The sequence below is a fragment of the Micromonospora sp. CNZ322 genome, from assembly GCF_007827755.1.
In genome coordinates, this window is sequence record NZ_VITD01000009.1 from 230,687 (window position 1) to 288,357 (window position 57,671).

The 57,671-nt window shown below is 68.6% G+C and carries 55 protein-coding genes (2 of these 55 running past the window's edge); 37 read left to right on the plus strand and 18 right to left on the minus strand.

Translation table 11 applies throughout. From position 1 onward, the window contains the following. A protein-coding gene (locus tag FB453_RS22065) for an acyl-CoA desaturase (protein WP_145793111.1) crosses the window boundary here: on the minus strand, positions 1-1,106 show its 5' portion. The gene continues 25 nt to the left of window position 1, outside the view; 1,106 of the gene's 1,131 nt are visible here — the first part of the coding sequence; it begins with the start codon at positions 1,104-1,106; its stop codon lies off the left edge, out of view. 479 nt (positions 1,107-1,585) lie between these two features. On the opposite strand from FB453_RS22065, the gene FB453_RS22070 reads away from it, so the two are divergent. Continuing rightward, positions 1,586-2,014, plus strand: coding sequence for a phage holin family protein (locus FB453_RS22070; RefSeq protein WP_145793005.1), 429 nt, complete (start codon positions 1,586-1,588; stop codon positions 2,012-2,014). Then, positions 2,011-2,484 carry a DUF3618 domain-containing protein gene (locus FB453_RS22075; RefSeq protein ID WP_145793008.1) on the plus strand — a complete coding sequence of 158 codons (474 nt, stop codon included), beginning with the start codon at positions 2,011-2,013 and terminating at the stop codon, positions 2,482-2,484. Before FB453_RS22070 ends, FB453_RS22075 begins: the two co-directional genes overlap by 4 nt. A gap of 273 nt (positions 2,485-2,757) precedes the next feature. Here FB453_RS22075 and FB453_RS22080 read toward each other — a convergent pair whose 3' ends face one another. Then, positions 2,758-3,732: a helix-turn-helix domain-containing protein gene (locus tag FB453_RS22080; protein WP_145793010.1), complete on the minus strand. Its 975-nt coding sequence runs from the start codon at positions 3,730-3,732 to the stop codon at positions 2,758-2,760. Between the two features lie 146 nt (positions 3,733-3,878). Here FB453_RS22080 and FB453_RS22085 point away from each other — a divergent pair, with 146 nt between their 5' ends. After that, positions 3,879-4,517: an HD domain-containing protein gene (locus FB453_RS22085; protein ID WP_145793013.1), complete on the plus strand. Its 639-nt coding sequence runs from the start codon at positions 3,879-3,881 to the stop codon at positions 4,515-4,517. Between the two features lie 183 nt (positions 4,518-4,700). On the opposite strand, the gene FB453_RS22095 is transcribed toward FB453_RS22085, so the two are convergent. Continuing rightward, positions 4,701-5,003, minus strand: a complete 303-nt coding sequence (locus tag FB453_RS22095; RefSeq protein ID WP_112583147.1) for a hypothetical protein — start codon at positions 5,001-5,003, stop codon at positions 4,701-4,703. Between the two features lie 24 nt (positions 5,004-5,027). Beyond that, positions 5,028-5,765, minus strand: coding sequence for an SDR family oxidoreductase (locus FB453_RS22100; RefSeq protein ID WP_145793017.1), 738 nt, complete (start codon positions 5,763-5,765; stop codon positions 5,028-5,030). A gap of 243 nt (positions 5,766-6,008) precedes the next feature. Here FB453_RS22100 and FB453_RS22105 point away from each other — a divergent pair, with 243 nt between their 5' ends. The 4 genes from FB453_RS22105 to FB453_RS34325 all read left to right on the plus strand — a co-directional run bounded on the left by FB453_RS22105 (position 6,009) and on the right by FB453_RS34325 (position 10,571). Further along, complete coding sequence (locus FB453_RS22105) at positions 6,009-6,869, plus strand: MmyB family transcriptional regulator (protein WP_145793020.1); 861 nt, start codon at positions 6,009-6,011, stop codon at positions 6,867-6,869. Between the two features lie 1,035 nt (positions 6,870-7,904). Then, positions 7,905-9,152: an ATP-grasp domain-containing protein gene (locus FB453_RS22110; RefSeq protein WP_145793022.1), complete on the plus strand. Its 1,248-nt coding sequence runs from the start codon at positions 7,905-7,907 to the stop codon at positions 9,150-9,152. Beyond that, positions 9,149-10,360: an MFS transporter gene (locus FB453_RS22115; RefSeq protein ID WP_145793025.1), complete on the plus strand. Its 1,212-nt coding sequence runs from the start codon at positions 9,149-9,151 to the stop codon at positions 10,358-10,360. Before FB453_RS22110 ends, FB453_RS22115 begins: the two co-directional genes overlap by 4 nt. Positions 10,361-10,427: 67 nt before the next feature. Beyond that, a complete protein-coding gene (locus FB453_RS34325) occupies positions 10,428-10,571 on the plus strand; it encodes a hypothetical protein (RefSeq protein WP_186718440.1) in 144 nt (47 codons plus the stop codon). Positions 10,572-10,697: 126 nt separating this feature from the next. On the opposite strand, the gene FB453_RS22120 is transcribed toward FB453_RS34325, so the two are convergent. Further along, entirely contained in the window at positions 10,698-13,526 is a 2,829-nt protein-coding gene (locus tag FB453_RS22120) for a BTAD domain-containing putative transcriptional regulator (protein WP_186718442.1), read from the minus strand. Between the two features lie 245 nt (positions 13,527-13,771). On the opposite strand from FB453_RS22120, the gene gntA reads away from it, so the two are divergent. The 15 genes from gntA to FB453_RS22195 all read left to right on the plus strand — a co-directional run bounded on the left by gntA (position 13,772) and on the right by FB453_RS22195 (position 29,248). Then, complete coding sequence (gene gntA, locus FB453_RS22125) at positions 13,772-14,476, plus strand: guanitoxin biosynthesis heme-dependent pre-guanitoxin N-hydroxylase GntA (RefSeq protein WP_112730980.1); 705 nt, start codon at positions 13,772-13,774, stop codon at positions 14,474-14,476. Next, positions 14,473-14,940: a GNAT family N-acetyltransferase gene (locus FB453_RS22130; RefSeq protein WP_167457588.1), complete on the plus strand. Its 468-nt coding sequence runs from the start codon at positions 14,473-14,475 to the stop codon at positions 14,938-14,940. The genes gntA and FB453_RS22130 overlap by 4 nt, the downstream gene beginning before the upstream one ends. Positions 14,941-14,973: 33 nt before the next feature. Further along, positions 14,974-15,744, plus strand: coding sequence for an SDR family NAD(P)-dependent oxidoreductase (locus FB453_RS22135; protein WP_112583138.1), 771 nt, complete (start codon positions 14,974-14,976; stop codon positions 15,742-15,744). Continuing rightward, positions 15,744-16,778 carry an amidinotransferase domain-containing protein gene (locus tag FB453_RS22140; RefSeq protein WP_145793029.1) on the plus strand — a complete coding sequence of 345 codons (1,035 nt, stop codon included), beginning with the start codon at positions 15,744-15,746 and terminating at the stop codon, positions 16,776-16,778. The genes FB453_RS22135 and FB453_RS22140 overlap by 1 nt, the downstream gene beginning before the upstream one ends. A gap of 47 nt (positions 16,779-16,825) precedes the next feature. Then, positions 16,826-17,446 (plus strand): LysE family translocator, encoded by a 621-nt coding sequence (locus FB453_RS22145; RefSeq protein ID WP_112583136.1) that lies wholly within the window; start codon positions 16,826-16,828, stop codon positions 17,444-17,446. A 44-nt stretch (positions 17,447-17,490) separates the two neighbouring features. After that, positions 17,491-18,201: an MOSC domain-containing protein gene (locus FB453_RS22150; protein ID WP_167457589.1), complete on the plus strand. Its 711-nt coding sequence runs from the start codon at positions 17,491-17,493 to the stop codon at positions 18,199-18,201. A gap of 139 nt (positions 18,202-18,340) precedes the next feature. Further along, positions 18,341-19,378 carry an amidinotransferase domain-containing protein gene (locus FB453_RS22155; RefSeq protein WP_145793031.1) on the plus strand — a complete coding sequence of 346 codons (1,038 nt, stop codon included), beginning with the start codon at positions 18,341-18,343 and terminating at the stop codon, positions 19,376-19,378. A gap of 290 nt (positions 19,379-19,668) precedes the next feature. After that, on the plus strand, positions 19,669-20,370 hold the full coding sequence (locus FB453_RS22160; protein WP_145793034.1) for a 2OG-Fe dioxygenase family protein: 702 nt from the start codon (positions 19,669-19,671) through the stop codon (positions 20,368-20,370). Further along, positions 20,367-22,463, plus strand: coding sequence for a molybdopterin-dependent oxidoreductase (locus FB453_RS22165; RefSeq protein ID WP_145793036.1), 2,097 nt, complete (start codon positions 20,367-20,369; stop codon positions 22,461-22,463). Before FB453_RS22160 ends, FB453_RS22165 begins: the two co-directional genes overlap by 4 nt. Positions 22,464-22,742: 279 nt before the next feature. After that, entirely contained in the window at positions 22,743-23,534 is a 792-nt protein-coding gene (locus FB453_RS22170) for an iron-containing redox enzyme family protein (protein WP_225855006.1), read from the plus strand. Continuing rightward, positions 23,531-24,433, plus strand: a complete 903-nt coding sequence (gene dapF, locus FB453_RS22175; RefSeq protein ID WP_486480373.1) for a diaminopimelate epimerase — start codon at positions 23,531-23,533, stop codon at positions 24,431-24,433. Before FB453_RS22170 ends, dapF begins: the two co-directional genes overlap by 4 nt. A gap of 299 nt (positions 24,434-24,732) precedes the next feature. Then, positions 24,733-25,557: an enoyl-CoA hydratase/isomerase family protein gene (locus tag FB453_RS22180; protein ID WP_222431382.1), complete on the plus strand. Its 825-nt coding sequence runs from the start codon at positions 24,733-24,735 to the stop codon at positions 25,555-25,557. After that, positions 25,554-26,972, plus strand: a complete 1,419-nt coding sequence (locus FB453_RS22185; protein WP_145793038.1) for an asparagine synthase C-terminal domain-containing protein — start codon at positions 25,554-25,556, stop codon at positions 26,970-26,972. The genes FB453_RS22180 and FB453_RS22185 overlap by 4 nt, the downstream gene beginning before the upstream one ends. 14 nt (positions 26,973-26,986) lie before the next feature. Next, the gene (locus tag FB453_RS22190; protein WP_186718444.1) at positions 26,987-27,796 is read left to right on the plus strand and encodes a TauD/TfdA family dioxygenase; all 810 of its coding nucleotides are present in this window, start codon (positions 26,987-26,989) and stop codon (positions 27,794-27,796) included. Positions 27,797-27,805: 9 nt separating this feature from the next. After that, positions 27,806-29,248: a class I adenylate-forming enzyme family protein gene (locus tag FB453_RS22195; RefSeq protein WP_145793042.1), complete on the plus strand. Its 1,443-nt coding sequence runs from the start codon at positions 27,806-27,808 to the stop codon at positions 29,246-29,248. A 427-nt stretch (positions 29,249-29,675) separates the two neighbouring features. On the opposite strand, the gene argJ is transcribed toward FB453_RS22195, so the two are convergent. After that, complete coding sequence (argJ, locus tag FB453_RS22205) at positions 29,676-30,869, minus strand: bifunctional glutamate N-acetyltransferase/amino-acid acetyltransferase ArgJ (protein WP_112730992.1); 1,194 nt, start codon at positions 30,867-30,869, stop codon at positions 29,676-29,678. Between the two features lie 190 nt (positions 30,870-31,059). On the opposite strand from argJ, the gene FB453_RS22215 reads away from it, so the two are divergent. Then, on the plus strand, positions 31,060-31,638 hold the full coding sequence (locus FB453_RS22215; RefSeq protein WP_486480374.1) for an AEC family transporter: 579 nt from the start codon (positions 31,060-31,062) through the stop codon (positions 31,636-31,638). An 80-nt stretch (positions 31,639-31,718) separates the two neighbouring features. On the opposite strand, the gene FB453_RS22220 is transcribed toward FB453_RS22215, so the two are convergent. From FB453_RS22220 to FB453_RS22230, 3 genes are read right to left on the minus strand one after another with little or no spacing between them, the layout of a single operon-like run. After that, positions 31,719-32,360, minus strand: a complete 642-nt coding sequence (locus FB453_RS22220) for a hypothetical protein (RefSeq protein ID WP_145793044.1) — start codon at positions 32,358-32,360, stop codon at positions 31,719-31,721. After that, positions 32,357-33,109: a hypothetical protein gene (locus FB453_RS22225; protein ID WP_222431383.1), complete on the minus strand. Its 753-nt coding sequence runs from the start codon at positions 33,107-33,109 to the stop codon at positions 32,357-32,359. Before FB453_RS22225 ends, FB453_RS22220 begins: the two co-directional genes overlap by 4 nt. Then, the gene (locus FB453_RS22230) at positions 33,103-34,011 is read right to left on the minus strand and encodes an ABC transporter ATP-binding protein (protein ID WP_486480375.1); all 909 of its coding nucleotides are present in this window, start codon (positions 34,009-34,011) and stop codon (positions 33,103-33,105) included. Before FB453_RS22230 ends, FB453_RS22225 begins: the two co-directional genes overlap by 7 nt. Positions 34,012-34,165: 154 nt before the next feature. Here FB453_RS22230 and FB453_RS22235 point away from each other — a divergent pair, with 154 nt between their 5' ends. The 4 genes from FB453_RS22235 to FB453_RS22250 all read left to right on the plus strand — a co-directional run bounded on the left by FB453_RS22235 (position 34,166) and on the right by FB453_RS22250 (position 37,819). Beyond that, a complete protein-coding gene (locus FB453_RS22235; protein WP_222431384.1) occupies positions 34,166-34,774 on the plus strand; it encodes a histidine kinase in 609 nt (202 codons plus the stop codon). After that, positions 34,771-35,436, plus strand: coding sequence for a response regulator (locus FB453_RS22240; protein ID WP_208646514.1), 666 nt, complete (start codon positions 34,771-34,773; stop codon positions 35,434-35,436). Before FB453_RS22235 ends, FB453_RS22240 begins: the two co-directional genes overlap by 4 nt. 260 nt (positions 35,437-35,696) lie before the next feature. Beyond that, positions 35,697-36,371 (plus strand): response regulator transcription factor, encoded by a 675-nt coding sequence (locus FB453_RS22245; protein ID WP_186718453.1) that lies wholly within the window; start codon positions 35,697-35,699, stop codon positions 36,369-36,371. Then, positions 36,368-37,819, plus strand: a complete 1,452-nt coding sequence (locus FB453_RS22250; protein WP_145793051.1) for a sensor histidine kinase — start codon at positions 36,368-36,370, stop codon at positions 37,817-37,819. Before FB453_RS22245 ends, FB453_RS22250 begins: the two co-directional genes overlap by 4 nt. Before the next feature lie 163 nt (positions 37,820-37,982). Here the strand turns inward: FB453_RS22250 and FB453_RS22255 are convergent, their stop codons facing one another. Together FB453_RS22255 and FB453_RS35000 are read right to left on the minus strand one after the other, a co-directional pair. After that, the gene (locus tag FB453_RS22255; RefSeq protein WP_486480382.1) at positions 37,983-40,052 is read right to left on the minus strand and encodes an MMPL family transporter; all 2,070 of its coding nucleotides are present in this window, start codon (positions 40,050-40,052) and stop codon (positions 37,983-37,985) included. A gap of 156 nt (positions 40,053-40,208) precedes the next feature. After that, positions 40,209-40,283 (minus strand): hypothetical protein, encoded by a 75-nt coding sequence (locus tag FB453_RS35000; protein ID WP_396787624.1) that lies wholly within the window; start codon positions 40,281-40,283, stop codon positions 40,209-40,211. 578 nt (positions 40,284-40,861) lie between these two features. On the opposite strand from FB453_RS35000, the gene FB453_RS22265 reads away from it, so the two are divergent. The 3 genes from FB453_RS22265 to FB453_RS22275 all read left to right on the plus strand — a co-directional run bounded on the left by FB453_RS22265 (position 40,862) and on the right by FB453_RS22275 (position 44,125). Continuing rightward, positions 40,862-41,482: a hypothetical protein gene (locus FB453_RS22265; protein WP_145793055.1), complete on the plus strand. Its 621-nt coding sequence runs from the start codon at positions 40,862-40,864 to the stop codon at positions 41,480-41,482. Positions 41,483-41,679: 197 nt separating this feature from the next. Continuing rightward, the gene (locus FB453_RS22270; RefSeq protein ID WP_145793057.1) at positions 41,680-43,698 is read left to right on the plus strand and encodes a hypothetical protein; all 2,019 of its coding nucleotides are present in this window, start codon (positions 41,680-41,682) and stop codon (positions 43,696-43,698) included. Between the two features lie 31 nt (positions 43,699-43,729). Beyond that, positions 43,730-44,125, plus strand: a complete 396-nt coding sequence (locus FB453_RS22275; RefSeq protein WP_112583116.1) for a hypothetical protein — start codon at positions 43,730-43,732, stop codon at positions 44,123-44,125. 260 nt (positions 44,126-44,385) lie between these two features. Here the strand turns inward: FB453_RS22275 and FB453_RS22280 are convergent, their stop codons facing one another. Genes FB453_RS22280 through FB453_RS22290 form a run of 3 tightly spaced genes read right to left on the minus strand, consistent with a single transcriptional unit; the run spans position 44,386 to position 46,984 of the window. Further along, the gene (locus FB453_RS22280; protein WP_145793059.1) at positions 44,386-44,946 is read right to left on the minus strand and encodes a GerMN domain-containing protein; all 561 of its coding nucleotides are present in this window, start codon (positions 44,944-44,946) and stop codon (positions 44,386-44,388) included. Next, complete coding sequence (locus FB453_RS22285) at positions 44,943-46,298, minus strand: sensor histidine kinase (RefSeq protein ID WP_145793061.1); 1,356 nt, start codon at positions 46,296-46,298, stop codon at positions 44,943-44,945. Before FB453_RS22285 ends, FB453_RS22280 begins: the two co-directional genes overlap by 4 nt. Next, positions 46,295-46,984, minus strand: a complete 690-nt coding sequence (locus FB453_RS22290) for a response regulator transcription factor (RefSeq protein WP_112583113.1) — start codon at positions 46,982-46,984, stop codon at positions 46,295-46,297. The genes FB453_RS22285 and FB453_RS22290 overlap by 4 nt, the downstream gene beginning before the upstream one ends. Before the next feature lie 155 nt (positions 46,985-47,139). On the opposite strand from FB453_RS22290, the gene FB453_RS22295 reads away from it, so the two are divergent. From FB453_RS22295 to nhaA, 5 genes are all read left to right on the plus strand, one after another. Then, positions 47,140-47,544 carry an STAS domain-containing protein gene (locus tag FB453_RS22295; RefSeq protein WP_145793063.1) on the plus strand — a complete coding sequence of 135 codons (405 nt, stop codon included), beginning with the start codon at positions 47,140-47,142 and terminating at the stop codon, positions 47,542-47,544. Positions 47,545-47,695: 151 nt separating this feature from the next. After that, positions 47,696-48,307 (plus strand): STAS domain-containing protein, encoded by a 612-nt coding sequence (locus FB453_RS22300; RefSeq protein ID WP_145793065.1) that lies wholly within the window; start codon positions 47,696-47,698, stop codon positions 48,305-48,307. Positions 48,308-48,482: 175 nt separating this feature from the next. Continuing rightward, on the plus strand, positions 48,483-48,758 hold the full coding sequence (locus FB453_RS22305; protein ID WP_112583110.1) for a GlsB/YeaQ/YmgE family stress response membrane protein: 276 nt from the start codon (positions 48,483-48,485) through the stop codon (positions 48,756-48,758). A gap of 168 nt (positions 48,759-48,926) precedes the next feature. After that, positions 48,927-49,226 (plus strand): BON domain-containing protein, encoded by a 300-nt coding sequence (locus tag FB453_RS22310; RefSeq protein WP_112583109.1) that lies wholly within the window; start codon positions 48,927-48,929, stop codon positions 49,224-49,226. A 185-nt stretch (positions 49,227-49,411) separates the two neighbouring features. Next, the gene (gene nhaA / locus FB453_RS22315) at positions 49,412-50,731 is read left to right on the plus strand and encodes a Na+/H+ antiporter NhaA (protein ID WP_145793067.1); all 1,320 of its coding nucleotides are present in this window, start codon (positions 49,412-49,414) and stop codon (positions 50,729-50,731) included. 6 nt (positions 50,732-50,737) lie between these two features. Here the strand turns inward: nhaA and FB453_RS22320 are convergent, their stop codons facing one another. From FB453_RS22320 to FB453_RS22330, 3 genes are read right to left on the minus strand one after another with little or no spacing between them, the layout of a single operon-like run. Continuing rightward, the gene (locus FB453_RS22320) at positions 50,738-51,787 is read right to left on the minus strand and encodes a helix-turn-helix domain-containing protein (protein WP_145793069.1); all 1,050 of its coding nucleotides are present in this window, start codon (positions 51,785-51,787) and stop codon (positions 50,738-50,740) included. Positions 51,788-51,847: 60 nt separating this feature from the next. Further along, positions 51,848-52,636, minus strand: a complete 789-nt coding sequence (locus FB453_RS22325) for an ABC transporter permease subunit (RefSeq protein ID WP_145793072.1) — start codon at positions 52,634-52,636, stop codon at positions 51,848-51,850. Beyond that, positions 52,614-53,540 (minus strand): ABC transporter ATP-binding protein, encoded by a 927-nt coding sequence (locus tag FB453_RS22330; protein ID WP_145793074.1) that lies wholly within the window; start codon positions 53,538-53,540, stop codon positions 52,614-52,616. The genes FB453_RS22325 and FB453_RS22330 overlap by 23 nt, the downstream gene beginning before the upstream one ends. 271 nt (positions 53,541-53,811) lie before the next feature. On the opposite strand from FB453_RS22330, the gene FB453_RS22335 reads away from it, so the two are divergent. Further along, positions 53,812-54,702: an ABC transporter ATP-binding protein gene (locus FB453_RS22335; RefSeq protein WP_145793076.1), complete on the plus strand. Its 891-nt coding sequence runs from the start codon at positions 53,812-53,814 to the stop codon at positions 54,700-54,702. Continuing rightward, a complete protein-coding gene (locus FB453_RS22340; RefSeq protein WP_145793078.1) occupies positions 54,699-56,300 on the plus strand; it encodes an ABC-2 transporter permease in 1,602 nt (533 codons plus the stop codon). The genes FB453_RS22335 and FB453_RS22340 overlap by 4 nt, the downstream gene beginning before the upstream one ends. A gap of 202 nt (positions 56,301-56,502) precedes the next feature. On the opposite strand, the gene FB453_RS22345 is transcribed toward FB453_RS22340, so the two are convergent. Then, positions 56,503-57,671 carry the 3' portion of a cation:proton antiporter gene (locus FB453_RS22345; protein WP_486480376.1) on the minus strand. It continues 127 nt past the right edge of the window, so the window shows 1,169 of its 1,296 coding nt (coding positions 128-1,296); its start codon lies off the right edge, out of view; it ends in the stop codon at positions 56,503-56,505.

The window sequence follows — 57,671 nt, forward strand, 5'->3', positions numbered from 1 at the left end:
CCGGTCCCGATCACGCGCAGGTGCGCCAGCCCCTGCGACCAAGACTGGATCAGAGTGGTCTCGTGGTAGGCGATGCCATAGTCGGCGCAGAACTGGCGGATCAGTGGCTGGGCGTGGCGCAAGTTCGGTCGGGGCATGCTGGGGAACAGATGATGTTCGATCTGGTAGTTGAGCCCGCCGAGTAGTACGTCGAGGATCCGGCCGCCGCGCACATTGCGGGAGGTAAGGACCTGCCGGCGTAGGTAGTCGAGGTCGTCGGCCTCGCTCAGGATGGGCATCCCCTTGTGGTTCGGGGCGAAGGAGCTACCCAGATAGAGGCCGAAGAGTGCCTGGTTGACCAGGATGAACACGATCGCCTGCGGAACGCTCAGGACCAGGAACACGGCTGCGAGGTAGCCGGCGAAGTGCAGGACGAGCAGGCCGGCCTCCGCAGGTCGGTGCCTGAGTCCGCCGCGACTGACGACCGCCCGGACGCCGGCGGCGTGCAGATGCAGACCCTCCAGCATCAGCAGGGGAAAGAACAGCGCCGCTTGGTGTCGGACGAACAGCGCCCGCAGGCCGCGCTGCGTCGCGGCCTGGCCCGGGGTGAATGACAGTGGAGCCACGACGATGTCGGGGTCGCGGCCCTCGGTGTTCGGGTGGGCGTGGTGGCGGTTGTGCTTGTCGACCCACCACCCGTAGCTGATCCCGGTCACCAGGTTCGCGCAGACCATGCCGAGCACGTCGTTCGCGCGGCGGGATCGGAAAATCTGTCGGTGCCCTGCGTCGTGACCGAGAAACGCCAGTTGCGCGAGCAGCACCGCGACGCCGGCCGCGGTAGCTGTCTGCCACCACGACGACCCGAGCCGAACGAACACCACGCCCAGCAGCACGAGACAACCCAGCAGAACCGTCACCCGGGCCGCGTAGCGGCGCGGGTGACGGTCGAGGAAACCCGCGCTTCGGACCAGGCGGGACAGCTTGGCGTACGCACTGCCACGGTCACTGCGGGCGCCAAGATCCGCGTTACTCACTCTCGTCCCTCCTGTACGACCGCCAGTTCCGGTTAGGGGTCCGCCAGCAGCTCGTGCGGGCAGGCACGTGACCCCTTCGGGTGCGGCAGACATCGAACAAGCCAACCGTCGCTTGATGGTTCCAGTCTTCCTCACAGCCGTCTCTTGCAGGAGGAAACGGCCGCTCACGGCAACCACGACGCAAGCACCGTTCAGCTTCATGCAAGTTCGCCGATTAGGCGCCTGACCCCCTCCGCCGAGTCCGACAATCAGGACTATGAGGTCACGTCGCATTCAGGGGGTCGTCATGGCGCGAAAGAGGAAATCTGTCGCACGGCAAACGCTCATCCTTGCCTTCGCAGCGGGAGCGGTGACCGGAGCGGCGAGCATGCTCACCCTCCGAGGTCGCCGCCAGGATGGTGACTTCCCGGCGGCTGACGTCGCGGGCCAACTGGACGACGGCCTCGCAGCGAGGACCGGCGGGCGTATCGACCCCGCGCCGCACAGGCCCGAAAGTTTGCCCGCCGCGCAGCACCACTGACTCCCGGGCAGCGCCTCGGACCACCCCTTGCCTGACAGAGATGAGAGCACTGATGTCAGAAGGATCGAGCGGTAACCGCGCCGCGTCTGCTGACACGCCGGTCGCCGAGTTGGTGCAGCGTGCCACCGATCAGATCACCCGGCTGGTGCGCGACGAGTTGACGTTGGCGCGGGCGGAGATGACTGCCAAGGGCAAACGCGCGGGCCTCGGCGCCGGGCTGCTCGGCGGCGGCGCGGTGCTCGGGATCTTCGCCGGCGCGACCGCCGTCGCCACGCTCGTGCTGACCCTGGCCGCGGTCATGCCCGACGCCCTGGCCGCCCTGATCGTCACGGTGATCCTCGCCATCGCCGCCGCGATCGCGGCCCAACGCGGCAAGAAACAGGTCAGCACGGCAATGCCCGTCACACCCACCGCAACCAGAGACAGCGTGCGAGCCGACGCCGAGACGATACGTGACGCAGCGAGTCGGAGGCAGCCATGAGCACGCCACCCGGAAGCAGCAACTCGGACCAGACCCGACACGATATCCAGCAGACGCGCGCCGAACTCGGCGAAACCATAGCCGCACTGACCGCGAAGACCGACGTCAAGACACGTGCGCGCACCAAGACGACCTCCGCCGTCGGCGGACTCCGACAGCGGGTAGCCCAGGTCGGTCAGTCGGCGAAGACCAGAGCGACCCAGCTGGCGCACACGGTGAGCCAGAAGGCCTCTCAGCGCGCCACGTCAGTGAAGCAGGATTCACAGCACACCATCGGCACGATACGAGGCTCGATGAGAGCCGGCGCGCAGACCACCGGCAAGGCCGAGTCCACCCTGATCACCTCCGCTCGCGCCGCCACCACCAAAATCGGCAGCTTGGTTCGCACGAAATCCGTGCCAGTCCTCGCCGCCACCGGCACTGTGGCAGCCCTCGCGGTCGTCACCTACCGCCGTCGCCGGTTCCGGTAGACAGTTCGGCTGAGTGCCGCGACCCGCCTGGTCGGGCTGAACCTCCCCCGGCGGCAGGCCAACGTTAGCCACATCGGCATCACCGACACCACCCGACCTGGCACCGCTCGTCCCACCCGAGCCGGTCCGGTCGCCCTACCTCTTCGGACGCTCCGCACAGGCGGTCATCCGGACCAGAACCTCGCCGGGTCCGGGGGTGGGGCACATCAGAGCGCCTGGTCACCGGTGGTCGATCCGATCGGGCCCGACCCAGCGAAACGCGGGTCTGCGGAATTACCAGGCGGTGGTGGTTGTGGTCCGGAACCGGCGCTGGTAGACCGACGGCGGGATGCCGTACGACGCGGTGAAGGCCCGCCGCAGCGTCTCGTCGCTGCCGAACCCACTGCGCCGGGCCGCCTCGGTGACTGTGCCGCCCCGCTCCAGCAGCGCGCGGGCCGCCTCGACCCGGGCAAGTTCCAGGTAGCGCGCCGGGGTGAGCCCGAACTCCTGTTGGAATAGGCGGCGCAGGTGGCGGGGGGTCATCGTCGCATCGTGCGCCATCGCGTCGATCGGATACGCCCGGGCCGGGTCGGTGGCGACGCGGTCGGCGACCCGGCGTAGCCGCCGGTCGAGGGTCGGCGGCAGGTCCTGCCGGACGGAGAACTGGGACTGCCCACCCGGCCGCTGCATGAACACCACGAGTTCCCGGGCGACCTCGCGGGCCAGGTCGGCACCGTGGTCCTCCTCGACCAGTGCGAGGGCGAGGTCGATCCCGGCGGTGACCCCGGCGCTGGTCGCGAACCGGCCGGAGCGGACGTGGATGGCGTCCGGACGGACCTCAATCTCCGGGAATTCGGCCTGTAGACGGCCGGCGTGCCGCCAGTGGGTGGTGGCCGGGTGGCCGGCGAGCCAACCGGTCCGGGCCAGCACGAACGCGCCGGTACAGACCGCGGCGAGCCGGGTCGGCGGCCCGATCAGTGGACCCAACCGGGCACGTAGGTCCTCGGCGTCGGGCAGCGCGGTCAGGTCTTCGGCTCCGGTCAGCACGAGCGTGTCCAGCGGCGTGGACTCGGCCACGGTGGTGTCGGCGGACAAGCGGACTCCGGACGCGGTACGCACCGAATCCGACCGCCAGCCGAGCAGGGCCACCGCATAGTCGGCGCCGCGCCGGGTAGCTCCGCTGAAGACGTCCACCGGTCCGGAGACGTCGAGTAGCTGTACCCCGTCGAAGACGAGCACGCCGACCCGGTGTGACCGCCCTCCGCTCATCCGACCCGCTCCCTCCAGCCGTTCTGATGTCCGTATCTGTGGGATGGCTGTCCTTCTGGACATGGCCCGGCCGAGTCTAGCCCGGCAGCATCGGTGGCGAGCCTCAGCACCAGTAGAAACCTCCGTAGGAACAGGATGAGCACACCATGGCCGAAACCATCGCCGGGATCACCATCCCGGACACCCCGCTCGTGGCTACCGCGACCGACCTCGTCCGGGCAGCCACCAACGACCTGTTGTTCCGGCACAGCCGCCGGGTGTTCCTGTTCGGCGCGCTCCAGGGTGAGCGGCGTGGTCTGAGCCCCGACCTCGAACTGCTGTACGTCGGTGCCATGTTCCACGATCTCGGACTGACCGAGCGGTACGGCAGCACCGACCTGCGGTTCGAGGTCGATGGAGCACGTGCCGCCGAGCGGTTCCTGCTCGACCATGGCCGACCTGCTCAGCAGGCCCGCAAGGTCTGGCTGGCCATCGCGTTGCACACCACGCCGGGGGTGCCGGAGTTCCTCGATCCGGAGATCGCACTGGTTACCGCGGGAGTGGAGACCGACGTGCTGGGCATCGGTTACCGCGACCTTGATCCGGAACGGATCGCCGAGGTCATCGCCGCCCATCCGCGCCCCGACTTCAAGCGGCAGATCCTGGCCGCCTTCAACCAGGGCAACAGGCACCGCCCGCAGACGACGTTCGGCAACGTCAACGCGGACGTGCTCGCCCACTTCGACCCGAACTTCGTCCGGAACGACTTCGTGGAGATCATCCTGCGCAGCGACTGGCCGGAGTGACGGTCCGCTCGGAGGGAACCTCCGCTCGGGATGGCCGACCTGTCCGCTGTCGGACGCTCGGCGACCGCCGGGGCGTTTGGCGCATGCCCATCTCGCGCACGACCCAGTCCAGCGAGTCGGCCGCCTTCTTCGCGTTGGTCACGATCGGGGTGGCCAGGTGTGGCGACCGTATGGGCACCGGGGTCAGCTGGTGTGTTGCAGCACCGGGACGATCCGGAAGTCGACCGTGGCGTGGTCGATGGTGGCGTGCACCGGGGAGCCGGCCATCTCGGTCATGATCCCCGAGGCGCTGCGCCGGCCGTCGGCGGCGGAGTCCCACGCGACGATGTCGGTGATCGTGCCGTCGTCGTCCTGCACGATCCGACGCCACCGGAAGCCGGGCTGCCGTCGCAGGTATTCGTTGATGTCGTCGTTGGCGTTGACGAAGTCGGCGCCGGTGAGGCCGGAGACGAGCCGGAACGTCGTCATCTCGAGTGCTTCGCTCATGGGTGCCCTCCTCATGGTGTGCGATCAGCCCTGCACGGTGGACCGCATGATGATCTCGTTGACGTCGACGCTGTCGGGCTGGGTGATGGCGTAGGCGATCGCGTCGGCGACTGCCGAGGCAGGCATTCCCAGTTCCTCGGCCGCCGCGTGGGCGGCAGTACGCACCTGAGGGTCGCCTCCCCGCTCAGTGAGTTCCGAGTGGGTGTAGCCAGGGCTCACCAGGGTTACCCGGACGTCCCGGCTCTCCTGGCGCAGCCCTTCGGTAAGCGCCCGGACCGCGTACTTGGTGGCGCAGTAGACCGCGGCCGTCGGGTCGACGCGGTACCCGGCGGTAGAGCCGATGTTGATGATGTGCCCTGCGCCGCGGGCCCGCATCAGCGGCAGTGCGGCGGCGATGCCGTTCAGGGTCCCGCGCAGGTTCACATCGACCATCTGGTCCCACTCGTCGACCCGCAGCGCGTCGAGGGTCGACAGGGCCATCACGCCGGCGTTGTTGACCAGTACGTCGATGCGGCCGTGCCGGTTGTGGGCGCTCTCGACAAAGGAGAGCACGCTGTCACGGCTCGTGACGTCGAGCTCGTGGTGCTCGGCGGTGCCACCGGCGGCGCGCAGTTCGTCGACGAGTGCGGCGAGCCGGTCGACGCGCCGGGCACCCAGCACGACGTGATGGCCGTCGGCGGCCAGCCGGCGGGCGGTTGCCGCACCGATACCACTGCTCGCACCGGTGATGAGAATGATCTTCGAGCCGGAACTGTCTCCCATTGATCCTCCTGTTGTGCTTCGGGCCTGCGGCCAAGCGCCGCTGCTCAACGATCCGGCTGATACGCGGGCCCGGGAAGGGTGAGGTTTCCTGGGTGCGCGACACCCTGGCACCACGTACGTTTCATTCGAGTCGGGGTGCTCTGTCCCGTGCGCCTCGACCTGCGGATCGGGCGATTCAGCGGACGGCCCAGCAAAGCCGGCAGCTGGCCGGGGATCTCAGCCAGGAGTCTTAGGCTGGTCGACATGCCCGATTCAAACCGGCTCGGGGAATTCCTTCGGGCCAACCGCGCCCGAGTGGACCCGAAAGAGGCCGGACTACACGGGGGCGGCGACCGCCGGGTACCGGGGCTGCGCCGCGAGGAGATCGCAGTCCTGGCCGGGGTGAGCGCCGACTATTATGCCCGCCTCGAGCAGGGTCGGGAGCGCAACCCCTCGGCGCATTTGCTCGACGCGATCGGCCGGGCCCTGCGCCTCGACCCGGACGCGCGCGGCCATCTCTTCCGGCTCGCCGGGCTCCACCCTCGCCTCGGCCCGGACAACACCCGGGACTCCGTCCACCCCGCCCTGCTGCGGCTGCTGGACGCCTTTCCCACCTCCGCCGCCTACGTGCTCAGTCCAGCGTTCCAAGTGCTGGCCACCAACAGCGTGGCCGCTGCCCTGCTGTCCCCGTTCACGGGCCCGACCAACATGGTCCGGGTGCTGTTCGAGCATCCGCAGGCCCGCACCGTCTTCCCCGACTGGCCGGCCCTGACCGAGAACGTCGTACACGCCCTACGACTCAACGCCGACCTCTTCCCGGAAGATCCCCAGATCCGGGCGCTCGTAACTGACATGCGACGGGACTCGCCGGAGTTCGGCGCCCTCTGGACGGACCAGACCGTGCAGGGCCTGACCCGCATGTTCAAGGTCATACACCACCCCGAGGCAGGGCGGGTCGAGCTGACCTACCAGACCTTTGACGTCCGGGATGCTCCCGGTCAGCAACTGTTGGTCGGCACGCCTGAGCCGGGCAGCCGCAGTGCCGAGGCCCTGGCCGCTCTGGCAGCACCGGATCAGGAGGTCGCGGGCCAACCCCCGGGGGGTGGTCAGCCACCCAAGAGCTGATGGCAGCCGCAGCACTTCATCCGCCGACGCGCGTGCTCGCGGGCCGGCGGGAGTCACCTCCAGTCCCGCCCACGCCGACCGCCAACACGTCTCATCATTCGCCCCCACGTCATCGTGGGTAGGAAAGAGGTCGTGTCTGGCGGAGATCCGCGACAACGAATCAGCCCAGGCTCGTGGCACCAGTGGCGCTCAATCCAGCCAGCGAGGGAGGTCACTAACTACCTCGCCGCCCGCAGCATCTCGAGCACCTGCGCCCCGCGCTCACCCCCGCCTACTCAAACCTGAGAGCATGCGGCATGCGATCACGCCTACGGATGGTCAGAGTGACGACCAGGCCTGTTCAGGTAAGAGAGTCGGCCGCTGTCGACTTGCCGCAGAGCGCGGATGCGGTGTGGTCGTTCATGTGGGATCCGGCATCCTGCCTCAAGCTCTTCGACAAGGCGGAAGTAGCCGTGTCTCTCCCAGGTCGGGAGGGAATCGGCGAGATTCAGGCTGTCGTGGAGCGGGCCGCAGGCGGGCGAGTGGGTGTGCTTCACGAGGTGGGTGTCCTAGCTGGGGGGCAGTCACCGTCGAGGCGCTTGGGCCTGAATCATGTCGTCTCACTCAGGAGTTTTGGGCAGATGTTCCGGCGGGAGTCCCGCCAGCAACGGAGAAACACATGCGCGACGAGTTTCGGCAGCGGCTCGAACCGATGATGCAACGGCTAGCTGAGTGGGCAGCTGATCGACTCGGATAATCCCGACGTGCGATGAGGGCATTGCCCGATCTCGAAGTTCAGGACGTGCCTGCTACGTACCGCATACCCCCTGTTCGGACGTCGCGATGACCTGACGCCGACGAGCGGGCAGCCGGACTGCGCAGGTGCTCGGCTCAGCTGACTATGGGGCATACGTTGCCACATCGTAACTGGATAGGTCTTCGGGCCGGTTCGAGTGTCTGTTGTGGAGACTGGTAGCTTGATCGGCTGTGTCCGTCTGTCCAGCCGCCGCCGTCGTCGTATGACGATCGTTGTGCAGTTCAAGACTCGGAGGAACGATGACATCAGTACTCATCGTTGAACCGGTATCTTCCGGCAACGAGCTCGTCGTCCGAGCCGCGGCCATGGGTTGGAACACCGTGGTGGCCAGCTTCGACGCCGAAGACCGAACTCTGACGGCGGCGACCAAGGATCTGGCATCCACCCTCGTCCAGGTAGATACGAATGACCCGCACGCCATCGTTGAAGCGGTTAGTCGCTCGCCTGTGGGGGCTGGACTCGATGGTGTCGTTGCCGGTTCGGAGTTTCACGTCGAGATCGCGGCCCAAGTTGCGGAGAAACTCGGTCTGCCCGGCCTGACCACCACCGATGTCGCGCTCGTTCGGAACAAGGCCAAAATGCGTGAGGCGCTGCAACGCGCCGGCGTCCGGTCGCCCCGGCACCGGGAGGTGGCCTCCCGCGCCGAGGCGGAGCTCGCGTGCGCGGCGCTGACGTTCCCGGTGGTGGTCAAACCGGTTGAGTCGTCAAGCAGCATCCACGTCTTGAAGGCGCGCGACACGGCCGAGGCTGTGCGGGCGTACGCTGCCATCGAAGCCGATGGCATGATCGACCTCGGCAGGCCGCTCGGTGACGAGGTCGTCATCGAGGAATACGTTTCCGGCGACGAATATAGCGCCGACGGATACGTTTGGCGCGGCGAGGTGCGCATCGCCGCAGTGACCAGGAAGCTCCTCGGCCCCGAGCCGACCTTTGTCGAGCTCGGTCACATCACACCCGCTCCTCTGGGACCGAACGATCTGGGCGCGATCGAGCGGTACGTCGGCCAGGTGGTCCGGGCGGTCGGGCTGGAAAACAGCGTGTTCCACTGCGAGATGCGTTTGTCCGCGAACGGACCGGTACTCATGGAGATCGCCGCACGACTGCCGGGAGACCAGATCGTGCACCTGGTAGCCGACGCCACAGGTGTGTCGATGGCGGACGCCGCCTTGTTGATGGCGGTCGGCGCGAACCCGGAGACCTGCCTCGACGAAGACGCGGCATTCGGGGGGGCTGCGGGCATTCGCTTCGTGGACCCCGGCAGCATCACCGCCTACACGCGTATCGAGGGATGGGACGACGTGCCGCGCTACGCCGATGTCGTGGAGCGAAAGGTGCTGGTCCCCGCCGGCGAGCAGATTCCCTCGACCTATGAGGCCCTTCGGCGCGTGGCCTATATCCGCTATCGCGCTTCCGATCCAGACACCGCTTTGGCGGTCAACGAGCGACTGGGCCGGGAACTGCGACCAGTCGCAGCGTATTTGTCGTGAGTATCGCGAAGTATTATGCGATGCGGTTCGCCAGCTGGCTGTGCGACTACCTGGTCCTGTTCGCGGTACCAGTGCTCGCCTACAGCGTGACCGCCGATGTGCGCTGGTCGGGCGCAGCGGTCTTCTTCCAGTGGGGACCGAGGCTCCTGGGACTGTCGGCAGCGATCCTGCGGCTCGACAACATACGGCAGCGGACCCTGATGGTCGTGGCGGATCTGACCAGGACCGCGACGGCGCTGGTGGCTGGGCTGATAATGGCGGTGTATCCCGGTGCGGTGCTGCCGGTGCTGATGATATTCGCGATGGTCGTGGGCCTCTGCTTCGAATTGACCTTCGTCGGGGGCGAGAAGATCGGCCTGTACTTGGTCCGCCCCGAGGGACAGGAGCGATTCCAATCGCAGCTGACCGCCTTCGAGCAGGCGGCGATGGTCCTGGGGCCGGCGGCGGCGGGCGTGGTGCTGTCGTTCCCACCGCCGGTGCTGATGTTCGTGGCGGCGGGTCTGTTCGGGGTCTCGCTGCTGATGTCGATATCGGTCCCCTCGGGCGGCACGGCGCCCACTTCGACAGCGAAGCGCACCCTGCGCGCGACCGTACGCATTGCGCTCGAGGACCCCGTCCTGCGCCGGATCGTGCTGGTCACCATGGGCCTGAATTACGTGCTCGCGCTGATCAACGGGGCTGCGCCCCAGATCGCGTTCGGAACGTTCGGGACAAGCAGCAGTGAGCTGGGGCTGATGTACGCGGCGAGCAGCGTGCCGGCCATCATCGGCCTGTTGGCCTTCCACCGGCTGACCTCGCGTGTGTCGCTGTCGACGATCGGGGTCGCTGTCGCGGTGGGGATGTGCCTGGCCGCGTTGGGCGTCGCGGTGGCGGCCCGGCTTTGGGTTTTCGCTGGATGCCTCGGGGCGTTCCTGCTGCTCGACTCGTTCTTCAGCGTGTACATCAGGGTCGTCAGAGCGCGTCGGGTACCACTGGAGAACTACGCGGCGACCGTGGGGCTTTTTGGCATGCTGCTGATTGTGCCGATGCCGCTCGCGGGGCTCACACTAGCCGCCGTCGGGAATCTCGTTGACCCAGCGGTACTCATCTCGGCGTCTGCTGCGGCCGTGCTTATCGGCGCCGTCACCACATTACCGAGAGGGCGAGGCCTCCTAGTGGCCCCCGTCGCCCTGGGGGTAGGGACGACCCGCATCAATCACGATTCCTGAGTCAGCGCCAATGGCCCCCGTTGGGCTGCTGCGAACTTCCGGACAGTGGTTGGAGCCCGGGAGCGGGGTGCGGCAGGTATGGGCCGCCTACTCCCCCGCGGCCCGCCACGACGCCGAGGTGACCCACACCCTGAACAAGGGACTGACGTCGTTGCGGGCGCACGAGGAGTACCTGAAGGGCCTCGGCCAACCCGACTTCGACCACGAGTAGTTCTTGGAACAGCTGGCCCGGGAGGCCGGCAACCGGATGGGCTGCCGGTTCGCCGTCGCTTTCGAGGTCATCACCATCGCCGGGTGACCTGCTCGGCCGACCGGCATACGCTGGCCGGCCGGGCGATCAGCGCCGCGGGCCGATCCCGGATTGCGCCTGCTCGAGACCGGTCAGCCTTTCCCGCACCGTCTCGGCGTCGGGGTGGTTCAGCTCGTCGAGGATGACCACGGCCTGCTGCCAGCATTCCTTGGCACCCGCGAAGTCGCCCAGCGTCATCAGAGTGTTGCCGAGGTGGTGCTGGCTGTCGGCCTCGGCGTAACGGTTCGCGGCGTCCCGGTTCAACCTGATCGCCTCGCGGTAGCACTCGATTGCCTCGGCCGGATGGCGCAGCTGGTGGTTGATGTAGCCCAGGCTGTCCCAGGTCGCCGCCTGCCCAGACGGGTCGTCGAACTCGCGCAGCACCACCAGGGCCCGGCCGCAGTAGTCCTTGGCGGCCTCGTACTGCTCCAACATGGCCAGCGACCAGCCGACATTGTTGAGCGAGACCGCGTGCGCCAGCCGATCGTTCGCGATCTCGGCCAGCATGAGGGCGGCCTGATCGTGGTCGAGCGCCTCGCGGTGGCGGCCCTGCCGCTCGAAGACGCGCGCCAGGGCCAGATGCGCCTGGGCCTGATCACTCGTCGAACCGACCTCGCAGGAGAGGTCGAGCGCCCTCCGGCTGTGCGTGTAAGCGTCGTCGTACCGGCCCAGCCAGGCATGGGCCACCCCGGTGCCGCGGTGCGCCTGACCCATGGCGCGCCGGTCGCCGAGCCGCCGGGCGGCGTCCAGGGCGAGCCGCTGCGTGTTGATCTGGTCCCGCCAATGGCCCTGGCGGTTGAAGTACTCCATCAGCGATCGAGCGAGGCTGCACAGGCTCGCGTCATGACCCTCGTCCCCCGCCCGGCGAACGATGTCGAGCAGCAACGCGTGCTCGGCGGTGAACCACTCCACCGCCTCCCGGGCCGTCGTGATACGGGGAAATCCGGCGTCCTGGCCCTCCCCAGCGTCCTGGGACAGATGCGGCTCGAGCAGTACGGCGGCGCGGCGTGACAAGGTCACGTAGTGGGTGAGCAGCCGGCGAACAGCGGCGGACCGCTCCTCCGCGCTGTCCACCGCGCGGACCAGGTCCATCGCGTAGCCCCGGAGCAACTCGTGCAAGGACAGCCGGGTCAGCTTGTGCTCGCTGACCATCTGGGCGTCCTTCAGCTCATTGAGCAACGTCCGCGTCGCGGGCAGGTCCAGAGCCGCGAGGTGGGCCACGGCCAGTTCGTCGATGTCCGGACCGGGCGAGAGCCCCAGCAGGCGGAACAGTCTCGCCGCGGCCGGGCTCAGCGTCCGGTAGGTCCACACGAATACGACGTGGACGTCCCGTTCGGCCTCGGCCGGCGCCCCGGCCGATCCAACGGCCGCGTCGAGCTCGTCGGCGAGCGTACGAAGGTCCAGGTCCGGGTGGGTCGCGGCGCGTGCGGCGACGAGGGCCAGGGCGAGCGGCAACCCGGCGCATCGGGCGATGAGCCGGTCGACGGCCACGCTGTCCGCCGTGACCCGGGCGGCACCCAGCCGGTTGGAGAGCACCCGCCTGGCCTCGTCGTACGGCAACGGGCCGACCGCGATGGGATGAGCGCCCTCGGTCGCCACGAGGCTGGGCAGCGCACGGCGGCTGGTGACCAGGACCAGGCAGTCGGGGGTGCCGGGCAACAGAGGCCTGACCTGGTCGACGTCACGCGCGTTGTCCAGAACCACGAGCATCCGGCGACCAGCGACGCAGCTGCGGTACAACGCCGCCTGTGCCTCCAGGCTGACCGGGATGCTTTGCGGCGGCACCTGGAACGCGTCTAGGAACATGCGGGTGACCTCTTCCGGCCGCACCACCACGCCGCTCGGCTCGAAGCCCCGCAGGTTGACGTAGAGCTGCCCCTCCGGGAACTGCTGCGCCACCCGGTGTGCCCAGTGCACCGCCAGTGAGGTCTTGCCTGATCCAGCGGCACTCCAGAGGACGCACAGCGCGGGCTGCTTCTCCGCCTGGGAGGTTTCGAGGATGTCCGACAACTGGGCCATCTCCGATTCGCGGCCGGCGAACCCCCGGACGTCGATCGGCAGCTGTGCCGGGACGACCAGGGGCCGGCGCGGTGCGGGCCCGACGACGGCATGGGTCGGGCGCCGGGGCGGGATCCGGACCTGCGGTGCGAGAACGGCGTCACGGCTGATCGCCGGGCCGCTCCGTCCCATCCGGTCGCCCTGCAGGATCGCCTGCTGCACCTGCTGCAGCTCGGGGCCGGGCTCGATGCCGAGCGCCTCGACCATCTGCCGGCGCACGGCCGCGTAGCGGTCGAGGGCCTCGCTCGTGCGCCCAGCAGCGTACTGGGCCTGAATCAGCGTCGCCGCCAGGCTTTCCACCAGCGGATAGTCGTAGGCCAGCACGTTCAGCTCCGCGATGACCGCCTGGGGGTCCCCGATCGCCAGCTCCGTCCGGGCCCAGGCGACCACGGCGTCCAGCCGCTCCAGCGTCCACGCGTCCCGAGTGCGTTCCGCCCAGGCGCTGGTCAGGCCGGCCAGTGGCTCACCGCGCCACAGGGCGACGGCTTGCCGGAGCAGTGCCCGTGCTTCGGCCTCGGAGCACAGCCGTCTGTCGGCCCGCTTCACCAGCCTGCGGAAACGGTGCAGGTCGATGTCGTCGGGCGCCATGTCGAGGCGGTAGCCCCCGGAGCCCAGCAGCAGCCGGGCCGGATTCCCGGATCTCGTGTCGATCATCTCCAACGACCGCCGGATGCGGGTGATGTGACTGTGCAAGGTGCGCCGCGCCCGCTCGGGTGGCTCCCGGCCCCACACCCGCTCGACGAGCACGTCGGCCGGCACCGTCCGTCCGACCTCCACGGCCAGCGCGGCCAGAACCGTGCACTGCTGCGGTCTTCCCATCGACGACGGTCGACCCTGCGATCGACCTTCCACCGGCCCAAGAATCATCAAGCCCACAGTGCCCCCGTTGATCGCCTAAGCCCGACAGCCAGCGGCTCAGGTCGCACCTCACCGTGTCGACACCGCTGTCAACTCGCCGTCAAGAAATCAGCCTACATCACTGACCATGCTTATCCAAGGCAGATGGAGGCGGGTCATGTATGTGCCTATATCACGGTGGTGCAACCAAGTTACGGGGTATTTCAATGGCTCGACAGGATGAGTTTGTCCAGAAATCTGGACGTCTGACATCAGCATTCGAGGATTGGATTGCCGGCACCGCCTTCTCCTGCCTCGGTGCGCGCGCGTCGGTACGCCAGAAGCAATTATATTGCGTCGAACTGAAGTCGATGCTCGACGCCGACAGCACTCGGGAGCTGCACCGGGAAATTGTCGACTTCGTCGACCAGGCCCGGCTGCACGAGACCAGGTTCAGCTCTTTCGCGGCGATCTTCGAAAATCCGCGGCGGCTGAGCGAGACGGAGTTCGAGCACACCCTCTGGGCGCAGCTCGCCATGCTTCGTCAGGTGGATCGGGAGAAATACGCATGGGCGCCGGGCGTCTCCAGTGATCCCCATTCCCTGGACTTCGCCTACAGCGTCGCCGGACATCCGTTCTTCGTCGTGGGTCTTCACTCCCAGGCGTCGAGGATCTCCCGTCGGTTCACGCACCCGGTGCTCGTCTTCAACTCCCACATCCAGTTCGACCAGTTGAAGCAGGAGGGGCTCTACGCCTCGCTCCAGGACAAGATCCGGGCCCGCGAGCTGCGGCTTCAGGGGTCCATCAACCCGAACCTCGCCGACTTCGGGGAGCAGCCGGAGGCCCCCCAGTACTCGGGGCGGCCGCAGCCGGCGGAGTGGCGGTGCCCGATCTCGGGCGGGTCGGCGACGTTCGACGAGAGGGCTCGGTGAACACCTCCGTCAGTCAGACTTCCCTCCTGTCGCTGCGACGAGCCCGCCGGGCGGACGCGGAGGCCCTGCACGACCTGTCCGCTCCGTTCGTCGCGCTCGGTCGGCTGCGTCATCGCGATGTCGGTGAGTTCGCCCGGCGTCACGCCGACTTCCTGGTCGTCGAGGACGACAGCCGGATAGTGGCCTGCGCCGGCGTCCAGCGCTTCGGGGGCGACTGGGTCTTGGACAACCTGTGCGTCCACAGCAGCTTCCAGGGCCGCCGGACCGGGAGCCTTCTGCTCGACCGGACCCTCCAGGAGGCGGCCCGGTCATCGGCGCGTGCACTGTACGCGGCGTCCAGCCCGACCAACGCGTGGTTCCTCGGACACGGGTTCGCTGAGGTTGAGCCGGCTGCCGGGCCTCGGCGCTGGGTGAGCCAGCTGGATCCCACGCGTAATTCCGTCGTCTACCGCCGCTGGATCTGACGGTCGTCGGCCTACGGGAAAGGGTACAAAACAGTGACAGACCTGCCTTCTGCGATAGTGACCGGCGCGTCGTCGGGTTTCGGCCGGGCCGTCGTCGAGCGACTGGTGAAGACCGGGCGGCCCGTCGTGGCGCTGGCCCGTCGCACCGAACGGCTCACCGAGCTCGCCGACCGCCTCGGCCACGACCTGGTGCATCCGCTGACCGTCGACGTTCGGGACGGAGACGCCGTCGCCCATGCTTTCGGCGACCTGCCCGCACCGTTCTCCGATGTGGGCGTCCTCGTCAACAACGCCGGTCTCTCGAAGGGCTTCGGCCCGATCCAGGACGCCGAGCTGCGCCACTGGCGCGAGATGGTCGACACGAATGTGCTGGGGCTCCTGCACTGCGTCCGCGCGGCCCTGCCCGTCATGCTGGCCGCCGGCCGCGGCCACGTGGTGAACATCGGCTCCATCGCCGCGGTGTACCCCTACCTCGGTGGGAACGTCTACGGCGGCACCAAGGCGTTCGTCCACCAGCTCAGTCTCAACATGCGCACCGATCTGGAGGGCAGCGGCATCCGCGTCAGCTGCATCGCCCCCGGCATGGCCCGTACGGAATTCGCTCTGACCCGGTTCGACGGGGATCAGGAGCGGGCAGACGCCTTGTACGACGGTAGCGACCCGCTCACCCCGCAGGACATCGCCGAGGCGGTGGAGTGGTGCATCTCCCAGCCTCAGCGAGTCAACGTGAGTCTCATCGAGCTCATGCCCACGGATCAGCCCTTCGGCCTCAGCTTCCGCCCGAGTCAACCCAAGGAGCAGTGATGACGCACACCGTCTGGAGTGTCAACGACTGGGATCCGCTGGAGGAGGTCGTTCTGGGCTCCGCGGCCGGCCTCACCCCGCCTCCGGTGGACGTTTCGCTGAGGCACTTCTTCGAGCCCCCGGCGAATGCCGGGGACGAGCGGATCGACGCCGGCACGCTGCAACGCGTGGTGGACGAGACCGAGGAGGACTTCGCCGAGCTGACCGAGACGTTGACGAGTGCCGGTGTACGGGTGCGCCGCCCGGACACGACCACCGTGGGCCGGCGTTACGCCACTCCGGAGTGGGAATCCGTCGCCATGCACGCGCTGATGCCACGGGACTGCCTGCTGGTGATCGGCAACCGCGTCATCGAGGCGCCGATGCCGATGCGTGCCCGCTACTTCGAGACCGCCCCGTTCCGGTCCCTGCTCCGGGAGTACTTCGACGCGGGCGCCTCCTGGTTCTCGGCGCCGAAGCCCCTGCTGCCCGACGAGACCTACGTGTACGAACCTGGTGCCTCGGTCGTGGCGGAGGATGAGCCGTTGTTCGACGCGGCCAACATGCTCCGGTGTGGGACCGACATCTTCTTCAACGTGAGCAACACCGGCAACCGGCGGGGGGCGGCCTGGCTGCGCCGGCAGCTGGGCTCGGACTTCCGGGTGCACGAGATCTCCATCTGCAGCGATCACGTCGGAACGACGTTGCACATCCTGCGGCCGGGGCTGCTGCTGGCCAACTCGGAACGCCTCACCCCGGATCGGATTCCCGGCCCGCTGCGGTCCTGGAAGACCATCTGGGTGGACACGCCAGAGGACGACGGCTATGCCTTCGACTGGCCGCGCGCGTCCGTCTGGGTCGGCATGAACATTCTGGCCCTCGGCCCCGACACGGTCGTGGTGCCGGCGAACCAGACGCGGGTGATCAAGCAGCTGGAGAACGCCGGCATCACCGCGGTCCCCACCAGCTTCCGGCACGGCCGCACGTTCGGCGGCGGACTGCACTGCTGTTCGCTGGACGTCCGCCGGCGCGGCGGACTCGAGACGTACCTGTGACTCCGTCGCGCCGGCGACGTTTTTCCTGAGCAGAAAAGGCCAGCAAGTTGACGCTCACCATCCTTGCCTCGTTCGCTCTCAGTGCGTTCCTGCTGAACCTGAGCCCCGGGCCGTCGATCCTCTACGTGATGTCGCGCAGCGTCGTCAACGGGCGGATCGCCGGAGTGTTCGCGGCCTTCGGGCTGGCTAGCGGGAGTGCAATGTGGGCGCTCCTGACGGCGATCGGCGCGTCCGCTCTGATCGCCTCGTCCGAGCTGGCCTTCACGGTGCTGCGGTTCGCCGGTGCGGCGTACCTGCTCTATCTGGGCATCTCGGGGCTCCGTGATCAGCCGTTCACGGTAAGAACCGAGAGACCGGCCAGGGTGTCCGGCTTGCGCAGCTACCTTCAGGGCTTCGTGGTGGAGGGCACGAATCCGAAGACGGTCACCTTCTTCCTCGCCCTGGTCCCGCAAATCATCGTCAGTCTCGACGATCCGGGCCTGCTGGTCCTGATCGGGTTTTGCCTGATCGTTCCGCTGACCGCCCTTCCCATCGACGTCACCGTCGGGGTGACCGGAGGCACCCTGGCCTCCAAGATCGCCACACGTCCCCGGGTGGGGCGTGCGCTCAACTACCTGTCGAGCGCCGTCCTCATCGCCCTGGCCAGCCTGGTGCTGTTCGACCGATGACCCGGCCCGGCCAACCGTCCGGGCCTCGCGCGAAGGAGTCTCTCGTGTCCGCTGTCGAGGCGACAGTCGAAGCGCTCTACCGGTATCCGTTCAAGTCCATGCGGGGCGAGACGGTCGATGACGTACGGCTGGACGGCCGCGGAATGGCCGGCGACCGCGAGTGGGCCGCCACCTTCCCGGATGGGCGGGTGGGCAGCTGCAAGACCTGGAAGCACGTCCGTCGCCTCGACGGCCTGCTCGCCTACGCGGCGCGCACACGCCACGGTCGCGTCGAGGTTCACACGCCGACCGGCGCCGTGCTGGCTGCCGGCGACCCCGACCTGGACGCGGCCCTCACGGCGCTGGCCGGTGAGCCGGTGCGGGCCGCCCGGGAGTCGGGCACACCTCACTTCGACATCGGCGCGGTCCACCTGATCTCACGTTCGTCCCTCACCGCGCTGGCGGCCGAGGTGCCGGGAGGAACCGTGGTCCCGGTGGCCCGCTTCCGGCCCAATATCGTCATCGCCGGGAAGTGGGGGCCGGGATTCGAGGACGACTGGATCGGGCGCGAGGTGTCCATCGGGGAGACCACGAGACTTGAGATCACCGAGCAGACCGAGCGGTGCGTGACGGTCACGCTGCCACAGCCGGGCGTGCCCCGCGACAAGGAGGTCCTCCGGGTGCTGGCCAAGGGGAGAAACACCAACTTCGGGGTGTACGCGAAAGTCATCTGTGCGGGCTCGGTGCGGTTCGGCGACCGCGTCCGTGTGAGCTGAAGCGGTCTTCGCCCGAGACCCCGGCCTCCCGACTGACACAGCCCCGGAATTCTGACGCCGGTGGGCGTTGATCCAACTGCGCGCGACCTCAAAGGCGTGGACGTGCCCGGCTACTGCCACCTGATCGAGGGGATTGCCGATGACCGTGAACGCTGTGTGGAGCAGTAACGACTGGGACCCGCTGGAGGAGGTCGTGCTGGGCACAGCCGTCGGCTTCACCCCCCCACCCGTGGACCCCTCCCTCCGCCACTTCTTCGAACGACCGGACGAGGCGGAGCGCGAGAAGATCCCCAGCGCAATGCTGGATCGAGTCGTCGACGAAGCGGAAGAGGACCTTCGCGATCTCACCGCGGTACTCGAGTCGCACGGTGTCGCCGTTCGACGCCCCGAACGCCCGGTGCCGGGACAGCAGTATTCGTCACCGAACTGGGCGTCCGTCGCGATGCATGCGCTCATGCCGCGAGACTGCCTGTCGGTCATCGGTGACATGCTGATCGAGGCCCCGATGCCGATGCGGTCCCGGTACTTCGAGGTCTTCCCGTTTCGCGACCTGCTGCGCGAGTACTTCGATTCCGGAGCTCGATGGCTGTCGGCGCCGAAGCCAAGGCTGCCTGACTCCACGTACATCTACGAGTCGAATGCCTCCGTAGTTGCCGACGATGAACCCTTGTTCGATGCCGCAAACCTCTTGAGATGCGGGTATGACATTTTCTTCAACGTCAGCAGCACCGGTAACCGGCGAGGTGCGACTTGGCTACAGCGAGCTTTGGGGCCGGATTTCACGGTGCACGAGATGTCCATCTGCGCCGATCACGTGGACACGACACTGCACATCCTTCGGCCGGGCTTGCTGTTGGCCAATGCCTCTCAAATGAAGCCCGAAATGATACCGATCCCGCTGCGGAGTTGGAAGACACTGTGGGTCACCGATATCGAGGATGACGGTTTCGCTTTCGACTGGCCACGAGCTTCTCGCTGGGTCGGGATGAACCTCCTGGCGCTCGGCCCGGATCGTGTGCTCGTCCCGTCCACCCAGGTTTCCCTAATGCGTCAGCTGGAACAGGCCGGGGTGGAGCCGGTACCCGTGCGGTTCCGGCACGGTCGTTCCCTCGGGGGCGGACTGCATTGCTGTTCTCTCGACATCCGGCGCCGGGGAGAGCTGACCAGGTACTTCTGATCAGGTCGGCGGCGGTCCTCGATGCTAGCGGTATCGCGGACTTCCGGGCGTCCATTTGCCGTTCAACATTCTTCGGTAAGCAAAGTTTCGTACGGACGGTCTTGACGCCCACGAGGTCCAATGAATACTATTCACATAGCCCGATATGGATGCTTAGATCATCATAGGGCGAGGAACGAGTCGGCGACGAATCAGGTTGACAACGACGACCCCTGAATCATCTCGCCGCCACCCCGATTCGGTCAATCGGCACTTCTCCCGAACACTGCTGAACAGAACGGAAGGCTTGCATGTCAACACTCGCCGACGGCTATGACATCATCGATCTGCCTCCGATCTCGCGGGAGGTGCTGGACAGTTACGACAATCTCCCGCTCGATGTCTACATGGGAAACCAGACGCGCTACAAGCGCTTCTCGCAGTACAAGCTCGACCACATTTCCGACGCCTGGTCGTTCGAGCTGCTCGCGCACCGCTCCTACAGCCAGTCCCGCCAGCACAACACGGTCGCGGGCGGCATCCTGCGCGAGTACGAGCCATTGCAGGCCGACTTCCTCCCCTACGTGCACGCGGTCGCCGCCAGCCTGCCGCTGGACCGTTCCGAGAGCTGGCAGGTGAACGTTCATCAGAACCGCAGCCGCGCCACGGAGGCGAAACCCGGGCTGGTCACCCCGGAGGGCGTCCACAGGGACGGGCATGAGTACGTCGGGATCCTGGTCTTCAACAGGCACAATGTGACCGGCGGTGAGATGCGGCTGTGGAAGGCCCTCGACTCCTCCGAGCCGTTCTGGCGTGGCACCGTCCAGCCTGGCCAGGCTGCGCTGCTCGATGACCGCACCGTCGCACACGACGTCACAGATCTGCACCCGGCTACCCCCGGCCAGGAGGGGCATCGCGACATCATCATCGCCGCGTTCTCGCGCTGGTCAAGGGGTAAGTACGGTGAGGAGTACGAGCAGGCGGTGCTCGACAGCGAACCCTTGGCGCCATGAAGGCGACGGGTAGACGTGTCACTGTGGTCGACCGTGAGGTTGCGGGTGGATGCCCGTTGGACTGCCCGGACGCCTGCAGTTGGATAGTGGGCGTCCGCGACGGTGTCGCCGTCACGTTGCGCGGTCGCCCCGAGCACCCCTTCACCCACGGCACTCTCTGCGTGAAGGTCAACCAGTACCTCGACCACGCGGCGTCGCCCGATCGTCTCCGTCATGCACTGCGTCGCACCGGCCCGAAGGGCACCGGCAGGTTCACGAGGATCAGCCTGGACTCGGCGTTCGACGAGATCGCCGAACGGTTCAACCGGGTTCGTCACGAGTACGGCGGCGAGTCGATCTGGCCGTACCAGGGAACGGGCAACCTGGGGTACCTCCAAGGGCTCCAGGGCCAGGCCGGCGCACGGTTGTGGAACGTGCTCGGCGCCTCCGAGCACGACATGACGATCTGTTCGGCGGCTGGGCTGGTCGGCGCGGACCTCGCCACCGGCACCCACCGGGGCATCGATCCGGAGTCGCTGGCCCACTCGCGGTTGATCTTGCTGTGGGGCGTCAACACCCTCACCACGAGCCATCACCAGTGGCGGTTCATCAACAAGGCACGTGAGCAGGGCGCGCACGTCGTCGCGATCGACCCAGTGGCCACAAGGACCGCCCAGCAGGCCGACGAGCACCTGGCACCGCGGCCCGGTACCGACGCCGCCCTCGCGCTGGGCCTGCTCAACGTGGTGGTCGCCGCCGGCGGGGCGGACCGTGGCTACCTGGCCGACCACACACTGGGGTGGCCCGAGTTCCACGCCCGCATCGAGCAGTTCCCTCCGGAACGGACCGCGGAGTTGACCGGCGTTTCCCGCGCGCAGATCGAGCAGCTGGGGGAACGGATCGCCACCACGAGACCCACCGGCATCCGCGCCGGCAGCGGGATGCAGCGCCATGCGGGCGGCGGCGCGGCCGTCCGCGTGCTCGCCTGCCTGCCCGGCGTCACCGGTGACTGGGGCAGGCTGGGTGGTGGCCTCACCTACTCGACCGACGGGTACTTCGGCGGGAACCGGGAGGCACTCCTCCGCAGCGACCTGCGCGCGGCGCCGGTGCGGCGGCTCTCCATGACCCGGCTCGGCCAGAACCTTCTCGACCTGACCCCGCCGGTCAAGGCGCTTTTCGTGTACGGGGCCAACCCGGTGGTCAGCAACCCCGATCAGCAGCGCGTTCGCCAGGGGCTCGCCCGCGAAGACCTGTTCACGGTGGTCGTCGACCACTTCCAGACCGACACCGCCGACTACGCCGACATCGTGCTGCCCGCGACCATGCAGACCGAGCACCTGGACGTCCTCGACGGCTACGGCCACATGTACCTCGCGTGGAACGAGCCGGCGACGAGCCCTCCGGGCGACTGCCTGTCCACGACGGAGACGTTCCGCCGAATCGCCAGGCACATGGGGTTGTCCGAGCCGAGACTCTACGATTCGGACCAGGAGATGGCGGCCCAACTGCTGGCCTCGGACCATCCATCGCTGGACGGCATCGATGTCGAGTCCCTGCGCCGAGACGGGTGGGTGAGACTGAGTTACCCGGCCGATTTCGTGCCGTTCGCCGACGGCTTCCCGACACCGTCCGGCAAACTGGAATTCCGGTCCGAGCGAGCCGTGGAGGCCGGGTTCGAGGCAGTGGCGGGATACACCCCGCCACGCGAGTCGACCGACCCGGAACTGGCCGCGCGGTACCCGCTCTCGCTGATCGCCGGTGCCTCGCACTTCTTCCTCAACTCGGTCTTCGCCAACAAGCCGGAACTGCGGCGCCGGGCTGGTCCGCCCCGGGTCGAGCTGCACCCGGACGACATGGCGGCTCGTGGGCTCACCGACGGCACACCGGTCGTGGTCTTCAACGACCGCGGTTCATTCGTCTCCACCGTGCACGCCTCCGCACACGTCCGCAGCGGAGTCGTAGCGACCACAAAGGGCCATTGGATGAAGCTCACAGGCGGCTCGACCGTCAACGCGACGGTGAACGAGCGGGACGCCGACATGGGCGGCGGTGCGGTGTTCCACGACAACCGCGTCGAGGTCGAGGAATGGCAGCCCTCCGCGCCGCAAGACTGATATCAGACGACACATTATTTCCATGGGGGTACGACCGTGCAACGAACAGCTTCTGTCGTCGACGACATCTCGGATTGGCTGTCGATATCAGCGGATCAGCTTGACCGCGCGGTGCGCGGTGAGCTGCGGGAACAGGTTCTCGAACGGGTGGGAGAGCTGAACGACCGCGCTACCGCCGGTGACCCGGATGCATTTCTGCAGCAGCAACAACTCCTCGCCCGAATCTATGATCTCGGGTTGCGGATCGCTCCCGGTGCACCAAGCGCTGAGGGATCGGTCGTGATTCACGAGATCGCCCGCCTGGTGGAGTCCGCCACCGGCGCCGCAGAGGATGCCCGCATCGAAGCCGGCCTGCTGGACGGCATGCCGACCGAACCGGCCGCTTACGTCTCCTGGTTGAAGGCGCTGGCCAAGCAGCACCGGGTGTACAAGCATCCCTACTACACCGATTTCATCAGCAACCACGCAGACTCCGAGGACCTGCGTCGGTACATGATCCAGGAGTCGGTCATCGACGCGAGGTTCGACGACCTGCTCGCCCTCATGCAGGTCGGTACCGACGGTGCCGCGAAGCTGGAGATCGCGGCGAACTACTGGGACGAAATGGGCAACGGCCGGCCGGACGAGGTGCACACCACGCTCTTCAGACGGATCTTCGAGGTCTTCGACGTGCGGGAGGAGGAGGTCGCCGACCAGCTCACGGGCACGGCGCTGCTGTCCGGGAACCTCGCGGTGATGTTGTCGCGCTACCGGTGCCGGTACGCCGAGGCGGTCGGCTACCTCGGGATGACCGAGTGGCTGGTGCCGGACCGGTTCGTGTGCGTGGTGCGCGCATGGGAGCGACTGGGGCTGCCGGAGGTCGGGATCACCTACCACAGGCTGCACATCACGGTCGACTCCCAGCACGCAGCCGGGTGGTTCCACAACGTGGTGAAGCCGGCGGCGACCTCCGAGGCCATGCGCATCGGCATCGCACGCGGGACCATGTGGCGGCTCAACTCGTCCGCTCGCTACCTTGACGAGCGGTTCGCCGAGACCGGCGCGCGGTGGGCTGACGGCAGCCGCAGGTGACCTCGCCGCGAGGGGAAGGCCTTCCGCGCTTCGCGAAGTACCAGGCGATGGGCAACGACTACCTGGTCGTGGATCCGGAGGACGGGCTGCCCGCCGCACCGACGACAGCGGTCGCGATGTGCGACCGGCACTTCGGGATCGGCGCGGACGGAATCGTCTTCCGGGGACCGCCCGCGGGCGCGGGCCAGCCCATGCCGGTCCGCTTGTTCAACCCGGACGGGAGCCCGTGCGAGCTGAGCGCGAACGGGCTGCGCATTCTCGCCCTGCACCTGTCCCGAGGCGACGGTACGGAGTTCGTGCTGGACACGGGGTTCGGCCGTACCAGCGTCCGGGTACTGGACCGGTCCGCAGGGCTGGTGTCGATCGACTTGGGTCGTCCGGACTTCGACGCGGACGCCGTCGGCCTGGTCGGGGGTTCCGGCCCGGTCGTCGACCACCCGTTGCCCGTCGCCGGGCGGACCCTCCGGGTGACCTGCGTCCACAACGGAAACCCGCACGCGGTCGTCGTCCTACCGGCCGACGACGAGTCGGCCGCGCGGGAGCTGGGGCCGCTGATCGTCCGGCATTCTGCGTTCCGCACCCGGGTCAACGTGGAGTTCGCGGTCGTGCGCGATCGGAGTTCGCTCGAGGTCGTGGTGTGGGAACGCGGTGCCGGGCCAGTGCTCGCGTCGGGGAGCGGGGCCTGCGCGGCGGCAGCCGCGGTGCGGCGTCTCGGTTTGGTGGGCGACGAGGTCGACGTCCGGATGCGCGGTGGTGCCGTCACCGTGTCCGTCGACGCCGGCGGCGCGGTCCGGCTGACCGGACCGGTCGAGCAGGTCGCCACCGGACGGGTCTCCGCCGGACTCGCCGCTCGAGCGGGTCGACCGACCCGCCCGGTGCGGACGTCAAGCTCCTCCTGACGAAGCAGGAGCCGCCACGGTGGCGGTGTGGCGGGCGCGCAGAAGTCGCCGATCGGATTTGCCCGACGGGAAGCGGGAGAGGTGCTGCACGACCCAGGACGCGCTGGAACGGGCCACCGACTCTATCGATGAATGGCTATGCTAAGGATGTGCGCCGAACGTACGCGCCACAGCGAAGAACTCGAACGGTATTGGGGTGAAACCCCGTTTGTGCGGCCTATTCCGGCAACGTTGGCGGAAGGGTGATCACCATGTTTATGGACGAGTAATCATCGTGCTTCACACGGGGAGATGCGCGATTGCGCCATCTTCACCCCGAAAAATCATGGAGGACCAGCTTGATGAACAACGCTGTCGACATACAGCCCCGTGACACCTTCACCGTGGTGACGAAGGACGGCGTCGCGCAGGTTTCGTTCGAGGGCTCGCACCAATCCAACGCGATGAGCAACGGCCGGATGCGCGCACTCACCGGGATCCTCCGCGAGCTCGAGGCCGACGACGCGGTCGCCGCCGTGGTGCTGCACGGCGGCGAGGGCAACTCCTTCGCCGTGGGTGGCGATTTCCACGAGGTCAGCCACTTCTCGGGCGGTGACGAGGTGGACGAGTGGATCGACAACATCACCGAGCTCTACGTCGCCAGCCTCGAAGTCACCAAACCCACAGTGGCCGCCGTCGAGGGTTACGCCATCGGTATCGGTCTGCAACTCCTGCTGACGTGCGACTACCGCGTCGGTGCGGACTCGTCGATCCTGCGCATGCCTGAGTTCAAGGTCGGTATCGCATGCAATTTCGGCGCGTTCATGCTGGAACGCTCGGCCGGGCGTTCGGTCATGCAGAACATGCTCCTGTCGTGTGACGAGTGGCCCGCCGAGCCCTCCCTGCGGGACGGCCTCCTGCACCGGGTGGTGCCCGCGGCCGAGGTGCTGCCGACCGCGCTGGCCCGCGCGGCGGCCTTCGCCGACTACAACCCGGCGGCCGTGCGCAACACGAAGCCGCAGATGAACCGCGACTACATCCAAGGGTTGCACGTTCTACGGGACAACGCGAAGAGATCACATCGGGCAGGATTCGCCTCGGGGCGGCCGCAGCGGGAAATGCGCCGGATCGTGGGCAAGGCATGAGCGGCGGCTGGGTGGTCGTCGCCAACCGGCGCGTGACCGGACTTGAGCCGATGGGTGCGTGCGTCGAGGTCGGTGATCTGTTCGTCTACCACCGTGGCCTCGCGGCGGGGCTGCCCTCGGCCGCGCCGTTCGACATCGACGTCCGTACGCTGACGGCGGCGCCCGCGCTCGGGGAGCTGCCCACGAAACCGGCGCAGCGGACCGTGCTGCAGGTGGCCGAGGACGCCGTGACCGCGTTCACCTCAGTGTTCAACGAGGACGCCATCTTTGTCGCCGAGGACCCCGCGACCGGCGGCTTCGCCTTCTTCACCGACCTGCTGCTCGCCGCGGCTATTCTGCCCGCGTGGGGCTCCGCCGCCCGCGTGCGCTCGGCTCCTGCGGGCACCGATCCGGAAGCCACGCTGGTCGACGGGATCCGACGGTTGGACCACTCGGTCCGGCAGCGCCGTGCCCGGACCGCTTCGGGCTGGCTGACCAGCACCGCCCCGCGAGCCGAGGACTTCCTCGAGCAGTTCCGCACGCCGTTTCGGGACGATCCGCTGGCCGCCGGGCAGGCGCAGCTGGCCGAGCTGGACGCGGTGATCGCCGACATCTCCGCCGCCCGCCCCGAGGCCACGTACGCGTCGCTGCTCTCCGGCGGGATCGACTCGGGCACCGTGACCTACCTGGCCGCGGCGCGGAACCTCGACGTGCGTCCGTACAGTGTCGGAACCCCCTGGGGAGACGAGTTCTCCGACGCCGCGGAGCTGTGCGAGGTCGCCGGTCTCAAGCTGCATCCGCTGCTGCTCGACGAGGACAGCATCATCCGTGCCGTCCCGGCCGCCGTCCGCTGGCTCGGCGTGACCACGCCGGAGGTGATCGAGGTCGCGCTCACGGCCACGGCGTTCTACCAGTCCGGCGTCGTCGAACCGGGTCGCGTGCTGCTCACCGGGTACGGCAGCGACCTCATCAATGCCGGGCTCTTCACCCCGTTCGAGCACCCGGACGAGCTGATCGGCCAGGGCATCGAGGCGGTCGCGCGAACCCGAACCAGTGGTGAGCTGGCCAACCGGATGGCGCTGGCGTACGGCGTCGAGACGTTCCACCCGTTCTGGACGCTCCCGGTGATGCGCACCGCGCTGGAGACCACTCCCGCGTGCAAGGTCCGCGACGGCCGGGAGAAGTTCCATCTGCGGACCGCGATGGCCGCCCACGTCACCCCCGCCATCGCGTGGCGCCGCAAGATCGCCGTACACCACGGTGGGAACCTGCAGGACGGGGTGCGGCGGCGGCTCGCTGCGGACTCCGGGCAGAGCGACCCCTCCCGCGTCTACCAAGCATGCTTCGCCGACCTTCTGGCGCTGGCCGGTCAAGGACACCTCGACGACTGGAACGTCGACGAGGTCTACGCACGCGCGCTCGCCGCGATCCGATGAACGAGGAGATGGTGATGACCGAGAACACACTGACCGGCTCGGGTCTTGGCACGGTGTTGACGTCGCCGCCCGGGGAGGCCGTCGAAGAGCTGGCCCGGCGGTCCCAGGAGGCGGCGCTGACCAGCGGGGCCGCGTTGACCCGCGGCCTGGACTTCACCGAGGAGGCCTTCCAACGACTCGTCCACCTCCTCGGCCAGACCGTGGATCACAAGTTCGGCGAGGGCCAGGCCGATCTGCTGCTGCTCAACGCCTCCAGGGACGAGGGAAAGGTTGTCACCGGCCGCGGCCCTCTCCCGCTGCACACCGACGGACTGCTGGTGGGCGAGCAGGTCGACCTGATCGTCCTGTACGCCAAGGACTTCGCCGACGAGCCCGGTTCCGGCGAGACCACGGTGTGCGACCAGCTCGCCGCGTGGCGCGAGATCCCGGCGCACCTCGGCAAGGTTCTCGCCGACGGCCGGCTCGAATACCTCGTCGAGGAACGCGGCTACTTCCCGCAGGTGCCCGCCGACTGGTACGAGATCCCGACCACCCGCGACTACGGCCGCGTGCGCTCACTGAACCTGGCACTCGGATTCCCGCCGGATGTGCCGCAGGGCTGGCAGGTGCGCGTCGCCGGCATGGACGCCCACGACTCCGCCGCATTCTTCGCGGAGCTGTCAGCGCACCTGCACTCGCCGCGCTACCTCTATCAGCATCGGTGGCAGACCGGTGACCTGCTGGTGATCGACAACCAGCGGACGCTGCACGGCCGCACCGCGATCGGGTCCGACGGGGTGCGGCTGCTCTATCGCGGCCAGGTCACTCTGCCGACGACCGTCTGAGGAGAAACGATGCTACTGACCGAGTTCCGTTCCGTGGTGGCCCGCAGAGCCGACGCCCTCGCGGTGCTGGTCCCCGACGGCGAACGCGTGACCTACGGCGAGCTGTCGCTGCGGGTCGACCGTGCCCTCGGCTGGCTGCGGGCCCGCGGCATCGGCGAGGGCCAGGTGGTGGCGACCTGGCTGGACAACGGAATCGACTACGTGGCATTGGTGTTCGCCCTGGCGGGCAGCGGCGCGATCCACGTGCCGATCAGCCGGTCGGCGACGCCGGAGCACATCGCCTGGCTGGTCGAGCGAACGAAACCGGCGCTCGTCGTCGGCGCGGAGCCGCTGCCGGACGTCGTCGTCGAGCAGGTGACGACCGCAGAGCTGGCGACCGGCTCCGAGCTTATCGGCGCGCGGTCGTTCGGTGCTCACGAGGGCGCGTTCCGGCTGCTGGAGACGTCCGGCTCCACCGGGAAGCCCCGGCTCGTGACCTGGCGCCAGGACGACCTGCTCCACGACCGGCGACAGTGGATCGCCTACACCGCGACGACCGCCGCCGACGTGCTGTTCAACCGCCACACCCTGGACGTCGCACACGGCTGCGACGTCCACCTGTTCCCGGCGCTGCTCTCAGGCGCCCTCCTGGTGCTGGCCGATCCGTCCGCCTCGCCTGACCAGCTGCTGCTGTGGCTGCAGGAGACCGGCGCCACCGTGTCCAGCGCACTGCCGAGGCACTACGAGTTGCTGACGCAGGCGGCACGCGGCCGGTCCGTCGACCTTTCCGCGATGCGGATGCCGCTCTCCGGCGGTGCGTACCTGAGCGGCCAGGCCGTCGCCGACGCGGCGGAGGTGCTCGGTATCCACATTCGACGCATCTACGGCTCGACCGAGTTCGGCATCGTGCTGGGGAACATGGACGATGCCGTGCAGACCACTCGCGGTATGACCCCGGTCACCGGGGTGGAGATCAGGCTCGCTCCCCTGGACGCGGCTTGGCCGTCGATCGGTGAGGTGCTGGCCCGCTCGACGCACACGAGCGTCGGCTACTTCGATGACGCGGCGGCGACCTCCGCCACGTTCCGCGACGGCTGGTACCACACGGGGGATGTCGCCGAGTTCGACGGCGAGTACCGGATCCTCGGCCGTGTCGCCGACCTGCTCGGCGGCTCGGCCGGTCCGGTGTTCTGCCCTGGCGTCGAGGCCGCGCTGACGGCCGCATGCCCGATCACCGAAGCCGCCGTACTGGCGCCGCTGCCCGGGGAGACCGAGGGTGGGGCGCTCGTGGTGGCGACCCCCGCGGCCGGGGTCGAGGACGAACGCGTGCGCGCGGCGATCCGTGCCGTGCTCGAGGACCTGGGGGTGCGTGCGGAGATCGTGCTCGCCGCCGCCATCCCCCATACCGCCGTCGGGAAGGTGGACAAGCCCGCCCTGCGCAAGGGGCGGACGTCGAAGGTGCGCCAGTACTGACCGATGACGGGCCGAAACCTGTCAAGTCCAGCGAGACAATTTCTTGATTTTGTTTTAGCTGGGCGTTAGCGCTGGTGGTGGGCTGGTCGGTGGTGTCGGGCTTGTTGATCCATGCCCGGTCTGGCAGGCGGGGTGGTCGGGGTCGACGGGTGAACCGCTCGGGATGCGCCGCCGAGGCCGTGTCGAGGGTGCGTCACCGCTGGCAACTTCCACGAGACCTGGGACGGTGGGGAACTCAACCAGGCCGACCACATCGCCACCGGGCGCGCCATTCTCGACGGCGGCCGCGACGCGGGCAACCGCTGGGTCAGCCTCGCTTGCCAGGCCGGACACCGTCTCGGGAGCCGCTTCGCGGCCGCCTTCGAGGTCTTTCCCCTCCACGGCTGATCCCCGGTCGCGCACGGTGCGCCCAGGATCCGTGGCCTGATCAGGTCGTGTAGTCGGCGTTGATGCGGATGTAGCCGTCGGTGAGGTCGCAGCCGTAGACGGTGAACGAGCCGGCGGCGATCCCGAGGTCGATGTCGATCGTGACTTCCTTGCCGCGCATGTATTCCGCGGCCCGGTCCAAGAGGTCGTCGGCGGAGCTTTCGGGGAACATCAGCAGATCGCCGAAGCGGATCGCTACCCGGTCGGGGTCGATGTCGGTCTCGTCCTCCAGCTTGCCGATCGCCATCGCGACCCGGCCCCAGTTCGGATCGGCGCCGTGCACGGCGGTCTTGACCAGCGGCGAGTTCACGACGCTCTTGCCGACCAGCTTCGCCTGCGCGTCGTCGCGCGCACCACTCACCCGGACCTCGATGAGCTTGCTCGCGCCCTCGCCGTCGGAGGCAATGTCCCTGACCAGGTGCAGGGCCGCCCGGTGCAGCGTCTGCTCGAACTCTCCGAGGTCGGCCGGGCCGGCAACGCCGTTCGCGAACACCGCGGCGGTGTCACTGGTCGAGGTGTCGGTGTCGATGCTGAGCGCGTTGAATGTGCTGTCGACCACCCGGCGGAAGATCGCGTCGAGGTCTTCCCTGCCGACCCGCGCATCGGTGAAGAAGAACGTCAGCAGCGTCGCCATGTTCGGCTCGATCATGCCGACGCCCTTGGCGATGCCGACGATCACGGCGTCACCACAGCGCAGCCGGACCACCTTGTGGCGGGTGTCCGTCGTCATGATCGCGCGCGCACTGGCGTCGAAGTCGGCGGCGGGGAACGGCCACGACAGCTCGTCGAGCCCTCGCCGGATCTGTGCCATCGGATAGGGCCGCCCGATCACTCCGGTCGAGCCGATCAGGAGCTCGCCGGCGGGGATCCCGGCGACCCCGGCGACCCTGCGCTGAATCTCGGCGGCGTTCTCGGCGCCGACCTTCCCGGTCGCGACGTTGGCATTGCGGGAGAGCACGACCATGCCCCGGAGGCTCCCGGCCGCCGCGGACTGCCGACTGAGCTCGACGCTGGGCCCGGCGAACCGGGAGCGCGTGAACACCGCCGCCGAGGTCGCGGGAACCTCCGACACGATGGCGGTAAAATCGTCACCGACGTCTTTGAGGCCCAGGTTCCTCGTCACGCCAAGGAAACCCTGTGGCACAAGAGAAGCCCGCGGCTCAAGGAGATATTGCGATTCAGCTGTCGACGACATCCGCTCACCAGTTTCATCCGTTGACGGCATTGTCCCATAGCCGCGTCCGGCCCTCTACGGATCAGAAGCCACCGCCACCCAGAAGCCGCAACCGGACCTGGCCTCGACACAGCGAGACCCGGAGGAGGAGTCCGTCCACAGCGCACTGGAGGGCTACTACCGCACCGGCAAGCCACCGTGGGACACCGGGGTGACGTCGCCCGAGCTGGTCGACCTGGTAGAGGGGCACGGCGCGCTGCCGCCCGGCCGCGCCCTCGAACTCGGCTGCGGCACGGGGCACAGCGACCCGGCCGGGCGGGTACGGGTCCGCCGTATCGCCTCCCTGCCGGTACGCAACCCTGTGATCCTGGCGTCGCTGCTCGGTGTCGCGTGCTCGGCTGCCGGCCTGCATCTGCCGTCGACGGCCGGCGCGTCGCTCACCCTGCTTTCCGGCGCCGCGGTTCCGGCCGCCCTGGTCGCGCTCGGCGCGTCGATGCACCGCTCGGCGCCGTCGCGGGCCGAGCCGGCCGCGCCGGCCGAGCTGGCCGTGATCACCGCGCTGAAGCTCGTCGCACAGCCGGTCATCGCGTACGCGGCCGGGCTGGCCTTGCACCTATCCGCGCCGCAGTTGCTCGCCGTGGTGGTGTGCGCAGGCCTGCCGACAGCGCAAAACACCTTCATCTTCGGCCAGGAGTACGGCGTCGGCGAGGCGATGGCCAACCGCGCGGTGCTGGTGACCACGACGCTGTCGCTGGCCACCCTGGCCGCGGCGGCGGCGCTGCTCGGGTAGGTCTGTCATCTGACTCGTCCAGCAATCATGGTGACCAACGAACACGAACCGGACTCGATTCGCCTACCGCCGTTGCAGGATTAAGCGTCGCGACGGCGGAAAGTGACAGCGGTAAGCGTTAGTACGGAGAGTGTCCATGTGACCGTGGCGGCGGCACCGCGGGTCGGGTCGAGGGCGGCCGTGTCCGGCAGGTAGGCGGCGTTGGTGGAGCTCCGGGCCCGCAGCAGCGGGCCTGCGATGAAATACAGACCGAGCAGCAGAACCACGGCGGGCACTGCACGGCGAACGACGCTGGCGACTGCGGCCCCCAGCAGCGTGGTGAGCGTCAGGTAGGCCGTCGCGGCCGGCATCCAGGTGCCCGCACCGCCCGCAAGGGTGCTGGTGGCCGCTGTCACGGCGGCCACCGGAAGCGCCACCACAGTCAGCGCGACGGCCTTCACCGCCTGTAGTGGCAGGCGCCGGGGCATCGCGAGCAGCGTGGTGCTGATTTGGCCGCCCTCCTGGTACTCGGACGCGGCCGCGAGCACGCCGAGCACCAGGAAGCCGGCCTGGGTGTAGCCGAGTGGGGCCAAGGCGGCGACCTCGCCGAGCGACTCACCGTGGAACTCGGCAGATGCGTACACGTACGTCAGCAGCAGGTTGGCGGTCCAGGTCAGTAGTGCGGTCAGGCGCAGCGACGGCAGGGTCAGCAGTTTGCGCAGTTCAGCGCGGGCGGTGTTCATACGTCCCGCCGCTCAAACAGGACCGCACCGACCGCGAGTAACGCGATGACCCAGGCCGTCATCACCAGGCCGGCGGTCACCGGGGCGATCTCGACCGGGAAGCCCGCGCTGCCGATGAACATCTGCGCTCCGACGATGTCCGGCAGATAGGAGGCAAGGTCGGTGACCTTCGTCAGCAGGTACGACACTGACACGACGGAGCTGTTGATGATCAGCAGCGTCAACGGCACGATGCCGTTGCGGGTAATCAGCGCGATCGCATACGCCAGTAGTGCGGTCAACGTCCAATAGAGGATCGCGGCGACGACTCGGGCCGGGGCGGGTGCCGGCGCGTGTTCGCCGTACAGCACCTGGGTGAGGGTGAGTGTGGCGGCTGTGGTGACCGCCGCCTGGGCCGCGACGACCAGCACGAGCGCGGTGGCTTTCGCCACAAGCAGACGCAGCCGGTCGGGGACTGCGGCGAGCGTCGCGGTGAGCTGGCGGGCGCCGGGGGCGTCCTGGCCGGTGGACGTGTATTCGCTGCTCACCACGATCACGCCGAGGACTATCGGACCAATCAGGCCGATACCTAGGTCGCGTAAGCCCAGGTCGGACGTGTCAGTGAGGGTGCCGGCGGCGATCGCGCGGCGGGTGTAGGGCGCGTTCAGCAGGAGGACCACGGGTGCTGTCAACGTACCGAGAACCAAGCCGACCCAGGCGGTGGGCAGGCCGAGCAGCTTACGGAGTTCGGCGCGGACCGGGCTCACCACGGGCCGCCGGCCTCGGTAGCGGTCAGCTCGAAGAAGGCGTCCTCGAGCGTGCGATGATCGCCGATGACGTCGGCGAGTCCGCCCTGGATCACGATCCGGCCCTTGTCGATCACGATGACGTCGTCGGCGATCTCGGCCAACTCGCCCATCAGGTGGCTGGAGAGTAGGACCGTGCGGCCCTGCGCGGCGCTGTCGCGGAGAAATTCACGCATCCAGCGGATCCCGGCCGGGTCGAGGCCGTTGACCGGTTCGTCGAGAACCAGCACCGCAGGATCGCCGAGCAGCGCGGTGGCGAGCCCGAGCCGGCGGCTCATGCCGAGGGAGAAGCGGCCGGCGCGTTTCCGCGCGTCGCCGGTCAGGCCCACGACCTCAAGGACCTCGTCAGCACGGGAGTCGGGCAGACCGTTGCTGGCGGCTACCCAGCGCAGGTGCGCGCGGGCCGTGCGGGCCCGGTGCGCACCGCTGCCGTCGAGCAGCGCGCCGACAGTCAGGAGCGGACGGTCCAGTTTCTGGTAGCGGCGCCCACAGATCAGCGCGGTCCCGCTCTGGGGGCGGTCCAGGCCGAGCAGGATACGTAACGTCGACGTCTTCCCGGCGCCGTTCGGCCCGAGAAAGCCGGTGACCCGGCCGGGTCGGGCCTCAAAGGTGACCTCGTGCAGGATCTGGGTCCTGCTCTTGGTCTTGCTGATGCGATCGATCGTGATCATAAGCCCAGTCAACGCAGGTTCCGGCCCTCGCGCATCGGACCGTTCTCGGATCCCGACGGCCGGGTCGGCCCGCAGACCGTCAGACCCTGGTCTGAGAACTACAGTCGGGGTGGTGAACGCCCATCCGCGCCCCTCCCGGCGGTCCACGGCCGTGCCGGCGGCTGCCGCGGTGATGAGCGTTCTGGTGATGTCCATGTGCACGGTCGGCGCGCAGGGCCCGTTCGCGCTCGTACTGCCACCGCTGATAGTCGGTGGCGCTGTCGCGGCTGCGCTATGGGCTGTGCGGCGGTCACGCGCCGACCGAACCGCCTACGAATCACGGCTGACCGCCTGGGCGGCCTCCGAGGCGGTGCTCGCCGAGCGGTTGCGGATTGCCCGCGACCTGCACGACATCGTCTCGCATGGCTTGGGTTTGATCACGGTCCGCGCGACGGCCACCCGACATCTACCCAAGCATGCGGAGGTCGAGGCGGCGCTCACCGACATCGAGGAGGCGAGCCGGCACGCCACCGCTGAGCTACGCCGCATGCTCACGGTCCTGCGCGAGCCGTCGGCCGCCAGCCGCCGTGCGCCCGTGGACAACCTCAACGACCTGCCCGGCATCGTGCACGCGGCGTCGCTCGCCGGGCTTCGGCCACGGCTGACGATCGAGCCCCTCGGCCCGGTATCGCAGGGTGTGCAAGTCGCCGTCTGCAAGACCGTGCGGGAGGCGCTCAGCAACGCGGCGCGGTACGCGGGACCGACGGACGTAGGGGTGCGGGTGTATCGGGACGGAACATCCGTAGTGGTCACGGCGGCGGACACCGGCCCAGTCGACGAATGGCGGGCATCGCCGGGCGCCGGACACGGGCTGGCCGGGTTACGGGAGCGGGTGGGCAGTCTCGGCGGAACGCTGTCGACGGAGCGGGTTGACGCGGGCTTCCGCGTCACCGCGAGGATCCCGGACGAGGCGGTGTGAGCGACATCCGCGTACTGCTGGTGGACGACCAGCCGCTGCTCCGACACAGCCTTGCCATGATCATCAACAACGAGCCGGGCCTGACTGTCGTCGGCGAGGCCGGCGACGGTGCACATGCCGTGCCGTGCGCCCGCAGCACCCGCCCCGACGTCATCCTGATGGACGTACGGATGCCGCACCTCGACGGCCTCAAGGCCACCCGCCGCATCTGCACGGACCCGGCACTGTCCACCGCCCGCGTCCTAGTCCTGAGCATGTTCGAGCTCGACGAGTACGTCTACGAGGCACTGCACGCGGGCGCGTCCGGTTTCCTGCTCAAGGACGCCCATCCCGAGGAACTGATCGAGGCGATCCGCCGCACTCACCGCGGTGAATCGCTGTTCGCGCCGTCGATCCTCACCCGGCTCGTGGCGCATTACGTCGCAGCACCACGGCCGGATAGGCCGTCGCCGAAACTGCGGCGGCTGACTGGCCGCGAGGTGGAAGTGCTGACACTGATCGGCGGCGGCTTGTCGAACGACGAGATCGCAACTGCCCTGGCTATATCGGTGAAGACGGTGAAAACGCACATCACGCACCTGATGGCGAAGCTGACCGTTCGTGATCGGGCACAGCTGGTGATCGCGGCGTTCGACGCAGGGCTGGTGCGGCCACGCCCCTGACTGGAACGCGACGGTTTGCATCGATCGTCTGGCTCCGACACAAAGCAAATCTGCTGCGAAACCGAGGCCCGATCCGGGCATGCAGCCGGTCGAACTCCCCATGCCACCGATCAACATCAACGTCCGTCACAGGCAGACCAACGAACACGAGCCGAACTCGATTCGCCTACTGCCGTTGCAGTATTAATCCTGCCCTCAGGTTGATCGGGGAGGATGAGCGCAAAAGCATCAACTGGAGGGAGCGGGCCGGCGTGCAGATCATGATCGCCGATGACGAGGCGGCCATCCGTGAGTCGCTGGAGCGGGTGCTTCAGGTCGAGGGTTATGGCACTAGCACCGCCGCCAACGGTCTCGCCGTGCTCGACGGGATCGGTGGCGCGGCGCCGGATCTGCTGATCCTCGACGTGATGATGCCCCGCCTCGGCGGGTTGGAGACCTGCCGGCGGTTGCGGGCGGCGGGTCGGGATCTGCCAGTGCTGATGCTGACAGCCCGGGATCAGGTCTCCGACCGGGTCGCGGGGCTGGACGCGGGCGCCGACGACTACCTGCCCAAGCCGTTCGCCACCGAGGAGTTGCTGGCCCGGGTCCGGGCTCTGCTGCGCCGCCGCGCGCCGGGCGACGACGATTCGCAGATCCTGTCGTTCGCCGACGTCCGGCTCGATCCCGACAGGTTCGAGGCGTGGCGGGGTGGGCGGCCGCTGTATCTGACCCGGACCGAGTTCTCCCTGCTACAGGTTCTCGTGCGCAACGCGACCCGGGTGTTGACCCGCGACGCGCTGTTCGAGGCGATCTGGGGCTTCGACATGAGCACCACCGCCAACAACCTTCAGGTGTACGTGAGCTATCTGCGCCGCAAGATGGAGGCCGAGGGTGAGCCGCGATTGATTTACACGCTGCGCGGCTTTGGGTACACGCTGCGGGAGACTCCTCCGTGAGCAGGCGCGCCGGCCGGGAATCGCGTCGGCTGATCCGATGGTGGCGCCGGCGGTCCCTGCGGACCAGGCTGACGGTGATCGCGGCGACGGCCATCGCGGTCAGCGTGTTCGTGGCCTTCCAGGTGGCCAGCGAGTTGCTGGACTCGGAGCTGCAGGACAGCGCCGAGAATCAGCTACGCGCGGACTCCCGCATTCTGGCGACGACCGTGGAGCACACCGGTCTGGCGCAGGTCCAGCTACCGCCGTATCCCGGATCCGGTCGGCTGGTGCGGGTCATCCTGCCCGACGGTTCGACCCGGACGCCGGCCGGCCAACCCGCGCTGCCCCCCGTCAGCGGGCACGCCGGGCGCGTGGCGCAGGGCGCGTCGGCCGACCTGATGGAGTCGAACGACAGCGACGACGACGGTTACCTCATCTACACGCTGCGGGCGGGCGACGGCGCGGTCCAGGTGGCCCGCAACAACGACGACAGCCCGATCAACCGATTCGGGTTGGGCATGCTGCTGATCGGACTGCTCTGCGTGGCCGGAGGCGCCCTTGTCGGGCGGGCCGTGGCGCGGAGCGGGCTGGCACCGATCGACCGGCTGACTGCCGCCGCGGTTCGTGTCGCGCAGACCCGGGACCTCGACGCCGACATCCCGGACGAGGGCGGCGGGGAGATCCGGCGGCTGATCCAGTCAATCAACGACATGCTCGCCGCGCTCCGGGACTCCCGGCGGGCCCAGCGGCTGCTCGCCGATGACGCCGCCCACGAACTCAAGACCCCGCTCACCAGCCTGCGCCTCAACGTTGAGCTGCTGATCCGGCTCGATCGGCGCGGCACCCTGGAGAGCGCACTGCCGGCGGAGAGCCGGACCCGGCTGCTCAACGATCTCGGCGCCCAGGTGGCCGAGTTGAGCACCCTTGCCGCCGAGCTGACCGACCTGGCGCGCGGCGACGTCAGCGACGAGAGCACCGAGCTGCTCGATTTCGCCGACGTGGTGGTGGCCGCCGCGACCCGGGCGCGTTCCCGCGTGCCCGACATCGAGGTCGCGCTCGACGTGACCTCCGTGTGGGTGAGCGGGCGTCCCGCTGCGCTCCAGCGGGCGGTGCTCAACCTCATCGACAACGCCGGCAAGTGGTCCCCCGCTGACCAGCCGGTCCAGGTCCGGCTTCGTGCCGAGGGCTCGTCGGCGGTCCTCGAGGTCGACGACGCCGGGCCGGGCATCGACGCCGCCGACGTACCGCGGGTGTTCGACCGGTTCTACCGTGCCGACAGCGCCCGGTCGCTGCCGGGATCAGGTCTGGGGCTGTCGATCGTGCAGCGGGTCGTCGACGCCCACGCCGGCCGGGTCACCGTCGCCCGGTCCGCACGCTGTGGCGCGCTGCTGCGGATCATCCTTCCGGCCGCCGCCCCGCCCGCTCGGATCGCGCAGCTCACCGCGGGGAAGGACACGGTGGCGCGCTGACCCGCTGCGGCACGGCGCCGGGACCGCCACGGCGCGCGGTGCCAGGACCCGCCGCAGCGGGCGGCGCAGGACAAGGGCGGCGGACACGGTGACGGCCGCCGGGCCATGACAAAGATCCGGGACGGGCAAGAGCCCGTCCCGGATCTCGACTGTGCCGCCGCGCTCACCGTTGCGGCGCGGGCCCCTCCACGAGCGGCCGTTGATCATCCGGCAGCTCCACCGGTCGGGACAACCGGCTCGGCCACCACATCCGCCGGCCGATCAGCAGGGTGAGGGCGGGCACCAGGACCGACCGCACCAGCAAGGCGTCGAGCAGCACGCCGAAGGCGACCAGGAACCCGACCTCGATCAGCATCACCAGCGGAAGTGAGGCGAGGACCGCGAACGTGGCCGCCAGGACCAGGCCTGCCGAGGTGATGACGCCACCGGTGGCGGAGAGGGCTTTGAGCATGCCTTCTCCGGTGCCGAGACGCACGGTCTCCTCCCGGGCCCGGCTGGTCAGGAAAATGTTGTAGTCGATGCCGAGCGCCACCAGGAACAGGAATGCCAGCAGCGGCACCGAATAGTCGACGCCCTTGAACCCGAGGATCGTGTCGAAGACGAACACGCTGCCGCCGAAGGCTGCGGCGAATGAGACGATCACGGTCGCCATCAGGACCAGCGGGGCCACGATCGCTCGGAGCAGTAGCCCGAGGACGATCAGGACGACGGTGAGCACCAGCGGGATCACCAGCTTCTCGTCGCGGGTGGTGGTGACCTCGGTGTCGAGGTTCTCCGCGCTCGGCCCGCCGACGATCGCCTCCGCCCCGTTCACCGCGTGCACGGCGGTACGCACCCGTTTGATCGTGTCGTACTCCGCGGCGGTGTCCGGCGCGTCGGTCGGGAACACGGAGATGTCGGCCCAGCCTCCGCTGGTCTGCCCCGGGACGGCCAGGGCCACACCGCGAGTGCCCTGGACGATGTCGAGCACCCGCTCCTGGTACGCCGGCCGCGTGAAGATCGTCATCGGCTGGCCGCCGAGCTCCGGGAAGTGCTGGCGGAGGACGGTGAAGCCGGTGACCGACTCCGGCGCGGACAGGAACTGGTCCTGCTCCCGCAGGGCGCCGGTGTTGCCCGCCAGCCCGATGGCGAGCACGCCGAGGACTCCAAGCGAGCCGAGCGTCGCCACCCACCGGCGGCGGCTGATGGCGGTGCCGAGCCGTCCCCACAGCCCGGGCTTCTCCTGGCCGGGCGTGTTGAACCGCGGGATGGCCGGCCAGAAGATCCGCCTGCCGAGCACCACGAGCACCGCCGGGAACAGGGTCAGCATGGCCACCAGCGCGCACAGGATGCCGGCCGCGCCGATCGGGCCCAACCCGCTGGTGCTGTTCAGGTCGGCGACGAGCAGGCAGAGCAGGCCAGCGATCACGGTGGCCGCGGACGCGACGATGGCCGGCGCCGCGCCGCGTAGCGCGTGGACCATCGCGACCCGGACGTTCTCGTGGTGGTGCAGTGTCTCCCGGTACCGCGCGATGAGCAACAGCGCGTAGTCCGTTCCGACGCCGAATACCAGGATCGTCAGCAGCGCCGAGTTCTGGTCGTTGATCACGATGCCGAAACCCTTGACGAGCAGGTAGACGGTCGCCATCGCGGTCAGCGCGGCCGCGCCCACAGCCATGAGCGGGATGAACCACAACACCGGGCTGCGGTAGGTGAGGATCAGCAGGAGCGTGACGACGACGACGGTGGTGAGGAAGACCTGCAGGTCGATGCCGTCGAAGACGGCGTCCATGTCGCCGTCGACCGCGGCGGGTCCGGTCACGTCGAGTTCCAGGCCCGCGGGGCGGTCCTTCGCAGCCTCACGCAATGGGCCGACGATGGTCTCCGGTGCGCCGTAGGTCGTGCTCACGTCGAGGGTGAACATCATCGCCTTGCCGTCGGTGGAGGGTCTCGTCGGTGAGTCCTCCTCGTCCTCGCCGCCCGCCGCCGTCGCCTTCGGCGGGTACCGCTTGGCAAGGGTGTTGTGGTGGCGCTCGACCGACGCGCGGTCGGCGTCGGTCATGCCGCCGGCGCGGTGATACACGAAGACGAACGTGTTGTCCTCACCGCCGGGGAGGCTGTCCTCCAGCACCGCCACCTTGGTGGACTCAGCGCTGGCCGGCAGGGTGTCCACGGCTCTGTCGGTGGTTACCGAGCTCAACTTCCCGCTCAGCGGCACCATGACCGCCGCCAACGCCACCCACAACCCGATCACCAACCATGGCACCCACCGGCCTGCCAAGCGACCGGCCGGCGCTTCCCCGGGCGGCGCTGCCTTGACTGCCATCACTAGCTTCCTCCACACGGTTAGTTCGCTCATCTGACGCCGACTTCGTACCGAGCGAATCTGAGACGACCGTTAATGCGCCGATCAGGCCGGGTGGCCGAACCAGGTGCCGAGCGCACGCACCAGCGCGGTGGTGTCCAGATCCTGCGCGGTGGGCAAGGCCCAGGAGACGCATCCGTCGGGCCGGATCAGCTACGCGTCGACGTCCACCCGGCCGGCGTCGACATCCCCAAGCTCGCGCCCCACGAGGTGGTCGCCCAGGCCCTCGACGGACTGGAAGCAGGCAAGATCGAAGTCATCGCTGACAAGCCCACCGCCAACGTCAAGGCCTCCCTCTCCCGCGATCCTGCCGACTTCTACGCCGACATCACCGGCAACCTCTTCGCCTGACTTCACCGGTAATCCGCCTGCCGGAGTAAGCGGCTTGGTCAACGGGCGTACGCCCGGCGGGCGGCCCGGATTCTCATGAAGCCGGGCCTCCGCCTGACCGCCGCAGGGGTGCGGACGTCGAGCGAAGTCCTGAAGGTCGTGATCGACTTCGTGGTCTTGAAGCTGGCGCCCCCAAGGGGCGGCCGAGAGCTCCGGGAGGTCACTGGTCCGGTGCGGTGTGTCCGGGCGTCGGGATCACGTCGAGCGCGGCCATGGTCTCGCCGGTCCAGGGTGATCGCGCTCGCGACAGGTTCTCGTCTAAGGGACGTCTCGTAATGGCTGCGCCGCCGCCGGGGCTACGATCGGCCGTGCAGTTCGGGATCTCGGAGTTGGGTGAGACCGCAGCCTTGGATGCTGCCTTCCCACGTCGTCTCGGTGATGACGTGCGGGAGGCGTTGGCAGTCCTACCGCCGGCGCCGCACGCGCCGACGCCGCCGTTCCGTGTGCTGGTCGATGGTGAGCCGGTCCTGATTCCATACCGGATCTACTTTGACGAGCCGTCCGTTGCCGCGGAGGCGGCGCTGTCCGCCACGCAGCGTTCGGTGCTGGATTGCCTGTACACCCGACACCACGATGGCCGGGTAAGGCAACGGCGGCTGGAGCGGGTGGTCGGCTTGATCCAACCGTGGGTGGCGCCGTTCGCGGTGCAGTTGATGGGCGAATACGTGGACGAGATTCTGCTGGTCATTCGGCGAGTTCTCGCGCCGGAGCTGGTTGTTCCGCACAGCCCCACGGACGCCGTCTACGGGCGATTTGCCGCCGAGAACCCGGCTTTCGTGGCGCTCACCAGCCGGCGGATCGCCAGCTACTGGGACTGTTACCACCGACGGCACTACCCCACGCTGATCGACTACCCAGGGCACACCGTGATGGCAGCGCTGCAGGCGGCGGCACTGAGGCATGACGTCTCGGACGGTGATGCAAGTTAGCCGACTTCCCGCGCCCACCGCGATGTCGCACGCAGTCGTGTTGACCGTCGGTGCCCGGCACCCCACCGCCGTACGCGCTCCGGTCGAGTGACCGCCGGCCGCCGGCGCCCGCCTGTGACCGTGCGGACAGCCGCAAACGCGTTTCTCCGATTGGCGTTCGCTGCGTAGCATCTCCGGCGATCAAGGGGGATGGAACGGTGGGCAATTTCCAGCAGTTCGTGACGGATGTGACTTCGCGCCTGTCCACGATGTCCAGGGGTGAGTTGTACGCCGTCGGCGACGGTCTCGACCGGGACTCACTCTGGCTCACCTTTCTCGACTCCTTCCCCGCCGGCACCAATCTGCGGTTCCGTGAGCGATCCGAGTACGACTGCTCGACCTGCCGCGGTTTCATCAAGCACTTCGGCAACGTCGTCGAGATCCACGACGGGCGGGTTCGTACCGTCTGGTCCGGGGTGTCGGCATCCGACCCGGTCTTCTCCGTCGTCGCCGCCGCTCTGGACGAGTTCGTTCTTTCGCTCCCGTTGTCCACCATCTTCCGGTCCGCCCAGGCGCAGTACGGGACGAAGACCACCCGAACGCTGCGCGACGGCCAGGTCGAGGTGTGGCACCACCTGCACGGCCGGGTGGAAGAGCGGCATCGCATCGATGACGTCGGTGCGGCACAGGGCAACTTTGAAGCCGCGGTGCAGGTCTTCCAGCGTGGCCTGGCCGAGCTGACCCGGCACGCTCTGGACACCGTCGTCGACCTCGTCGACGACAACGCCCTCTACCGGGGCGCGGAGCATCGCCGGGCGGTGATCGAGTTCCGCTCGCTGCAGAACCGGTGGACCCAGGCGACCGACAGGCGTGCCTTCGTCTTCGCCAACGCCATGAACCCGGCGGCCCGGTTCCGCAACACGGTGATCGGCACCCTCGTCCAGGATCTCGCCGCGGGCGTCGACCTGGAGCAGGCGGTCCGGTCGTTCGAGGCGAAGGTGGCGCCGCAGAATTACCAGCGCCCCACGGCGTTGATCACCCCGGGCATGGTCAAGGCCGCCATGAGGACCATTGCCGAGCTGGGCATCGAGGAGTCGTTGCAGCGACGGTTCGCCCAGCTGTCCGACGTGTCGGTCACCAACGTGCTGTGGGTCGACAACGACACCCAGGCACGGATGAAGGACGGCATCGAAGGGCTGCTCATGCAGGCGGCCACCATCCGGTCGTCAGGTGCGCTCCTTCGCGACGCCAAGCCGGAGGAGGTCCCCGTGGTCTCCTTCATGAAGGACGTCCTGCCCGGCGCCGCCACCATCGACCTGTGGGTCGCCAACACCTACGAGCCGCACCTCGTCAGCCTCACCACCGGCCGGCGCCCGGCTGCTCCGCGGTTGTTCAAGTGGGACAACGATTTCGGCTGGTCGTACGGCGGCAACGTCACCGACTCGATCAGGGAGAAGGTCAAGCGGGCCGGCGGCAACGTCACCGGCAAGCTGCGGGTGAGCCTGTCCTGGTTCAACCACGACGACCTAGACCTGCACGTGTACGAACCCAACGGCGACCACATCTGGTACCAGGAGAAGCGCAACAAGCTGGACGTCGACATGAACGCCAGTGGGACGCTCTCCCGCGAGCCGGTGGAGAACGTCACCTGGACCGACCGTGTCGCCGACGGTGAGTACCGGATCGAGGTGAACCAGTACCGCAAGCGGGACAGCACCCAGGTCGGCTTCGTGATCGAGACAGAGAGCAACGGGAAGATCGAGCATTACAGCCACGAGCGCGCGGTCGGCCACAAGGAGACCGTCGAGGTGGGCCGGATGACTGTTGCCGGCGGGGTGATCACCGCTTTCCGGCCGGGTAAGGACGTGCATCCGGGCAGTGCGGGCAGTGCGGGCAAAGAGTTGTGGGGCATCACCACCGAACAGTTCGTACCGGTGTCCACCATCATGTACTCGCCGAACTACTTCGACGACAACGAGGTCGGCAACCGGCACTACTTCTTCATCCTGAAGGGGTGCGTGAACGACCAGCCGACGCGGGGGATCTACAACGAGTTCCTCCGCGGCGACCTGCAACCGCACCGCAAGGTGTTCGAGGTTCTCGGCGACCGCACCAAGTGCGAGCCGTCTCCGGATCAGCTGTCCGGCCTCGGCTTCAGCTCCACGGTCCGCAGCTCTGTGGTCGCCAAGGTGACCATGACCGGCGGCCGGCGCCGCCTCATCAGCATCCAGTTCTGATTCCCTATCCAGATATTCCAGAGAGGCTACCGTGACCATTTTCGAGAAGGCCACACGGGAGAAGTTCCGCTATCCGTCGGCCAAGGGACTGCTGACCACGGAACAGCTGTGGGAGCTTCCGCTGACCGCCAGGTCCGGCTTCAGCCTCGATGATGTGGCCAAGGCGGTCAACGCCGAACTCAAGGCCGTCGACACCGAGTCGTTCGTGGCCACCGAGGCCAATCCGGCCAAGGCAACCTTGGAGACCAAGCTGGAGGTCGTCAAGCACGTCATCGCCGTCCGCCTCACGGAGGACCAGGCGGCGAAGGAGGCGGCGGCCAAGAAGCTGGAGAAGGAGAAGCTGTTGGCGGTCCTGGGCCGCAAGCAGGACGCGGTCCTGGAAAACCTGACCGAGGCAGACCTACTGGCCCGAATCAACAACCTGTAGCCCGCCGACAATCAGCGTCTGCCAGCAGGCCCGCACATCGCCGAGAAGTACGGTCGCCATGCAAGACCTGTGCGGCCAGGCCGGCACTGGCGGCGACATCGTCACTGCCGGCCAATGGTTTGCGGGACAAGCGTCCCGGCCGGTCGGAGCAACGCCAGGTTCTTTCGATCGTCATCGCATCTGAGCGGTGAGCGATGGCACACAGTTATGAGCCCTGGGTGTACCTCCTTTCGTGGGCCGCCATCCCGACGTGGGCCGGCTTACCGTGGGGTGATCAGTGGGGCGTAGTCGGCTCGGCTGAGCGGCTGTTCGGACAGTGAACCGTCGGCGCGGGGCACGCCCAACGGCCTGCCGTCGCGCAGGAACGTCACGCTGGTGACGTCATCGCGGCTGGTGAGAGTGCAGACGATCTGCCCGAAGGCGAGGACTTCGTCGCTGCGCCCGGCGTCATCGCCGGGTTCGTCGACCGTGACGCGCGCCTGGGTGCCGGTCACTGTCGCACCGGCGGCGTTGACCGCCCCCGGCAGTGCGCTGGTCAGGTCGGTGTCGCGTTCGGCCTCGGTGGGTCCGGCGAGCAGGTGCCGCAGGTGGTCCTCGATGGTGGGTAGGCGGTCCACGCGCCGGAGCACCGGGACGATCCGGTTGTCGCGAACCAGGCAGAGGGTTTCGGTGGCCGGGCCGGCCGGCGCAGTGTCGGCGGGGTCGGAGGTCGGGAACGGCCCGCGCGGCGGTTGTACGGGGCGGGGGCCGTTGTCGGTGGGGATGCCGCAGCCGGTCAGCAGCGCGACGAGCCCCACGGCGAGAAATCGGCGATGGTTCACGTCAGGCTCTCCGGCAGCGTGATGCGGAAGCGGGCGCCCCCGCCGGGGCGGTCGGTGACCGTAACGTGTCCGCCGTGTGCGGTGGCGTGCTGGGCGACCAGCGCGAGGCCGAGTCCGGTGCCGTCGCCGGCACCCCGGGTGTGGGCGGCTCGCCCTCGAACGAAGCGGTCGAAGATTACCTCACGGTCCTCGAGGGGCACACCCGGACCGTCGTCGTCGACCTCGATGACGCCCGCGCTGCCGTCGCGATCGAGCAGGACACACGTCGGCCCACCCCCATAGGTGACGGCGTTGTCCAACAGGTTCGCCAGCACCTGCGCGACACGCCGCCGCTCGACCAGCCACGTCGCGGACACCTCTGGTGCGAGGCGGACGATTGACGCGGGCAGGTCCAGGGCATGGCAGGCGTCCCTGGCCAGCGCCACGACGTCGACGGGAGCACGGTGGGCGGGCTGGTCGCTACGAGCCAGGTCGATCAGGTCGTTGACGAGCCGCTGAAAACGGTCGATCTCGTCGGCGACCAGCCCCGCCGCGATCGCCGTTCGCTCGTCCTGCTGTTCCCGACGACGGGCCAGAACACTGGCTGCCGCCGCGAGAGTCTGCAGCGGCGAGCGCAGCTCGTGGCTGACGTCGGCGGCGAAGCGCCGGTCCCGCTCGATGCGCCGGGCGAGCTGGTCGACCATCTGGTTGAACGACGAGGACAACCGGGTCAGGTCAGGGTCGGTGGCCGGGTCCAGCCGGGCGGTGAAATCACCGGCGGCGATCTTCTCCGCCGCGTCGGCGACCGCCGTCAGCGGGCGCAGCCCGTGCCGGGTGGCGTACCAGCCCAGGGCCGCGCCGGATCCGGCGACCATGATCGCGACGGTGGTCAGCGCGAGCGCCAGGACCTGGAAAGTCTGTTCCAGCTCGCGCAGCGAGTTGACCTCGAAGTACGTCGCCGTCGCTGACAGAGGCACGCCGACGACCAAGGCGGGCTGGTCGTCGACGCGTACCCGCTGCACGGCGGGTTTGCCGGCGGTGACGACCCGGCGCAGCTCGACAGGGATGGCGGCGGTGGTGCCGGGGTCGGCGGTGCGGGCATACCACTCGCCGTCCAGGTGCAGCACCGGCCGCCGACTCCCGCCCGTGTCCAGCGACCGAAGCACCTGTACGACGTCGGGTGTCTCGGTGTCGATCCCGGCGCGGACGACGGTCGCGTCGAAGTACGCGGCGCGCAGGGCGGCGCGTTCCCGCTCGTCGATCAGGGAGCGGCGGGTCAGCTCGTACGAGACCAGGGCCATCGACGCCGAGAGCAGGAGCGCGCCGACCGCGAACGCGGCGGTGACCCGGGTACGCAGCCCGAGGCGTCTCATCGCTGCAGCTTGTAGCCCAGGCCCCGCAGGGTGACCAGGTGCCGCGGGTTCGCCGGGTCCGACTCAATCTTCTGCCGCAGCCGGCCGACATGCACGTCGACCAGCCGTTCGTCGCCGCTGTCGTACCCCCAGACCCGTTCGAGCAGTTGCTGGCGGGACAGCACCCGGCCGGCGTGTTCGGCCAGCTCACACAGCAGCCGGAACTCGGTACGGGTGACCGGTACGGGTTGGCCGGCTCGGCGCACCTCTCCCCCGTCTGGGCTGATCTCCAGCTCGCCGACCACGAGCACTGGCACCGGCTCCGGCGTGTGCCCTGCGACGCCGCTACGGGCCCGGCGACGCAGGGCGCGCAGCCGAGCGGTCAGTTCCTTGATCGCCACCGGCTTGACGACGTAGTCGTCGGCGCCAGCCTCCAGGGCGGCGACAATGTCGTGGGTGTCGTCGCGGGCGCTGACCACCACGATCGGGACATCGTCGTCACGGCGCAGCTGCCGAATGCATTCGAAGCCGTCGAGACCGGGCAGCATCAGGTCGACCAGCACGTAGTCGGCGGGGTCGCGGCGCTGAGCGCGCAGCCCCTCCTCGGCCGTGGCCGCGCCCACCGCGTCGTAACCCTCGTCCTCCAGTGCGAGCAACAACGCCAAGCGGATGCGGTCGTCGTCCTCGATCACCAGTACGGCCGTCATACCCGGCATCATCCCCAGCGGACCGGCTCGGAGGCCAACCGTGGCGGCCGGTTGGCTGATTTGTCACGGAACTGTCACAGATCTGCGTGGTGGCCGCCAAACCCGCCCGGCAGGGTGACAGGCGACCGGATCCGCGGAGGGAGAGGGGTGTGCCTGTGACAGGGCCACTGGCAACCACGCCATGCACGCTGCCGCTGGTCGAGGTGCGCGTCGCGGAGTTCGACCTTGCCTGCCTGCCGGCGACCGGAGCCGTGTTCGACCGCCTGCTCGCCCTGCATCCCGCACAGGTGGTGGTCGACCTGTCTGGGTGCCGGCACATTGACGCCGCTGCCATCGGCCTCCTCCTCGATGTGCACCGGCGGTTGGCCCGTGCCGACGGGGTGCTCACCGTCCGCGATCCGAACCCGCGCATCCGGCGCATCCTGCAGGCCGCCCGCCTGGACAAGATCCTGCCGGTCGTCGACACTGCCCCGTCGTCGTCGCCCGGCGGGCAGGCACCCATCCGCACACAGCCGACGCTGGTCGCTCATGGTCGCGCCTCGGTAAAAGTCGCTCACTGACGACCGCCCAGCGGGCTTCCCTGCCCACCATCGGGCGCAACGGCTATCAGCGCCGGAAACATCACGCTCGAGAGCCGGCCTCCGCATCAGCTCTGCACGATCGCCGTGTCCCACCCCATCGGTAGACATGGCCCCAGGAAGGACCAGCAGAATGACCGTTGTCCCGGACGACCACCTGATGACCCTGATCTGCGACGCCTGCGGCGACAGCGTCAAGGCCACCGCGTGCGTGCTCCCCGATGCCGAGGTCGTCTGGACCCTGGTGTCCGAACAGGGTTGGAGCGGTTCCCCGTTCGCCACCGGCCCGCACCGCTGCCCGCACTGCAGTCTGCTGCCGCTCCCTGGTGGCGGCAACGCGTCGTGCGGCGACCACGGTCCTGGTGGCATCCTCGGCATCGACCACCTCGACGACGTGACCGTTGTCGCCGCCGGCGGTGACGTCGACCTCGACACCGGGGACACCCTGCGCACCGCCCTGCGGCACGCAGCCGACATGGGCGGACACGTCGTGGTCGACCTGAGCCGAGTACACCTCATCGACTCCACCGGCCTCGGTCACCTCGTCCGCGCCCACCGCGAAGCCCGAGATCGTGGGGCCACCCTCTGCCTGGCCGCACCGTCGCGGTTCATCCGCACCGTCCTGCACACGATGCGCCTGGACGGAGCCTTCCCCATCTTCGACAGCCGCGAAGACGCCCTCGCCCAACTGTCCAAGGGGTCGGTGTCGGAACGGCCAACCGCCACCGCCGCCACCCGTTATTGATCGCGCTCCTCCGGACCGAAGGCATCCTCGCCGCCGGTAGCGACAACCGACACCCCTGGCATCGGATCACAAGAAGCCAGTGGCCATTCGAATGGCCGCTGATGGCGCGGCGAATCTTGAGAACCGGCCCTCAATTGTCGTAGCACTCGTACTTGAAGGAGATCCGAGGGAGCCCATGAGCATCGTTGGTCTCGTCACCGCGCTCCTCGTCGGCGTCGCTGTCGGCCTGCTCGGCAGGCTCGTCGTCCCAGGACGCCAGGAGGCCCCGATCTGGCTGACAGTGTCCGTCGGGGTGGTCGCCGCGCTGGCGGGCAGCATTGTCGCCCGTCTCGCAGGTGTCGATACCAGCACCCTCAACCTCCTGAACCTGGTCGTCCAAGCCGGCCTCGCCGGCATCGGCGTTGTACTCGTCGTGGCCACCGCCAGGCCCGACCCATCCGACTCCCCCTGAACCGGAGACGACGCAGCGCCAGCACCAAAAGGCCAGGCCCAAGCACGGTCAGGCCGGTTTCCGTTCAAGTTCATGAGTTCCATCCGATCGGGTTTCTGACCGGCCTGAGGACGTCACTGGCTCGCCGTCCCTATCCCGTCCGGCCTCGTCACAATCAAGGAGCTGACCGTGTACATGCCATGGCCGTTGCCCGATGAGAACTGGTTCGCCGACACCTCGCGCCAGCCCGAGCCGGACCATGAGGACCTGAGACTTGAGGCGCTGGTCGCGCAGCGATTGAGCATCGACTGGACCACGCGGCGCCAACAGATCACCGTCGCCGTGCAGAACCGAGTCGTCATCCTCGCCGGCGTGGTGAGTAACGCGAACGCGCGGCAGGTCGCGGCGGACCTCGCCTACGACGTGCCGGGCGTCTTCGACATCTGCAACACACTGCGGCTCAGCGGCCCGCGGCGTAGCCACCGGTGACACGGCTCAGAGCCACGTCGAAGGCGCGAATGACCGGTCAGGCTGCACGCTGCCTAGCCGTGGATGACACGCTCCCGTTCTCAGGCGCGGTGACAGGCTGATGGTCGTCGTTTGGCTAACGTAGTAGCCGGTGTGCCGGGAAGACTGGTCGGCGATTTCGTTACCGACCCCACCGGAGGACCACGATGAGCCGCCCCCCGGCTAACGGCACGCCACTCCTGCTCAGCCGCAGGAGTTGGCCTGAGGTACGCCGGATCGGAGACATTCTCCGGACCGAAACGGTCGGTGGGGTGCTGCTGCTGGTCGCCGCCGTGCTCGCTCTCGCCTGGGCGAACTCGCCCTGGTCCGACGCGTACCGCTTACTCGCCGACGTCACCGTTGGCCCCGAGGCGCTGCATCTGGACCTCTCATTGGCGCAGTGGGCCGCCGATGGCCTGCTAGCGATCTTCTTCTTCGTCGCCGGGCTGGAGCTCAAGCGCGAGTTCGTCGCCGGTGATCTACGCGAGCCCCGCCGAGCGATGCTGCCCGTCGCCGCCGCGCTCGGCGGAATGACACTGCCGGCGCTGATCTACGTGGCGTTCAACGTCGGGGCCGGCGACGGGGCGTTGACCGGATGGGCGATCCCGACCGCCACGGACATCGCGTTCGCCCTCGCCGTGCTCGGCGTGATCAACACCAGCCTGCCCTCGGCGATGCGCACGTTTCTGCTCACCCTCGCGGTGGTCGACGACCTGCTGGCCATTGTGATCATCGCGGTCTTCTACACCAGTGCCCTGCACTTCGGGCCGCTGCTGCTCGCTCTGGCCCCGATGGCGCTGTTCGGTCTGCTGGTTCAGCGCCGGGTGCGGTCCTGGTGGCTGCTGCTACCGCTGGCGGTCACGACGTGGGCGCTGGTGCACGCCTCCGGCGTGCATGCCACCGTCGCCGGGGTCGCGCTGGCCTTCACCGTTCCGGTGCTACGCCGCAAGCCGGGGCCTGGCCCTGGCCTGGCGGAGCACTTCGAACACCGCATCCGGCCCCTGTCAGCCGGGGTCGCGGTCCCGGTTTTCGCGTTCTTCGCCGCCGGAGTCTCGGTTGCCGGGGCGGGTGGCCTCGGCGCGACCCTGACCGACTCGGTCGCCCTGGGCGTGATGGTGGGGTTGGTGGTGGGCAAGGCGGCTGGCGTCCTCGGTGCCACCTGGCTCGTGCAGCGGTTCACCCGGGCCCGGCTCGCGGAAGGGCTCGCCTGGTGGGACATGGTGGGGTTGGCGCTGCTGGCCGGGGTCGGGTTCACGGTGTCGCTGTTGATCGGCGAGCTGGCGTTCGGCGCCGGCACCGAACGCGACGACCACTCCAAGATTGGCGTTCTGCTCGGGTCACTGCTGTCGGCGCTGCTGGCAACCGTCGTCCTACGCGCTCGTAACCGGCATTACCAGGGTGTCTGCGCACTGGAGGAGCGCGACAGCGACGCCGACGGGGTGCCGGACGTCTACGAGGAGCAGCCGACCACGACAAGGCCGTCCTGAGCTCGGCTACGGTGGCCAGCCGAGCAGCCGAGCGCCGAGTACGGCTGTTTGCAGGGTGAACCGTTGGGTGGCTTCGCCGGGGTGGTAGCCGGTCAGGTCGCGGATGCGGTCAAGGCGGTAGGTGATCGCGCGGACAGACAGGTGCATCTGCCGAGCGGTCGCGGTGTGGTTGCCCTGGTTGTCGAAGAGCACGGTCAGGGTTTCCAGGTACGGGGCGGCACCGCCGCGAGCCGTGGTCAGTGGCCCGAGGACCGTGGTCACCAGGTCGGTGATGGCGTCGCGGTCACGCAGCAGCACGGGAAAAACCAGCAGGTCGGCAGCATTGAGTACGGGCGTGCTGAAGCCGAGCCTGACGGCGTAGTCGAGGGTTTGGCGGGCCTCGTCGAGGGACGTGGCCAAACCGTGCACACCAGGTTGGGTGCGGCCGACGGCGATCTGCCAGTTGCCCGCACCGAGTTCGGTCAGAAGCAGGTGGGCGAGTTCGGCCGCGATGCCGCGCAGACCGCCAGCACTGATGCAGACCAAATCGCCGTCGCGCAGGGTGGTGAGGGTGTTGCCTTCGCCGAATCTGGAGGCAAGTACGGCATCGATGCGGTGTGTGATGCCGGAAGTCAGGCCGGCCGCACGGGCGATGAGGACGGTGTGGGTGGCCGACAGGCGGATGCCGTATCGGTGTGCGCGCTCGGCCAGTCCGCCCGGGTCGGCGCGGCCGGTGAGTAGGTCGTTGACGAAGGTGGCGCGTTCGTTGTCGTGACGATCCAGCTCGACACGGTTTTGCCGGGTGTACCCGTCCACGGCGTCGGTGAGCAGGACACGGGCGGTGTCCAGCAGTGTCTCGGCGCGGGAATGCACGGCGACGGCGGTGTCGGTCGACGCGACCGGGGTGGCGTTCCAGTGGGCAGTGGTGGCATCTAGCAGGCCGGTAACGAGCTCGCGCAGCGTCAGCCCTTCATCCGCTGCGCGGGCACCCAGGTTGACCGCTGCCTGAGGCCGGGCACCAGCCGGGACGTACAGCAGATCCTGGCAGTTGGCCGCCAGCCAATTGTCGTCGCTCATGGGCTGTTCCTTGTCGGCGTGCTGGGGGCCGCCGGTAACCGGAGGCCACCAGCCTCAGGTTTACACACCGATGTCGCGGCGGTCGAACACGATGACTCCGGCGATCGTGGTTACCGCACCGAGGAGCACGAGGGTGAGAAGCTCGGTCGGGTGCCAGCCGGTGTGTAGCGGGTCAGTGCCGATGAAGTAGTGAAACGGTGACAGCCATCGCACCCAGTGCCACCCGTCGAGCATGCCGCCGATGGCGTTGGCCATGTAGGTGGCCACGGCAAGGCCACCGGTGATCGCGAGGACCGGAGCACGTTTTCCGGTGGCGGCGCCAACGAGGAAGGCGACGCCGGCGAAGCTCCACACCAGGGCGACCAGGCCGGCGGACGCGGCGGCGACGTTGGACAGGGGGATGTCCATGCCGATCCCAGGGACAATGATCATCAGCAGGATCCCGGGGATGGCGGCGATCCCGGTGAGCGCGCTGCCGGCGGCGGCCACCCGTTGCCAGGCGAAAGCGGCTCGCGAGACCGGATTGGCCAGCATCAGCTCCATGCCGCCGTCCTCCTCCGGCCGAGCGATCGTGCGGGCTGCCAGCGTGATGGCGCACATCAGGACCAGCAGTGGGCCGACCAGGCTGAAGATGGTCGCCTGCAGATAGCCGGCGGGTGACAGCATGTCGGCGATGCCGAGGAAGTCCAGCATGCCCTGGGGCAGCGCGTCCTGCTTCAGCTCCGCGGCACCCTGGAACTGGCTGTAGAACGAGGTGTAGATGGCGGTGAAAGCGGCGACGCCACCGGCCCAACCGATCAGTGCCAGGCGGTCGTCACGCCAGGTCTTACGCACCAGCGCGGGAAGCATCGCCGGCTCCTTCCCCGTGGTAGTAGAACGACAGGAACGTCTCTTCCAGGTCGGGTTCGGCCGACAACATGTCCACCACCTCATGACGCGCCGCCGCCTTGATCAGCGGGTCGATGCGGCCGTCAACGGTGCATTTCAGCACCGGCCCGGACACCACCACGTCACTGACTCCGGGCAGGACACTGAACTCTGCCGGGTCCACCGGGTCATCGAAATGAATCTCGACGGCGCGGACCGCCCGCTTCCCCAGTGACTCAACGCGCTCGACCGCTGCCAACTGGCCGTCGCGGACGATGGCGACCCGGTCGGCCGCCTGCTGCACCTCGGCCAGGACATGAGAGGACATGAAGACGGTCTGCCCAGCAACACTGGCGTCGCGGACCATGGCCAGGAACTCCTGCTGCATGAGTGGATCCAGCCCACTGGTCGGCTCATCCAGGACCAGCACCGCCGGCCGATGCATGAACGCCTGCACCAACCCGACCTTCTGCTTGTTGCCCTTACTCATCGTCCGTACCGAGCGCGAGAGGTCCAGGTCGAGCCGCTCCGCGAACTCGGTCACCTGCGACCAGGCCACGCCGCCACGTGCCGCGGCGAAGAAACGCAGCAGATCTTCCGCCTTGTCCCGCCCGGGAAACACGAGCTCGCCGGGCAGATAGCCGATCTGACGGTGCAGCGCGGCCTTGTCCCTGCGCGGGTCGAGCCCGAGCACAGACGCGTGTCCACGAGTCGGGCGCAGAAAGTCCAACAGCAGCCGGATCGTGGTGGTCTTCCCCGCTCCGTTCGGTCCCAGGAAACCCACCACCTCCCCGGCCCGAACCTCCAGGCTGAGCCCCTCGATACCGCGACGCTGACCATAGAACTTGGTCAGGTCCTCGGTGAGTAGAGCGATGTCGCTTGTCATGCCCACATCGTCGTCGGCTTTCCGGCCGGGCATCAGGTCCGCATCCGGCCGACAACTCGCTGATGCCGTTGCCGGACATCGGAAACCACAGCCCGAACGCCGCCAGTGTGGGCCCGCACCATCCTTGACGATGCTCCCTGCGGCGCCAAGGCCGTTCGTACCGTGCAGCCGGGCGGTCCCCGAGCCTTGGCTGCCGGGAGTACTCTCAGGTCAGGTGCGCCGGGAAGTCTGGTCGGCAGGTCATGTCGTGCTGCGGCTCCTGGAGGCTCCGATGGGCGTTTCTGCCCTGCGCACCGAAAATCTGTCCAAGCGGTACGGGCGGCTACTCGCCCTCGATGACCTCACCCTCGACGTCGCGGCCGGCGAGGTGTTCGGGTTTCTCGGCCCCAACGGCGCCGGAAAATCAACCACGATCCGGCTCTTACTCGGCCTTGCCCGACCCACCTCCGGACAGGCGTGGATCTTCGACAACGACGCCACGGACGTCGCCGCCGCCCACCGCAGGCTCGCCTACGTGCCTGCGGACGTGGCGCTGTGGCCACGAATGACCGGTGCGGAGGTGCTGGACCTACTTGCCCGCATCGGCCCTGGCACGGACACCGCCTACCGCGACGAGCTCGTCCAACGATTCGCACTCGATGTGTCCAAACCGGCCGGCACCTACTCGACGGGCAACCGGCAGAAGGTCGCTCTAATCGCGGCGTTCGCCACCCGGGCGCCTCTGCTGGTGCTGGACGAGCCAACCAGCGGCCTGGACCCGCTCATGGAAATGCAGTTCCGGCAGGCGGTCGGGGTTGCCCGCGACAACGGGCAGACGGTGTTCCTCAGCTCCCACCAGCTCGCCGAGGTCGAGGCCGTCTGCGACCGCGTCGGCATCCTGCGCGCTGGCGAACTGGTCGAGGTGGCGTCCGTCGCGCAGCTGCGTCGACTGCACCAGACCGAGGTGGCCGCGACGTTCACCGGCGCGCCACCGGACCTCACCGGCGTCCTCGGCGTCGACGGCCTGCACAGCGATGGCGCCACGACCGTGCGGTTCACCCTGAACGGCTCCCCCGCCGCCGCGCTGCGCGCCCTGGCCGACGCTGACGTGGCAACGATCGTCGTCCGCGAGCAGAGCCTGGAGGAGATTTTCCTCGCCTACTACGGGCAGAACGCCCGATGACCGCGACCACAACGACAGCAGCCCACCCGCAGCGGGCACTGAGAGGGCTCGCAGCGCGCCAGGTACGCCACGGCGCCCTGGTCGTGACCACCGTATGTGCGGGCATCTCCGCCCTGGTGGTGGCTGGCTACCGCACGGACGCGCTGGATCCGACCGCCCTGGCGGCGCTGGCCCGCAACCCCGCGATCCGCACCCTCTTCGGCGAACCGATCGCACTCGACCAGGCAGGCGGGTTCACGGTGTGGCGCACAGGCACCGTCCTGGCCGTCCTGCTCGGCGTGTGGGCAATGCTCGCCGCCACCCGGATCACCCGTGGTGAGGAGGACGCCGGCCGGTGGAGTCTCTTGCTGTCCGGCCCCACCACCCTCGCCGAGGCTGTCCGCCAGCACCTCGGTGTCCTGGCCGTCGTACCGGTCCTCGTCGGAGCGGCGACCGCGGCGGCGATGATCGCTACGGGAGTGGACGCCCCGGGTTCCTTGTTGCACGGAACCGGGCTCGCTGCCATCGGGCTCTTCTTCGTCGCCGTCGGGGGCGTCACCGCGCAGCTGTTCGTCAGCCGGTCGGCGGCCAACGGCGTCGCGGCCGGCGTCCTGGTCGTCGGGCTCCTCATGCGGATGGTCGGCGACGGTGTACCCACGCTGGCCTGGCTCCGGTGGCTGTCCCCGATCGGGCTCTTGGCGCTCACCCGCCCGTTCGACACCAATCGAGGGCTACCCGTGTCGGTGCTGACGTGCGCCGCATTGCTGCTACTGGCCTTGGCCGGTCGGCTCGCGGCGCGGCGTGACGTCGGCGCGGGGATTCTTGCTACGGCCGGCAGCCGGCCGGCGCGTACCGCCTTGCTCGGTTCGGTGGTCGCTTTCGCGGTACGGCGCACCACGCGGCCGCTGGTCGCGTGGTCGGCCGGGATCGGCGCGTACTTCCTGCTCCTGGGCCTGATCGCCCGGTCCATGACCGAATTCCTGACCGGCAATCCCGAGTTCGCGACCCTGGCGGCCCAGGCCGGCTTCCCCGCCCTCGGCACGGTCGAGGGCTACGCGGCCACCCTGTACGCGCTGCTGGCCGTTCCGGTCGGGGTGTTCGTCGCCGTGCGGCTCGCCGCCGTCGCCGGGGACGAGAACGCCCGGCGTCTCACCCTGCTGCTGGCCGCACCGGTGACCCGGGTACGGCTGTTGGGCGCCGAGGCAGTCGTCGCTGGCTGCGCCGCGCTGGTCCTGATCACGGTCGCGGGCATCGCCATGTGGGCCGGTACTACCACTGTTCAGGCCGGCCTTGGGGTCGGCGACGCGCTCGCCGGGGCCTGGAACGTCGTGCCGGTCGTGCTGCTCTGTCTGGGAGCTGCTGTCCTGGCGATCGGATGGGCACCGCGCGCCGTCGCGGCGATCGGCGCCCTCCCGGCCGCTGGCGGGTTCATCTGGCAGGTCATCGCCGACAGCATCAACGCGCCCACCTGGATCCGTGCGCTGTCCCCGTTCGCGCACCTGGCCGCGGTACCGACCACCGCACCGGCCCGGTTCGCAGCGTTGGTGATGGTCGGCATCGCCGCGGCAGGAGTGGTCGCCGGCACAGTCGGCTACCGCCGACGTGACCTGAGTGCGTGACCAGCCCCATCACAAACACGGTAAGGGTTGGCCGCACTCAGACGTCGCGTCACCCACCTGCAGACCGCCGGCTCGGTGGCGTCTCAGAGCGCCGGAGTCATCGTGCGAGCCGTGACCTTGCCGTCATCCCCTGCCATGGTGGCGCTCGCGCTTGACGTCGGCCTCGGTGGCAACGTCATCGCCGTCAGCGCCACCCGCTCCGTTACTTCGCGTTTGCCTGACCGTCCTCGGCCTCACCGTCGATGTCCGGTGCGGCAATCGCCGCAGGGTCGCCGTCAGGCCGACTCGGGACCGCTATCCGTCGACGCACCCGGCGCAGCGCGTCGTGCCAGTTGGGCGTGTCGCGGGTGTCGTCAAAGGCCTGAGCGATCACGACGTCGGTCGAGGAGTGCGCCAGGATCGAGATGACGATCGTGAGCGCAACCAGGTGGAAGATCTCGTCGGCTGCGGCGATGCCGGACTCGATTACCAGCAGGCCGTAGACCACCGAGGCGAAGCCCTTGGGCCCGAACCACATGGCGGCCGCCTGCTCCCGCAGGCTCAGCCCTGAGCGCAGGAAGGAGATCCACAGTGCGATCGGACGGGCGACCACGATGGCCAGAACGGCGAAGACCCAACCGGTCCAGGAGATGTCGCCGAGGAACTCCACCGAGATCAGGGCACCGAACACCAGCAGCGCCCCCAGCTTGAGCAATTCGGCGATGTTCTCCCCGAAATGCTCGAACGCCGCACGTTCCCGGGGCCCGAAGGTCGCGACAGTGATACCGGCAGCGAACGCGGCAAGGAACAGATTACCGTGGGTAGCCTTGCCGAGCGCCAGCACCAGCAGCCCGATCGCGACCCCGTTCAGCGGCGCGTACGCCGCCGAGGCAGCGAAGAAGCGTGTTCGCTCCAGCGCGAGCGCCGCCAGCGGCACCAGCACCCCGATCGCCAGGCCGACGGCCAGTTCAGTGGTCAACTCACCCAGGTGCAGGTTGTCGGAGCCGGCCGCGACCGCGAGCAGCACCACCACGAACGGCAGCGCTAGTCCGTCGTTCACCCCGGACTCGACATTGAGGAGGTGCCGCAGCCGCGCGGGCACCTTGTCGTTGCCGACCAACGCGGCCGCGAACACCGGATCCGTGGGCGCCAGGATCGCCCCGATCAGGAGGGCCTCCGCCCAGCCCAACCCGGCCACATAATGCGCCAGCACTGCGGTCACCAGCAGCGTCAGCGGCAGACCCCAGCCCAACGCCCGGCCGGGCAGCCGCCACGCGCTACGCAGATCCGCCCAGCCCACGCGCATCCCGTCGCTGAACAGCACCGCGAACAGGGCCAATTCGGCCAGTTGAGCCACGATCGGCGAGTCGGCCTGCAGGTGCAACACCCCGG

Coding starts and splice junctions, on each gene's coding strand:
- FB453_RS22070 (WP_145793005.1), top strand. CDS start 1,586: ATGTCAGAAGGATCGAGCGGTAACCGCGCCGCGTCTGCTGACACGCCG.
- FB453_RS22085 (WP_145793013.1), top strand. CDS start 3,879: ATGGCCGAAACCATCGCCGGGATCACCATCCCGGACACCCCGCTCGTG.
- FB453_RS22140 (WP_145793029.1), top strand. CDS start 15,744: ATGACGCACACCGTCTGGAGTGTCAACGACTGGGATCCGCTGGAGGAG.
- FB453_RS22230 (WP_486480375.1), bottom strand. CDS start 34,011: ATGGACATCACCAGAACGCTCATCACCGCGGCAGCCGCCGGCACGGCC.
- FB453_RS22110 (WP_145793022.1), top strand. CDS start 7,905: ATGACATCAGTACTCATCGTTGAACCGGTATCTTCCGGCAACGAGCTC.
- FB453_RS22340 (WP_145793078.1), top strand. CDS start 54,699: ATGACCGCGACCACAACGACAGCAGCCCACCCGCAGCGGGCACTGAGA.
- FB453_RS22245 (WP_186718453.1), top strand. CDS start 35,697: ATGATCGCCGATGACGAGGCGGCCATCCGTGAGTCGCTGGAGCGGGTG.
- FB453_RS22190 (WP_186718444.1), top strand. CDS start 26,987: ATGACCGAGAACACACTGACCGGCTCGGGTCTTGGCACGGTGTTGACG.
- FB453_RS22185 (WP_145793038.1), top strand. CDS start 25,554: ATGAGCGGCGGCTGGGTGGTCGTCGCCAACCGGCGCGTGACCGGACTT.
- FB453_RS22080 (WP_145793010.1), bottom strand. CDS start 3,732: ATGAGCGGAGGGCGGTCACACCGGGTCGGCGTGCTCGTCTTCGACGGG.
- FB453_RS22325 (WP_145793072.1), bottom strand. CDS start 52,636: ATGCTTCCCGCGCTGGTGCGTAAGACCTGGCGTGACGACCGCCTGGCA.
- FB453_RS22320 (WP_145793069.1), bottom strand. CDS start 51,787: ATGAGCGACGACAATTGGCTGGCGGCCAACTGCCAGGATCTGCTGTAC.
- argJ (WP_112730992.1), bottom strand. CDS start 30,869: ATGTCGTCGACAGCTGAATCGCAATATCTCCTTGAGCCGCGGGCTTCT.
- FB453_RS22290 (WP_112583113.1), bottom strand. CDS start 46,984: ATGACGGCCGTACTGGTGATCGAGGACGACGACCGCATCCGCTTGGCG.
- FB453_RS22300 (WP_145793065.1), top strand. CDS start 47,696: ATGACCGTTGTCCCGGACGACCACCTGATGACCCTGATCTGCGACGCC.
- FB453_RS22285 (WP_145793061.1), bottom strand. CDS start 46,298: ATGAGACGCCTCGGGCTGCGTACCCGGGTCACCGCCGCGTTCGCGGTC.
- FB453_RS22165 (WP_145793036.1), top strand. CDS start 20,367: ATGAAGGCGACGGGTAGACGTGTCACTGTGGTCGACCGTGAGGTTGCG.
- FB453_RS22305 (WP_112583110.1), top strand. CDS start 48,483: ATGAGCATCGTTGGTCTCGTCACCGCGCTCCTCGTCGGCGTCGCTGTC.
- FB453_RS22160 (WP_145793034.1), top strand. CDS start 19,669: ATGTCAACACTCGCCGACGGCTATGACATCATCGATCTGCCTCCGATC.
- FB453_RS22075 (WP_145793008.1), top strand. CDS start 2,011: ATGAGCACGCCACCCGGAAGCAGCAACTCGGACCAGACCCGACACGAT.
- FB453_RS22120 (WP_186718442.1), bottom strand. CDS start 13,526: ATGGGAAGACCGCAGCAGTGCACGGTTCTGGCCGCGCTGGCCGTGGAG.
- FB453_RS22195 (WP_145793042.1), top strand. CDS start 27,806: ATGCTACTGACCGAGTTCCGTTCCGTGGTGGCCCGCAGAGCCGACGCC.
- FB453_RS22220 (WP_145793044.1), bottom strand. CDS start 32,360: ATGAACACCGCCCGCGCTGAACTGCGCAAACTGCTGACCCTGCCGTCG.
- gntA (WP_112730980.1), top strand. CDS start 13,772: ATGGCTCGACAGGATGAGTTTGTCCAGAAATCTGGACGTCTGACATCA.
- FB453_RS22105 (WP_145793020.1), top strand. CDS start 6,009: ATGCCCGATTCAAACCGGCTCGGGGAATTCCTTCGGGCCAACCGCGCC.
- FB453_RS22100 (WP_145793017.1), bottom strand. CDS start 5,765: ATGGGAGACAGTTCCGGCTCGAAGATCATTCTCATCACCGGTGCGAGC.
- FB453_RS22095 (WP_112583147.1), bottom strand. CDS start 5,003: ATGAGCGAAGCACTCGAGATGACGACGTTCCGGCTCGTCTCCGGCCTC.
- FB453_RS22335 (WP_145793076.1), top strand. CDS start 53,812: ATGGGCGTTTCTGCCCTGCGCACCGAAAATCTGTCCAAGCGGTACGGG.
- FB453_RS22155 (WP_145793031.1), top strand. CDS start 18,341: ATGACCGTGAACGCTGTGTGGAGCAGTAACGACTGGGACCCGCTGGAG.
- FB453_RS22330 (WP_145793074.1), bottom strand. CDS start 53,540: ATGACAAGCGACATCGCTCTACTCACCGAGGACCTGACCAAGTTCTAT.
- nhaA (WP_145793067.1), top strand. CDS start 49,412: ATGAGCCGCCCCCCGGCTAACGGCACGCCACTCCTGCTCAGCCGCAGG.